The organism is Pseudomonas sp. JH-2, assembly GCF_036231725.1.
Lineage (GTDB): Bacteria > Pseudomonadota > Gammaproteobacteria > Pseudomonadales > Pseudomonadaceae > Pseudomonas > Pseudomonas delhiensis.
The window spans coordinates 56,670-112,331 of sequence record NZ_JAZAQP010000013.1; the positions used below are offsets into that span (position 1 = coordinate 56,670).

55 protein-coding genes and 1 tRNA gene (2 of these 56 running past the window's edge) are annotated in these 55,662 nt (G+C 64.7%); 31 read left to right on the plus strand and 25 right to left on the minus strand.

Annotated features, from left to right (window positions below; all coding sequences use genetic code 11):
• Together VV867_RS11660 and VV867_RS11665 are read right to left on the minus strand one after the other, a co-directional pair.
• A protein-coding gene (locus VV867_RS11660; RefSeq protein ID WP_328566436.1) for an aldo/keto reductase crosses the window boundary here: on the minus strand, positions 1-1,009 show its 5' portion. It extends 32 nt beyond the left edge of the window; only the first 1,009 of its 1,041 coding nucleotides appear in the window; the start codon lies at positions 1,007-1,009; its stop codon lies off the left edge, out of view.
• Between the two features lie 138 nt (positions 1,010-1,147).
• On the minus strand, positions 1,148-1,585 hold the full coding sequence (locus VV867_RS11665) for an Lrp/AsnC family transcriptional regulator (RefSeq protein ID WP_328566437.1): 438 nt from the start codon (positions 1,583-1,585) through the stop codon (positions 1,148-1,150).
• A gap of 133 nt (positions 1,586-1,718) precedes the next feature.
• Here VV867_RS11665 and VV867_RS11670 point away from each other — a divergent pair, with 133 nt between their 5' ends.
• Both VV867_RS11670 and VV867_RS11675 read left to right on the plus strand, forming a co-directional pair.
• Positions 1,719-2,639: a DMT family transporter gene (locus VV867_RS11670; protein ID WP_328566438.1), complete on the plus strand. Its 921-nt coding sequence runs from the start codon at positions 1,719-1,721 to the stop codon at positions 2,637-2,639.
• Between the two features lie 60 nt (positions 2,640-2,699).
• Positions 2,700-3,101 (plus strand): hypothetical protein, encoded by a 402-nt coding sequence (locus VV867_RS11675; protein ID WP_089394202.1) that lies wholly within the window; start codon positions 2,700-2,702, stop codon positions 3,099-3,101.
• Between the two features lie 382 nt (positions 3,102-3,483).
• On the opposite strand, the gene VV867_RS11680 is transcribed toward VV867_RS11675, so the two are convergent.
• From VV867_RS11680 to VV867_RS11695, 4 genes are all read right to left on the minus strand, one after another.
• Complete coding sequence (locus tag VV867_RS11680; protein WP_109936379.1) at positions 3,484-4,293, minus strand: gamma-glutamyl-gamma-aminobutyrate hydrolase family protein; 810 nt, start codon at positions 4,291-4,293, stop codon at positions 3,484-3,486.
• 390 nt (positions 4,294-4,683) lie between these two features.
• Positions 4,684-5,898, minus strand: coding sequence for a GGDEF domain-containing protein (locus VV867_RS11685; RefSeq protein ID WP_328566439.1), 1,215 nt, complete (start codon positions 5,896-5,898; stop codon positions 4,684-4,686).
• 313 nt (positions 5,899-6,211) lie between these two features.
• On the minus strand, positions 6,212-7,312 hold the full coding sequence (locus VV867_RS11690) for a polyamine ABC transporter substrate-binding protein (protein ID WP_109936377.1): 1,101 nt from the start codon (positions 7,310-7,312) through the stop codon (positions 6,212-6,214).
• A gap of 216 nt (positions 7,313-7,528) precedes the next feature.
• On the minus strand, positions 7,529-8,092 hold the full coding sequence (locus VV867_RS11695; RefSeq protein WP_328566440.1) for a hypothetical protein: 564 nt from the start codon (positions 8,090-8,092) through the stop codon (positions 7,529-7,531).
• Between the two features lie 160 nt (positions 8,093-8,252).
• Between VV867_RS11695 and VV867_RS11700 the strand changes: the two genes are divergently transcribed.
• The 3 genes from VV867_RS11700 (at position 8,253) to VV867_RS11710 (ending at position 11,013) form a co-directional block, all read left to right on the plus strand.
• Positions 8,253-8,326: transfer RNA gene (locus VV867_RS11700), tRNA-Gly, on the plus strand.
• A 227-nt stretch (positions 8,327-8,553) separates the two neighbouring features.
• Positions 8,554-10,272: an Eco57I restriction-modification methylase domain-containing protein gene (locus VV867_RS11705; protein WP_328566441.1), complete on the plus strand. Its 1,719-nt coding sequence runs from the start codon at positions 8,554-8,556 to the stop codon at positions 10,270-10,272.
• Positions 10,273-11,013, plus strand: coding sequence for a PaeR7I family type II restriction endonuclease (locus VV867_RS11710; protein WP_328566442.1), 741 nt, complete (start codon positions 10,273-10,275; stop codon positions 11,011-11,013).
• 98 nt (positions 11,014-11,111) lie between these two features.
• On the opposite strand, the gene VV867_RS11715 is transcribed toward VV867_RS11710, so the two are convergent.
• From VV867_RS11715 to VV867_RS11775, 13 genes are all read right to left on the minus strand, one after another.
• Positions 11,112-12,263, minus strand: coding sequence for a PIN domain-containing protein (locus VV867_RS11715; protein WP_328566443.1), 1,152 nt, complete (start codon positions 12,261-12,263; stop codon positions 11,112-11,114).
• A 60-nt stretch (positions 12,264-12,323) separates the two neighbouring features.
• The gene (locus tag VV867_RS11720; RefSeq protein ID WP_328566444.1) at positions 12,324-13,313 is read right to left on the minus strand and encodes a phage integrase; all 990 of its coding nucleotides are present in this window, start codon (positions 13,311-13,313) and stop codon (positions 12,324-12,326) included.
• The gene (locus VV867_RS11725) at positions 13,313-14,605 is read right to left on the minus strand and encodes a hypothetical protein (protein ID WP_328566445.1); all 1,293 of its coding nucleotides are present in this window, start codon (positions 14,603-14,605) and stop codon (positions 13,313-13,315) included. Before VV867_RS11725 ends, VV867_RS11720 begins: the two co-directional genes overlap by 1 nt.
• Before the next feature lie 252 nt (positions 14,606-14,857).
• On the minus strand, positions 14,858-16,183 hold the full coding sequence (locus VV867_RS11730) for a zonular occludens toxin domain-containing protein (protein ID WP_328566446.1): 1,326 nt from the start codon (positions 16,181-16,183) through the stop codon (positions 14,858-14,860).
• 2 nt (positions 16,184-16,185) lie between these two features.
• Positions 16,186-16,542 (minus strand): DUF2523 family protein, encoded by a 357-nt coding sequence (locus VV867_RS11735; protein ID WP_328566447.1) that lies wholly within the window; start codon positions 16,540-16,542, stop codon positions 16,186-16,188.
• Between the two features lie 3 nt (positions 16,543-16,545).
• Complete coding sequence (locus VV867_RS11740) at positions 16,546-17,625, minus strand: hypothetical protein (RefSeq protein WP_328566448.1); 1,080 nt, start codon at positions 17,623-17,625, stop codon at positions 16,546-16,548.
• A gap of 255 nt (positions 17,626-17,880) precedes the next feature.
• Complete coding sequence (locus VV867_RS11745) at positions 17,881-18,129, minus strand: major capsid protein (protein ID WP_328566449.1); 249 nt, start codon at positions 18,127-18,129, stop codon at positions 17,881-17,883.
• 10 nt (positions 18,130-18,139) lie between these two features.
• The gene (locus VV867_RS11750) at positions 18,140-18,391 is read right to left on the minus strand and encodes a hypothetical protein (RefSeq protein ID WP_328566450.1); all 252 of its coding nucleotides are present in this window, start codon (positions 18,389-18,391) and stop codon (positions 18,140-18,142) included.
• Complete coding sequence (locus VV867_RS11755) at positions 18,392-18,553, minus strand: hypothetical protein (RefSeq protein WP_328566451.1); 162 nt, start codon at positions 18,551-18,553, stop codon at positions 18,392-18,394.
• Positions 18,554-18,567: 14 nt separating this feature from the next.
• Positions 18,568-18,987 carry a DNA-binding protein gene (locus VV867_RS11760; RefSeq protein WP_328566452.1) on the minus strand — a complete coding sequence of 140 codons (420 nt, stop codon included), beginning with the start codon at positions 18,985-18,987 and terminating at the stop codon, positions 18,568-18,570.
• Between the two features lie 225 nt (positions 18,988-19,212).
• Positions 19,213-19,509: a hypothetical protein gene (locus VV867_RS11765; protein WP_328566453.1), complete on the minus strand. Its 297-nt coding sequence runs from the start codon at positions 19,507-19,509 to the stop codon at positions 19,213-19,215.
• Between the two features lie 3 nt (positions 19,510-19,512).
• Positions 19,513-19,848 carry a lysogeny maintenance protein PflM gene (gene pflM, locus VV867_RS11770; RefSeq protein WP_328566454.1) on the minus strand — a complete coding sequence of 112 codons (336 nt, stop codon included), beginning with the start codon at positions 19,846-19,848 and terminating at the stop codon, positions 19,513-19,515.
• A gap of 297 nt (positions 19,849-20,145) precedes the next feature.
• Entirely contained in the window at positions 20,146-20,361 is a 216-nt protein-coding gene (locus VV867_RS11775; RefSeq protein ID WP_328566455.1) for a DNA-binding protein, read from the minus strand.
• A gap of 137 nt (positions 20,362-20,498) precedes the next feature.
• Between VV867_RS11775 and VV867_RS11780 the strand changes: the two genes are divergently transcribed.
• The 8 genes from VV867_RS11780 (at position 20,499) to VV867_RS11815 (ending at position 29,019) form a co-directional block, all read left to right on the plus strand.
• Positions 20,499-20,765 carry a DNA-binding protein gene (locus tag VV867_RS11780; protein WP_328566456.1) on the plus strand — a complete coding sequence of 89 codons (267 nt, stop codon included), beginning with the start codon at positions 20,499-20,501 and terminating at the stop codon, positions 20,763-20,765.
• Positions 20,766-21,189: 424 nt separating this feature from the next.
• Positions 21,190-23,241, plus strand: coding sequence for a hypothetical protein (locus VV867_RS11785; protein WP_328566457.1), 2,052 nt, complete (start codon positions 21,190-21,192; stop codon positions 23,239-23,241).
• 467 nt (positions 23,242-23,708) lie between these two features.
• On the plus strand, positions 23,709-23,993 hold the full coding sequence (locus VV867_RS11790) for a type II toxin-antitoxin system HigB family toxin (RefSeq protein WP_089394197.1): 285 nt from the start codon (positions 23,709-23,711) through the stop codon (positions 23,991-23,993).
• Between the two features lie 8 nt (positions 23,994-24,001).
• Positions 24,002-24,403: a helix-turn-helix domain-containing protein gene (locus VV867_RS11795; protein ID WP_089394196.1), complete on the plus strand. Its 402-nt coding sequence runs from the start codon at positions 24,002-24,004 to the stop codon at positions 24,401-24,403.
• 272 nt (positions 24,404-24,675) lie between these two features.
• Positions 24,676-26,091, plus strand: a complete 1,416-nt coding sequence (locus VV867_RS11800) for an amino acid permease (protein ID WP_328566458.1) — start codon at positions 24,676-24,678, stop codon at positions 26,089-26,091.
• A 125-nt stretch (positions 26,092-26,216) separates the two neighbouring features.
• Positions 26,217-26,753 carry a 2,4'-dihydroxyacetophenone dioxygenase family protein gene (locus tag VV867_RS11805; RefSeq protein ID WP_275627466.1) on the plus strand — a complete coding sequence of 179 codons (537 nt, stop codon included), beginning with the start codon at positions 26,217-26,219 and terminating at the stop codon, positions 26,751-26,753.
• A gap of 56 nt (positions 26,754-26,809) precedes the next feature.
• Positions 26,810-27,715 carry a LysR family transcriptional regulator gene (locus VV867_RS11810; RefSeq protein WP_328566459.1) on the plus strand — a complete coding sequence of 302 codons (906 nt, stop codon included), beginning with the start codon at positions 26,810-26,812 and terminating at the stop codon, positions 27,713-27,715.
• A gap of 62 nt (positions 27,716-27,777) precedes the next feature.
• Positions 27,778-29,019, plus strand: coding sequence for an aspartate aminotransferase family protein (locus VV867_RS11815; RefSeq protein ID WP_328566460.1), 1,242 nt, complete (start codon positions 27,778-27,780; stop codon positions 29,017-29,019).
• Positions 29,020-29,285: 266 nt separating this feature from the next.
• On the opposite strand, the gene tatA is transcribed toward VV867_RS11815, so the two are convergent.
• Complete coding sequence (gene tatA, locus VV867_RS11820) at positions 29,286-29,510, minus strand: twin-arginine translocase TatA/TatE family subunit (RefSeq protein ID WP_275627463.1); 225 nt, start codon at positions 29,508-29,510, stop codon at positions 29,286-29,288.
• Between the two features lie 353 nt (positions 29,511-29,863).
• On the opposite strand from tatA, the gene VV867_RS11825 reads away from it, so the two are divergent.
• A complete protein-coding gene (locus VV867_RS11825; RefSeq protein WP_256595968.1) occupies positions 29,864-30,721 on the plus strand; it encodes a SphA family protein in 858 nt (285 codons plus the stop codon).
• A 403-nt stretch (positions 30,722-31,124) separates the two neighbouring features.
• Here VV867_RS11825 and VV867_RS11830 read toward each other — a convergent pair whose 3' ends face one another.
• Positions 31,125-32,975, minus strand: coding sequence for a sigma 54-interacting transcriptional regulator (locus tag VV867_RS11830; protein WP_328566461.1), 1,851 nt, complete (start codon positions 32,973-32,975; stop codon positions 31,125-31,127).
• A 518-nt stretch (positions 32,976-33,493) separates the two neighbouring features.
• Here VV867_RS11830 and VV867_RS11835 point away from each other — a divergent pair.
• The 5 genes from VV867_RS11835 (at position 33,494) to VV867_RS11855 (ending at position 39,672) form a co-directional block, all read left to right on the plus strand.
• Positions 33,494-34,969, plus strand: coding sequence for an aldehyde dehydrogenase family protein (locus tag VV867_RS11835; RefSeq protein ID WP_328566462.1), 1,476 nt, complete (start codon positions 33,494-33,496; stop codon positions 34,967-34,969).
• A gap of 44 nt (positions 34,970-35,013) precedes the next feature.
• Positions 35,014-35,349, plus strand: a complete 336-nt coding sequence (locus VV867_RS11840) for a c-type cytochrome (protein ID WP_009618272.1) — start codon at positions 35,014-35,016, stop codon at positions 35,347-35,349.
• 10 nt (positions 35,350-35,359) lie between these two features.
• Positions 35,360-36,046 carry a hypothetical protein gene (locus tag VV867_RS11845; protein ID WP_328566463.1) on the plus strand — a complete coding sequence of 229 codons (687 nt, stop codon included), beginning with the start codon at positions 35,360-35,362 and terminating at the stop codon, positions 36,044-36,046.
• Positions 36,047-36,059: 13 nt separating this feature from the next.
• Positions 36,060-37,628 carry an FAD-binding oxidoreductase gene (locus VV867_RS11850; RefSeq protein ID WP_275627459.1) on the plus strand — a complete coding sequence of 523 codons (1,569 nt, stop codon included), beginning with the start codon at positions 36,060-36,062 and terminating at the stop codon, positions 37,626-37,628.
• Positions 37,629-37,743: 115 nt separating this feature from the next.
• Positions 37,744-39,672 carry a methyl-accepting chemotaxis protein gene (locus VV867_RS11855; protein ID WP_328566464.1) on the plus strand — a complete coding sequence of 643 codons (1,929 nt, stop codon included), beginning with the start codon at positions 37,744-37,746 and terminating at the stop codon, positions 39,670-39,672.
• Between the two features lie 36 nt (positions 39,673-39,708).
• On the opposite strand, the gene VV867_RS11860 is transcribed toward VV867_RS11855, so the two are convergent.
• Positions 39,709-40,986: an HD-GYP domain-containing protein gene (locus tag VV867_RS11860; RefSeq protein WP_328566465.1), complete on the minus strand. Its 1,278-nt coding sequence runs from the start codon at positions 40,984-40,986 to the stop codon at positions 39,709-39,711.
• A 186-nt stretch (positions 40,987-41,172) separates the two neighbouring features.
• Here VV867_RS11860 and VV867_RS11865 point away from each other — a divergent pair, with 186 nt between their 5' ends.
• The 3 genes from VV867_RS11865 to VV867_RS11875 all read left to right on the plus strand — a co-directional run bounded on the left by VV867_RS11865 (position 41,173) and on the right by VV867_RS11875 (position 45,519).
• The gene (locus tag VV867_RS11865; RefSeq protein ID WP_109934448.1) at positions 41,173-41,964 is read left to right on the plus strand and encodes a response regulator transcription factor; all 792 of its coding nucleotides are present in this window, start codon (positions 41,173-41,175) and stop codon (positions 41,962-41,964) included.
• Complete coding sequence (locus tag VV867_RS11870) at positions 41,954-44,632, plus strand: ATP-binding protein (RefSeq protein WP_328566466.1); 2,679 nt, start codon at positions 41,954-41,956, stop codon at positions 44,630-44,632. The genes VV867_RS11865 and VV867_RS11870 overlap by 11 nt, the downstream gene beginning before the upstream one ends.
• A gap of 74 nt (positions 44,633-44,706) precedes the next feature.
• A complete protein-coding gene (locus VV867_RS11875) occupies positions 44,707-45,519 on the plus strand; it encodes a response regulator transcription factor (RefSeq protein ID WP_328566467.1) in 813 nt (270 codons plus the stop codon).
• 33 nt (positions 45,520-45,552) lie between these two features.
• On the opposite strand, the gene VV867_RS11880 is transcribed toward VV867_RS11875, so the two are convergent.
• The 3 genes from VV867_RS11880 to VV867_RS11890 all read right to left on the minus strand — a co-directional run bounded on the left by VV867_RS11880 (position 45,553) and on the right by VV867_RS11890 (position 47,250).
• On the minus strand, positions 45,553-46,359 hold the full coding sequence (locus VV867_RS11880; RefSeq protein WP_328566468.1) for a response regulator: 807 nt from the start codon (positions 46,357-46,359) through the stop codon (positions 45,553-45,555).
• A gap of 54 nt (positions 46,360-46,413) precedes the next feature.
• Positions 46,414-46,872, minus strand: a complete 459-nt coding sequence (locus tag VV867_RS11885) for a response regulator (protein WP_328566469.1) — start codon at positions 46,870-46,872, stop codon at positions 46,414-46,416.
• Between the two features lie 189 nt (positions 46,873-47,061).
• The gene (locus tag VV867_RS11890) at positions 47,062-47,250 is read right to left on the minus strand and encodes a Flp family type IVb pilin (protein ID WP_328566470.1); all 189 of its coding nucleotides are present in this window, start codon (positions 47,248-47,250) and stop codon (positions 47,062-47,064) included.
• A 238-nt stretch (positions 47,251-47,488) separates the two neighbouring features.
• On the opposite strand from VV867_RS11890, the gene cpaB reads away from it, so the two are divergent.
• The 9 genes in view from cpaB to VV867_RS11935 are tightly spaced (at most 60 nt apart) and all read left to right on the plus strand, a layout consistent with a single transcriptional unit that may run on beyond the window.
• A complete protein-coding gene (cpaB, locus tag VV867_RS11895; RefSeq protein WP_328566471.1) occupies positions 47,489-48,406 on the plus strand; it encodes a Flp pilus assembly protein CpaB in 918 nt (305 codons plus the stop codon).
• A 46-nt stretch (positions 48,407-48,452) separates the two neighbouring features.
• The gene (locus VV867_RS11900) at positions 48,453-49,706 is read left to right on the plus strand and encodes a type II and III secretion system protein family protein (RefSeq protein WP_371921202.1); all 1,254 of its coding nucleotides are present in this window, start codon (positions 48,453-48,455) and stop codon (positions 49,704-49,706) included.
• The gene (tadZ, locus tag VV867_RS11905) at positions 49,706-50,950 is read left to right on the plus strand and encodes a type 4b pilus Flp biogenesis protein TadZ (RefSeq protein WP_256595986.1); all 1,245 of its coding nucleotides are present in this window, start codon (positions 49,706-49,708) and stop codon (positions 50,948-50,950) included. Before VV867_RS11900 ends, tadZ begins: the two co-directional genes overlap by 1 nt.
• Positions 50,947-52,188 carry a type 4b pilus Flp biogenesis ATPase TadA gene (gene tadA, locus VV867_RS11910; RefSeq protein WP_109936697.1) on the plus strand — a complete coding sequence of 414 codons (1,242 nt, stop codon included), beginning with the start codon at positions 50,947-50,949 and terminating at the stop codon, positions 52,186-52,188. The genes tadZ and tadA overlap by 4 nt, the downstream gene beginning before the upstream one ends.
• On the plus strand, positions 52,185-53,081 hold the full coding sequence (locus tag VV867_RS11915) for a type II secretion system F family protein (protein WP_328566472.1): 897 nt from the start codon (positions 52,185-52,187) through the stop codon (positions 53,079-53,081). The genes tadA and VV867_RS11915 overlap by 4 nt, the downstream gene beginning before the upstream one ends.
• A gap of 10 nt (positions 53,082-53,091) precedes the next feature.
• Positions 53,092-54,003: a type II secretion system F family protein gene (locus tag VV867_RS11920; RefSeq protein ID WP_109936695.1), complete on the plus strand. Its 912-nt coding sequence runs from the start codon at positions 53,092-53,094 to the stop codon at positions 54,001-54,003.
• On the plus strand, positions 54,003-54,770 hold the full coding sequence (locus tag VV867_RS11925; protein WP_328566473.1) for a tetratricopeptide repeat protein: 768 nt from the start codon (positions 54,003-54,005) through the stop codon (positions 54,768-54,770). Before VV867_RS11920 ends, VV867_RS11925 begins: the two co-directional genes overlap by 1 nt.
• 60 nt (positions 54,771-54,830) lie before the next feature.
• Complete coding sequence (locus tag VV867_RS11930; RefSeq protein ID WP_275627447.1) at positions 54,831-55,112, plus strand: DUF3613 domain-containing protein; 282 nt, start codon at positions 54,831-54,833, stop codon at positions 55,110-55,112.
• 23 nt (positions 55,113-55,135) lie between these two features.
• On the plus strand, positions 55,136-55,662 hold the beginning of the coding sequence (locus VV867_RS11935) for a pilus assembly protein TadG-related protein (RefSeq protein WP_328566474.1). 1,243 nt of this gene lie beyond the right edge of the window; 527 of the gene's 1,770 nt are visible here — the first part of the coding sequence; its start codon is at positions 55,136-55,138; its stop codon lies beyond the right edge, outside the window.

Sequence of the window (55,662 nt, forward strand, 5' to 3'; positions counted from 1 at the left end):
CGCCCTGGCGCTCGAGCATCCAGCCGGGGTACTCGGCCGGCAGCGCGCTGGCCTGGTCGAGGGTGGCCAGTTCATCGGCGCTCAGCTCGACGCGGGTGGCGGCGATGTTGTCCTCCAGTTGCTCCAGGCGCTTGGCGCCGATGATCACGCTGGTCACCACTTCCTGGTGCAGCAGCCAGGCCAGGGCCACCTGCGCCACCGACACGCCCTTGGCCTCGGCGATGCCGCGCATGGCGTCGATGCAGTCGTAGGCGCGCTCGCGGTTCACCGGCGGGAAGTCGAACTGGGTGCGCCGGCTGCCGGCCTCGGCTTGCTGGTCGCGGCCGTACTTGCCGCTGAGCAGGCCGCCGGCCAGCGGGCTCCAGACCATCAGGCCGACCTTCTCGCTGCGCAGCAGCGGCACCAGTTCGCGCTCCAGGTCGCGCCCGGCGATGCTGTAGTAGGCCTGCAGCGAGTCGAAGCGGGCCAGGCCCAGGCGCTCGGACGTGCCCAGGGCCTTCATGATCTGCCAGGCCGCCCAGTTGGAGACGCCGACGTAGCGCACCAGGCCCTGGCGCACCAGGTCGTCGAGGGCGCGCAGGGTCTCTTCCACCGGGGTGGCCGGGTCGAAGCCGTGCACCTGGTAGAGGTCGATGTGGTCCAGCTGCAGGCGCTCCAGGCTGGCCTGCACGCCGCCGGCGATGTGGTAGCGCGACAGGCCGCGGGAGTTGGCGCCACGGGTGCCGGTCTCGCCGAACACCTTGGTGGCGATCACCACGTCCTCGCGGGGCACGCCGAGGTTCTTCAGGGCCTGGCCGGTGATGACCTCGGAGCGGCCTTCGGAATACACGTCGGCGGTGTCGATGAAGTTGATGCCGGCCGCCAGGGCCGCGCCGACCAGCTGCTCGGCCTCGGCCTGCTGCAGCTTGCCGATCTGGCTCCAGAGCTGGCCTTCGCCGCCGAAGGTCATGGTGCCCAGGCAGAGTTCCGAGACGAACAGACCGGTGTTGCCGAACTTTCTGTAGCGCATGGCGAGCAATCCTCGGGAAAGGGCAGGGGAAGGTGCCGCTGCCTTGCGCAGCGGCGGACGCCACCAGTATGAGCGCCGTGCCCCGGAAGGACGGCGCTCGATGCTGCCGGATTCTTGCCTATTGCTGCCGCCGTCGCGTCAGGCCATGGGCGGCAGGCGGCGCTTGACCGGGGTCTTCTTGACGATGGCGGTGCTGGTCTCGGCATAGGCGTTGAGGCGGTCGAGCAGGCTGTCCAACTGTTCCATGTCGCGCACGCACAGGCGGGCGACGAAGCAGTCGTCGCCGGTGATCTTGTCGCACTCGGTGAACTCGGGGATGGCCTGGATCTGCCGTTCCACCTCGTGCAGCCGGCCGGGCAGCGGGCGCACGCGGACGATGGCCTGCAGCAGGTAGCCGAAGGCCTTCGGCTCCACCTCCAGGGTGTAGCTGCGGATCACCCCGCGTTCCTCCAGCTTGCGCAGGCGTTCGCCGACGCTGGGGGCGGACAGCCCGCTGACCTGGGCCAGGGCCTTGAGCGACAGGCGCGAGTCTTCCATCAGGGCAGCGATCAGCAGTTGGTCGATTTCGTCGGTCATGGTCGGCTCGTTAGGTGATTGCGGGTGGATGCCTTGATAGTAAAGGCGGTATTCCGATTGTGCCTTCCATTTGCGATGGAAGGGCGGGGTGATGCCTTGTCATGCTGTAGGCACACCTTGCAGGAGGAACCCCATGGACAAGTCCATTCAGCGCGGCACCCTGGAGATGACCGCGGCCATGCTGATCTGCGGCACCATCGGCTGGCTGGTGCTGGTGTCCGGCCAGCCGGTGCTGGACGTGGTGTTCTGGCGCTGTGTGTTCGGCGCCGCCACCCTGCTGCTGGCCTGCGCCCTGCTCGGCATGCTGCGCCCGGGCGTGCTGAGCCTTTCCGCTTTCGGCCTGGCGCTGCTCAGCGGGGTGGCCATCGTCGGCAACTGGGTGCTGCTGTTCGCCTCCTACTCGCGGGCGTCCATCGCCATCGGCACCGCGGTGTACAACACCCAGCCCTTCATGCTGGTGCTGCTGGCCGCGGTGTTCCTCGGCGAGAGGCTCAGCGCGCGCAAGCTTTGCTGGCTGGCGCTGTCCTTCGCCGGCATGCTGGCCATCGTCAGCGCCCACGGCAGTGGCGGGCCGGGCAGCGACTACCTGGCGGGCATCGCCCTGGCCCTGGGCGCGGCGCTGCTGTATGCCTTCGCCGCGCTGATCGTCAAGCGCCTGCAGGCGGTGCCGCCGCACCTGATCGCACTGGTGCAGGTGTGCAGCGGCGTACTGCTGCTGGCGCCCCTGGCCAACCTTTCGGCGCTGCCGCAACAGCCGTCGGCCTGGGCCTGCCTGGCCACCCTTGGCATTCTCCACACCGGGCTGATGTACGTGCTGCTCTACGGCGCCATCCAGAAGCTGCCGACGGCGCTGACCGGCGCGCTGTCGTTCATCTACCCGGTGGCTGCGATCCTGGTGGACTGGGTGGTGTTCGGCCACCGCCTGGGCCTGGCGCAGTGGCTGGGCGTGGCGGCCATCCTCCTGGCCGCGGCGGGCATGCAGCGGAACTGGGGGCTGCCGCGGTGGCTGGCCGCGCGCTTCGCGTTGCATGGGACGGATTACGGAAAACACTGAGGCATGGGAATTTTTCCCCTGGTGGCGACTCCAACTCGCACCAAGTCTCGCCATGGGTGAATGATGAACTACAAGCTGTTGCCAATGATCGGTGTCGCCGTGCTGCTCGGCGCCTGCGGTAGCAAGGAGGCGGAGGTGTGCGCCAGCAAGGACATGCGCGACCAGTTGGTGAAGGTCTTCACCGATGGCCCGCTGGCCGGCCGCGGCGACCTGCTCAAGGACGTGGAGCTGCGCGACGCGGCCATTCTCGAGAAGGACCCGGACAGCGGCGTGCTCGAATGCGTGGCCACCTTCCGCGTGCCGGTGGGCCAGCAGGTGGTGCAGGGGCCGCTGGAATACCGCATCGCCCCGGCGGCCAAGTCCGACCATGACTACCTGCTGCTGTTCACCAAGAGCGAGCGGGCATTGGCGTTGGCCGAGCGGATCCAGCGGGTATTCCCGGCGGCGGGGACGTCGCAGTGATGATGGGGGTGTAGGAGCGAGCTTGCTCGCGAACGGTGGTTCCCGGTGGGTTCAAGAGCGCCCTCTCCCCAACCCTCTCCCGCAAGCGGGAGAGGGGGCTGTCCTGAGCGGCTGCAAGTCAGGCGCCGTTCTCGCACCCGGTCATTCTGCCCGGATGCCTCCGTGGGACATCGGTGTTCCGGCCAGCGGCGGATAACCGCGAACGGTTATGCGCCCTACGGCACGAATCGTTCCAGGGGGCACGGTCGTAGGAGCGGACTCCGTCCGCGATTGGACCCGCAGGCCCCGCCAGCCCCAGTAGTGGCACGAGCGCCCACAAACGAAAAAGCCGCTCCTCCGTTAGGGAGGAGCGGCTTTTTCATCACCGCCTGGCGCTACCCGCTCAGGCAGCGTTGCCGTAGCGGGCCTGCTTCTTCTTGACCTGCTGGCGGCACGCGTCGCCGAAGGCCTGGAAGAGCTTCACCGAATCGGGGTTCTTCAGCGCCTGCCATTCCGGGTGCCACTGCACCGCGAAGAGGAAGGGCGAGAGGGTCGGTGCGTGGATCGCCTCGACCAGGCCGTCCTCGGCGTGGGCGATGGCCTCCAGGCCCTTGCCGAGGGTCTTCAGGCCCTGGCCGTGCAGCGAGTTGACCTGGATCGAATCGGCCTGCAGCAGCTTGTGCAGCCAGGTGTTCCGCGCCACGCGCACGCTGTGTGCCGGGGCGTACTGCACCTCGACCGGGTCTTCGGGGTTTTCCCGATGGTCGTTGAAGCCGGGCTCGGCGTAGACCTTCTGGTACATGTCGCCGCCCAGCGCGACGTTGATTTCCTGCATGCCGCGGCAGATGCCGAAGATCGGCAGGCCACGGGCGATGGCGGCCTTGACCAGGGGCAGGTCGAAAAGGTCGCGCTGCTTGTCCTGGCCCTTGCCGGGGGTTTCGTTTTCCTGGCCGTAGAGGGCCGGGTCGATGTTGCTGCCGGCACCGGTGAGGTAGACGCCGTCGGCCATGTCGAGGTACTGCTCGAGATCGTCGGTGCCGCAGCAGGTCGGCACCAGGACCGGCACGCAACCGGCGATATCGGTGATCGGGGTGATGTACTTGTGGGTCATCACCTGATAGTCGTGGCCCTTGCGTTCCTGGGCGCCCATGGACATCAGGACGACGGGCTTGCGGAGTTTCTGATTGTTATTGCCAATGTTGCTGTTGGACATATGTCACCTTGGGACAGGCTCGGCCTGTCGTTTATGTGCAGGCGCGGCCGGGAGGGGCGCTACCTGGGGCTCCGAGCACTGCCGCGGCGGGGCTGGAGGCGCCCGCAAACGGTCGAAGCCTGCCCACCAGCCTGCCAGAGCCGTAAAATATGTCAAACAATTTCGCTTTCGATCGTCAAAAATAATGGCCGAAACGCATGGCGGTTTCGTTCTTAACTATCTGTTTTTAAAGTGTTTTTAAGTTAATTCGATAAATATCGGTCCAATATTTTTTACGAAACCGGCGCTTTCGTGAAAATTATACTGAACATTTTCACGGACGCTCGCCATGCGTACGCCAGCCGCACCCTTGAGCGGGTGCTGCGTCTGCAGCCTTGTGCGCTGGGGGCGTCAGTTGGGCAGGCAGGGTTGGCCCGGCGGCAGCGGCGCCTTGGCCGGGTCGCCGCTGAAGGCTTCCACCCGGTTGCGTCCGCCATGCTTGGCGGCGTACAGGGCCACGTCGGCGTTGCCCACCAGGGCTTCCTGGCTGGCCACCGGGCCCTGAGCGGTGGAGGCCACGCCGATGCTCACCGTCAGGTGGCCGCGGGCGGCCCAGGCGTGGGGCAGTTGCAGGGCCTCGATGGCGGCGCGGATGCGCTCGCCGATGGCGCAGGCGGTGGCCAGGTCGGCGCCGGGCATGACCACGGTGAACTCCTCGCCGCCGAAGCGGGCGACGAAGTCGCAGTGCTCGCGCACGTTATTGCGAATGGCCTCGGCCACGCGGCGGATGCCGACGTCGCCGGCGAGGTGGCCATAGCCGTCGTTGTAGAGCTTGAAGTGGTCGATATCCAGCATCAGCACGCTCAGCGGCTCGGCGTGCCGGGCGCAGCGGTGCCATTCGCGCTTGAGCGTCTCGTCCAGGTGGCGCTTGTTGGCGATGCGGGTGAGGTCGTCGGTGCGGCTGAGCACCGCCAGCTCCTGGTTGGCCAGCGCGTACTTGTGCGCCAGCACCTGGTGTTCCCAGGCCAGCTTGAGCGCCTCGTTGAAGCGGATCTGCAGGCGCCGGCCCATCTCCGCAATGAAGGGGCAGACCACCCAGGCGGAGACCGCCAGGAAGGTTGCCTGGGGTTCGGGGTCGCGGAAATAGGCGATGCCCAGGAAGAAGAACATGGGCACGTGGAAAGCCAGGTGCGCCGGCCAGTAGGACACGTTGCTCATGGCCACCATCACCGAGGCCAGGGCGATGCAGCCGTAGATCACGTCCTCGTAGGGCGTGCCGTAGCTCATCAGCCAGGTGGCGCCGATGCCCCAGGCCAGCCCCACGGCGCCGCACTGCAGCATGGTCAGGCGCGCCCAGGTATGCGGCGCCAGGCGCTGCGGGTCGCGCCGCCAGGCGTACACCAGGCCCAGGCGCACGCTCATCAGCAACACCAGCACGGCGAGCCACAGGCAGCGCCCGGGCAGGGGCGCGCTGGCATGGTAGACGCCGAACACCATGGTGCCGGAGAACACGTTGCCCACCGCGGTGGACGGGCTGGTGGAGAACAGCGTGGCGACGCGCTCGGCGAGGTAGTCCTCGGCGGGGCGCTCGGGCAGCGCTGGGGTGGTGTCGGCGTAGGCGCTCATGCCTGGGCTCCTGGGGGCGCCCCGGGACGGTACGGCGGGGGTGGGCACGCGCCGGCCCGGCGCGCTGGCGCCTCGGTCCATGGCGGTGCGGTTGCCCGGCCCGACCGATGGCTTCCGTTGCGCAGTGAAATGCGGTGATATCTTATGGCCATCATGCCTGGAGTGCGGATCGAATTCGAGCCCGCGGACGACGGAAGGCAGCGCCGCCGGGCGGGAAGCGGAAAGCGGCACGCCCCCTCTCGCTGGGCGAAAAGGGGGCGTGCCTGCCTGTTGTGCACCATATGGGTGCGTCAGGTGTCCCGCAAGGCGCGGCTTACTTGCCGGTCTTGATGGTGGTCCAGTTGCGGGTCATCAGGCGCTGGGTGTTGGCCGGCAGGTCCGGGAAGGCGTACAGCTTCTTCATCACCTCTTCCTTCGGATAGATGCCCGGGTCGTTGCGGATTTCCTCGTTCACCAGCGGAGTGGCCGCGGCGTTGCCGTTGGGGAAGGAGGTGACGTTGCTGATCTCGGCGATGACCTGCGGCTCGAGCAGGAAGTTGAGCCACTGCAGCGCGCCTTCGGGGTTCTCGGCATCCTTCGGAATGCCCACGGTGTCGAAGAAGGCGCCGGCGCCTTCCTTCGGAATGTTGTAGAGCACGTGGACGTTGTTCTTCGCCTCGGCGGCGCGGGCCTTGGCCTGGTAGACGTCGCCGGAGTAGCCGACGGCCACGCAGATGTTGCCGTTGGCCAGGTCGGAGATGTACTTGGAGGAATGGAAGTAGGTGATGTACGGGCGGATCTTCTGGTACAGCGCGGTGGCCGCCTTGATTTCCTTCGGATCGTTGCTGTCAGGCTTGTAGCCCAGGTAGTGCAGGGCCGCCGGCAGCATCTCGGTGGGCGAGTCGAGGAAGCTCACGCCGCACTGCTTCAGCTTCTGGATGTTCTCGGGCTTGAACACCAGGTCCCAGGAGTCCACCGGGGCGTTGTCGCCCAGCACGGCCTTGACCTTGTCGGGGTTGTAGCCCAGGCCGATGGTGCCCCACATGTAGGGGATGGCGAACTTGTTGCCCGGGTCGCTGATCTCGAGGGTCTTCATCAGGTCCGGGTTGAGGTTCTTCCAGTTCGGCAGCTTGGACTTGTCCAGCGGCTGGTAGACGCCGGCCTTGATCTGCTTGGCGAGGAAGTTGTTCGACGGCACCACCACGTCATAGCCCGACTTGCCGGCCAGCAGCTTGGCCTCGAGCACTTCGTTGCTGTCGTAGACGTCGTAGACGACCTTGATGCCGGTGGCCTTGGTGAACTTGTCGACCGTGTCAGGGGCGATATAGTCGGACCAGTTGTAAACGTGCAGCACTTTGTTGTCCGCCTGCGCCATACCAGCCACAGCGCCCGCCAGAGTCACGGCGAGCAGGGTCTTGCCGAAGGTCTTGAACATGCAGGTTGCTCCGATTTTCTTCTATCCGTGCGGTAAGTTGGGTCTTCCGCATGGATCGACAGCAAGAACCATTCCCGATAATGGCTCCCGGCCATTGCCCGGCCGCCGGCCCGCGGCGGCTCTAGCCTGGAGGTCAGGGGCGGAAACAGGGCTGGCGGGCGCGGCGACGGAATTCCGGCACCGCCTGTTACAAGGCGTACCGTCGTGCCAGGTGGCTCAATCGAGCCGGTAACGCGCGAGGTCCTGCGCGGAAAGCACGCGCATGCGCCCTGGCTCGATGGCCGCCATGTCGTCCAGCAGGGCGGTGGGCACATCCATCTCGCGCAGATAGGCGGCCGGGCTGTAGCGGCTGGCGCCGTCGGCCAGCCAGGAATCGCCGCCGGGGAAATAGGGGCGGTGCAGCCCGACATAGCCGCGCACCCGGCGCGTATGCCCGGCGGCCAGCAGGTAGACGCAGGTGCCCTGGCACACGCTGTTGCGCGGCACCCAGGTGTCGAACCCGGCTTCGCGCAGCAGCCGGCCCATCTTGATGGCCTCGCCCAGGCTGCCGCCGATGGAGTCGAGCAGGGCGATCTTGCGGGCGAACTTGCCGGGGTTGTGCTTCAGCCCCTGCAGCAGGCGCTCGTAATCCCCCGGCGCGATGTCCTCGGTGATGCGCACCGCCAGGGTGAGCCCCAGCGACTTGTTCTGCACCGGCGCAACCTCGACCCGCGCGAACGCCGCCGTGGAACACAGCAAGGAAAGGCCGAGCACGGCCGCACGCACCAGGGTATTGCCCATGAACCTGCCTCACCCCCAACCCGGGGAAATCGATGGGAGCGGAAGATACCGCCGATGCTGGCATTTGGCACCACCCGCCGCTTCCGAATCGGCGAATGCCCCCAACTGAAGCACCAAGGCTTCACTCCGCCCGCGCCTTCTGGTAAAAAGGCACCCCCAAGCGGGCGTCGTATAATGGCATTACCTGAGCTTCCCAAGCTCATGACGAGGGTTCGATTCCCTTCGCCCGCTCCAGAACACCCTGCCAAGCCCCTGAAATGCCTAGCGTTTCGGGGGTTTTGCTTTTTGGAGGGCGGGAAGGTGTCGAAAAAGTGTCGAATATGCAACGCCTTCCTCTGGAATCGCGCCTCTAGCTCACACGTTAGTCTGCCTGGCGATGATCGGAGTACAGGTGGGGCTCTGAAACCTGCGCAAGCTAGTATCATGTCCGCTTTTGAAAATGCTTAGCCGAGGTTTCCTAAGTGGCATTTCAGCCAACTCAGTTCGCTCTTCCCATTCCTGATTGCCCAATCAGGGAGGCCGCCGAAGCTCTTGCAACTGGCGGAGGAGTAGAAGCCCGCGGAGCAATTTTCACTCGTGCAGAGATCGTCGACTTCATCCTGGATTTGGCTGGCTACACCAACGATCAGCCACTTCATCGAATGCGCCTGCTAGAGCCTTCCTCAGGAGCTGGTGATTTTCTGCTGCCAATCATACGCCGGCTGATTCAGGCGTGGCGCGCAGCTAAATCCAAGGGGACCGCCCTAGAGGATCTGGGCAATGCCATCAGAGCGGTTGAGCTCCACCGAGAAACCTTCAATGCCACATGCCAAGCAGCCTTAACCTTGCTCGAAAACGAGGGGATAGCACCTGACGAGGCTAAATGCCTAGTAGATCGCTGGCTGCTACAAGGTGACTTTCTGCTGACACCACTAGAAGGTGAGTTCGATTTTGTCGTCGGCAACCCGCCATACGTTCGCCAGGAGTTAATCCCTGCGCCGTTGCTCGCTGAATACCGCCGCCGGTATCAGACTCTCTATGACCGTGCCGACCTTTATGTGCCCTTCATCGAGCGGTCACTGTCATTGCTCGCAACCGGCGGACAGTTGGGCTTTATTTGCGCTGACCGGTGGATGAAGAACCGCTATGGTGGCCCTCTCCGTAATCTGGTGGCCAAGCAGTTCCACTTGAAAAGCTACGTGGATATGACCGGTACGCCTGCGTTTCACACGGATGTGGTCGCTTACCCGGCCATTACCATCATCACGCGGGAAAAGCCGGGCCCAACTCGCATTGCCCACCGCCCAGAAGTTGAGCGAGCTTACCTAACCTCCCTTAGGGACCTCCTCTGCTCTCCTGCCTTGCCGAGCGACACCACTCTGGTTAGGGAACTGGCTCGCGTCCCTAATTGCGATGAGCCTTGGTTGCTTGAGTCCTCCGACCAAATGGCTTTGATTCGTCGAATCGAGGAGCAATTCCCTCTCCTCGAGGATACCGGCTGCAAGGTCGGAATTGGAGTCGCGACTGGTGCCGACAAAGCCTTCATTGGCGACTTTGATCAGCTCGATGTCGAAGCAGATCGCAAGCTACCGCTCGTAACAACCAAAGACATCATGTCTGGTGAAGTCGAATGGCGAGGGCAAGGCGTCATCAATCCCTTCAAGGACACCGGTGGCCTAGTCGATCTCAATGACTACCCACGTCTGCGACGTTACTTGGAGGTGCGACGCGATGTGATCGCTGGGCGCCACTGCGCAATGAAAACACCAGACAGGTGGTATCGCACAATTGATCGAATTACACCATCCCTAGCCAGCAGACCAAAATTACTAGTCCCTGACATTAAGGGTGAGGCCCACATAGTTTTTGAGAATGGCGAGTTTTACCCACATCATAATCTTTACTTCATCACGTCAGATACGTGGGATCTGCGGGCACTCCAAGCCGTAATGTTGTCCGCGATCTCCAGGCTATTTGTAGCAACATACTCGACCAAGATGCGCGGTGGCTTCTTGCGTTTCCAGGCCCAATATTTGCGACGCATCAGGATTCCACACTGGACACAAGTCCCTGAATCACTGCGGACCGAGCTAGCTACTGCTGCTGAAAGTTTAGATTTGGAAGCCTGTAATCAAGCCGTTTTTAAGCTCTACGAGCTAACCCCGGAAGAAGTATCTGCCATAGGAGGCAATGGGAAGTAGATGGCTTTAGATCTTGTAGATTATGAATACAATGCACAGGAAGCGGTTAAGGCATTCTGGGGCAATCGGGAGGCCGCTCGACAGAGGCAAGCGGATAACGGAAATATCGATCAAGGTGAGCGTGCTGGTGTCACCGATGGAAAAAACATGGATGGTTTCGTTGGCCTCATTAAAAAGATCGTAATGGCCAACGGACTCGCCCACGCCCAAATCCATCTGAATAAAAGCGCCCTGACGCTACCAGGCTATTTTCGACCGACCAAACTCTGGGACATATTAGTAACCCATAATGGTCAATTGATTGCCGCAATTGAATTGAAAAGCCAGGTCGGCCCATCCTTCGGCAACAACTTCAACAACCGAACCGAAGAAGCGATTGGCACTGCTCACGATCTTTGGACGGCTTACCGTGAGGGCGCATTCGGCAAAAATCCTCGCCCCTTTGTAGGTTGGTTGATGCTCGTCGAGTACGCGGAGAAATCCATAACTCCCGTGAGAGACGCCTCACCTCACTTCCCTGTATTCCGAGAGTTTCAAGGCGCCTCCTACCTAAAACGATACGACATACTATGCCAAAAGCTTGTCCAAGAGCAGTTATACACAGCCGCGGCGTTAATTACGTCACCACGTGTTGCTGCTCAGACGGGAGAGTTCGGGCAAATGTCTGAAATGACATCGCTTAAGACCTTCGTTACCACTCTGGCGGGCCATATTGCCACTACAGCTGCGCGCCTGAGTTGACATATCAGATACTCTGCCAAGCCCCTGAAACTCCAGTGCTTTTCGGGGGCTTTGCTTTTTCGGGGTGGGGTGGGTGTCGAAAAAATATCGAGATCGCACTACCAACCAAGATCAGGATTGACCTCTCCGACCTTTACACTGTACTTCTCATAACCAATTTCGATTTCCACTTCCCAATCCTTAGGGCCAACCTCTGGTGCCACATTTGAAAGGGAAACATATAGCTCTACTATAATTTCCTCTTCTTTCTCGAAGCTATCAGTGCCTATGGATACCTCTTCACGATCTATCGAGTCCCAGGCGAAGTAAGTAGCCGCCACATCAACGGAAACCTTAACTACTGCCTCCAGCTCAACAACCCAAGAAGTCGGTTCACCATCGACACTCCAAATATGGAGAGATTCAGAATTCAACTCATAGCTGAGCATCTTCGCGCCGTATACTTCGCCCTCCACCCTATATGCCGAACCGGTATAAATGTCATTAACATCCCATGGCGAATTTCCGACATGCTCTTCCAGTTCAGCACGCAACTGCACCCTCAAGTCCGATTTGTTATCTTCAACAGCCAAGAGTAGCCGCCTCTTAACAGACTTTGATATTTCATCAGTAGCGGCAAAAAGAGCTGTTAGCTCGTCCAGTGACTTTACACAGTAGAGATGATCTGACTCAGCTGCATACATACGCCAGCCTTCATCACCAGACGCAACGATACCTATCGCCCCGTTCTCTATAGCATATTGTTCAAGAAGCAAAAGCGACATCGCATCGGGAAACTCAGATTTCTTGTTCTTCGAAGTAGCAAAGGGTGCGCTAGAGGAAAAATACAAATCAAAAAGGTCAGCTGATATTTTCTGGTTGGCTATTTCTAAGACCCCGCCACGACACCGGTTAGCATAGTCTTCGACTCTCTTTCTAAACTCTAAGTGCGCACTTTTCTCGATAGATAAATCAGCTATCGCTCGCTCTAATCCAGTAATATCTGCACTTGTGATTCGACCAATTTTCTCGGCACTGCTCTTGAGCTGCAGCGAAGCCTCTAGAACCGGCTCCATCATGTGCTTGACAACTTCCCGGACAACGACCTCTGAGAATTCCAGACACATAGATGGTGGCAGCTGCTTTGGCAGTTGATTCAAAGCTCCTTCATCAAACCTATAACCAGCGGCCTGAATCAAGTCTGTATCTATAGAGAAGAATGAAATTTCCCCACTCCAAAGCTTTGATGCCTGTGGCGTTCCCTTCGGCATGATCAACTCCTTTTTTGATCTCACATCATATTGCCACACCGCCAAGGTATTTCACGCTGCTTAAGAAAAAAGCACCAACGGATTTAGCTTGACCGCCTCCCCTAGATGATCTCGTGAAAGATGCGCATATCTCATCGTCATCGATAGGGACGCGTGCCCCAGGATATGCTGCAACGTCACGATATGACCACCATTCATGATGAAGTGACTCGCGAACGTATGGCGTAGCACGTGGCTGGCCTGCCCTCTCGGGAGCTTGATCGATGTGGACAGGAGCACGATACGGAACACACCAAGGCAGTTGGTAAACGGTCCGTGAGTCTGCCAGTGCTGGCGAACCTCTTTGGCCAACCCTTCCGAGATCGGCACCGAGCGAACACGCTTCGACTTAGTGTTGGTGAAGGTGACTGTGTTGCCTTTCAAGTGATCCTGGGTAAGTGCCTGAGCTTCGCCCCAACGTGCGCCAGTTGCGAGACAGATGCGGGCAACCATCTTCGGATGCGGTGACGTGGTGCGAGCATCTAGCGCGGCCAGCAACTCGGACACCTGATGCTTGGTCAGGTAGGACAGCGACTTTTCCTGAAGCTTTAGCGGGCGCATGCGTCCGATGGGGTTCTCGTAGTCGATGGTTCCCAGTTGCCGGAGCTCGTTGTACATCGACTTGAGGTAACCAAGCCGGTTGTTGGCGTATTTCCCCGACATGCCTTTAGCTACCTGCAAGGAGCGCACACGAGCAACTTTTGCCGGTTCCAGAGATACCGCTATCGGATTGCCCAAATCCTTCGCTATCAGCCGCAGAATCGCCACACAGCGCTTACCGTTCGCGAGAGTCTGGCCATGCAACTCGTACCAGAGTTCGACCAGTTCGGACAGCTTACGGCGGTCCTTGGGCTTGATCGACCAACTCGAATTCTCGGCGCACTTCTGGCGCACATTAACTTCAAACTGCTGCGCTTCCATCTTGGTTTTGAATCGCTTGCGGAAACGCTTGCCCTTGATCGGTTCGACATCGACGAACCAGCGGCCATCGGGGAGCTTGGTGATGCTCATCAGACGGCATAGCCCTTCTTCAAGTACCTCTCGCACATGAGCCGGTGCACATGCCGTTCGAACTCTTTCAGAGTCCACCCTTTGGCCAGGTAGTGATCCTCGATCACGTGCCAGAACTCCAATCTACGGGCGGACTCGATGGCCTTTTTTGCCGGGACACGCTCGCGGGCGATGAGGCTGATGAACTGGCCCAGGAACATCTCGCAGTTGCGGCCGGAGAAGCCTTGCGCGGTCTTGTAGTAGCGCCGGTATTCAGTCCGCTCGATAAGCGGATCGGCTTCCACCTGGACCTTCACATCCTGGGTGATGAGGCTCCAGAACGGATCGAAGGTGGTGCGCGACTCCAGCAAGCGGAAGTTCTCGCACGCGTACTGCCAAAGGCCCTGGAGGTGCGGACAGAGGCCTTCGTAGGTGCTGCACCCGATCACCTCGCCAGAGGACAGCGTAGAGCCCTGCGCGAACTGCTCGACCACCGAGTGATGGAAACGGAACTCCAGGCGCCACACCGTTTCCAGCGGGTTATAAGCGGGTTCGCCATCGCCGAAGGGATCGCCGTTCAGGGTGGCCCACACGCTTTGCCAGTAGTCGAGCTTGTCGGTGGCCCGAGCCTGGAGAGTCTTGTTGTAAATGCAGAGCTGCACCCCCGTGGTCGAGCCGAACATGAAGGTTTCCCCACGCCCGTACACCGAGGCGTTGCCGTCGAACTCGATCCGTTGAATCCCGCTAATCTGGCGCACGCGATGGGCGCGGCAATGCATCATGTCGACCAGCTCGGCCGGAGGCGTCCAACCTTGCACGTCAAGGGCGATATGGACGGCGCACTGATTGGTCTCACAGGCGACGAGAACACCTGCGGCGAGGTCGTCGAGCACACCTTGCAAGATGTGAGGATCGGCGCCATCTAGGGCGTGGGGCGATACCTCGATCTTCAGATGTGGGCCGATGTTCTCGACCTTCACGTTGTGGTTCTTGATGAGCAGGATGAGCCCCATGTCGGCGTTCTGCAGCCGGTACTGGTAGCCCGAGTCGCGGCCAATGCGCCCCTTGATCCACTGGTAACCCGCGAACTCCACGAGGTCTTCTTTCTCTTCGAAGATCGCCATGACCTCGGGGCGAATCTTGCCGTTGTAGAGCTGGCGAACGGTATCCACGCCACAGCGCAGGAAACGCACGCCGGACAGATCAGTCCACTTCACGGTCTTGTCGTTGAAGAACAAACGCCCTTCGGGCGACTCGTAAACCTGCCCATCCGGCTGCATCACGACACGGACTTGATGGCTCGGCTTGCTCATCTTCAAACACTCCAAATAGCAACGAATCGAAACGGGGTTAAATGGGCTTTCTGACGTGTTACAGGGACGTCGGCCGCGCTTCCGGCCTCCCGCTCGTGCCTTACGCTCCCGGCCGTCCGCGCGGCTCGCGTTCCGAGGGGAGCCTTCAAAACGGCACCACTGGCGTTGGCGTCATCAACGCGATGGCCGAGGTGAAGCCGAGCACGTAGGCCAGCACCAGCAGCCCAAACGCACTCATCCAGGCAGAGAGATTCATTTACTGTTCCTCCAGGGGCGTGAGAGGTATTCGCTGTCGGGCACGATAGTCAGGCTGGGGCCGCCTGGATTGGCTTCGGTGGGTGCGGGTGTTGGTGGTGATGTCGCGGGCGTGAGGGGTGCCCCACCGGCCACCGCCATTTGCTGGGCGGCCTTGGGCGGGGTTCCGACGCACGTAATGAGGCCGTCCCACTTGTCGTAGTGGGCCTCGACAACGCAAATGCCCTTGCCCTTGAAGCGGTAACCGGAGGCGATCATCTGCCAGGAATTCAGCTCCAGGCGCCGGCCTTCCGTGTCCGTCAGAGCAAACAGGTACAGGTCGCCGCGCTTGCGGTCGTTGACGAAGCCGATGATCGAGATTTGCCGGTCGGCAAAGGGATGGGCATTCAGAGGAACAGCTGGAGCAGCCGGCTGGCCAAGAATAGGCACAGCAGAAACAGCGCCACCCGCGCCAGGATGCGCAGGGCCAGCCACCGCAGGACGCGCACCAGCGGCCGCAGGATTGGCCACAGCGCCCGAGGCAGGCGCCGTATCAGGATGAACGTCTGCCTTCCCGCTGCCACCACCCACGACCCGCAGAGGCCCCATAGAGAAAACAAACACAAGCAGGCCGGCCAGCAGTGCCAGTAGAAGAACCAACTTAGGCGACCGGAGCATACTTTTGCCGGCCTTGGTGTCCTGGGTTTTGCCGGTGGCGGTGGACTGGTAGAGCGCGAAGGTCTGCTTCTTGATTCGCTTGTATTCGATGATGGTGCCATCGGCGGGCGGGCGGTTGAGCTGGGCGTCATGCTGGGCCTCCTTGTAGCGGCCAGGGATGCCAATGACCGCGAGGTTCGAATGCCGGTAGGCCATCTCGCAGGTCATCCGAATGTCATCGCGGATGTAGGAGATGTTCGGGGTGGTCAGAACAATGTCCCAGTTGAAATGCCGGTGCCGGGTCCAGGCATCCAACCAGCCCATGGGCCGATCCGCCTCATGCGCTGCCTCGGGGCCGCCAGGGAAGTCGAACTTCTCCAGGTCCTTCTCGCGCCAGGATTTGGGAAACAGCAGTTGGGTCTCATCGAAGATCAGGAAGGCGCCCCGCGGTGCCCACTGGAACCACGTGCGCATCTTCTCCAGGTCGGCCAGCGACTCCAGATCGAGGTTGATGATTTCGGCCGTGTTGGGCAGGTCCGGGAAGACCTGATAGGCCCGCTCCAGAGTGAAGCCCCGCACGTTGGTGATGATCACCCGACCATCCTTCAGGGCCGGGACCGCATCGTCCTGAATCGCGCCAGAGGTCTTGTACGAGCCGTTGGGCCCGTGGTGGATTTTGATCGACATGATCAGCGCCCCAGGAACGGCACGAAGCGCATGCAGAAGCGCGTCGACAGGGCGGTGAAGATGATGTTCAGCGCCTGCGGCACACCGAAGAACTGGAGTCCCGCCGCGACCGGCGCCGGCAAGGCTGCATACATCGAGCGCACCATGGCATTGACACCCAGACTATCGATCAGCTCCCGCGCCACGGTGTAGCCGACGTCAGCCAGGAACAGCAGCCCTTTGACCCAGGAGTAGATGGCGGCCTTGGTCAGCACCACCATGCCGTCCTTGATGAAGTCGTAGATACCCTGCGCGAAGAAGTCCCAGAGGTATTGGAAGAACGCGAGGATTTGGTCGAACGCACCGGTAAGCCAGTCCATAGGTCAATCCTTCAAGATGACGAAAGCGGCGATCACCGAGGCAACCAACAGCAGCGCGTTGCGCATGCCGGCCAAGGTGTCGGTGTAGGAGTCGAAGCACAGGCTCATGGGCCTGCCAAAGAGGGTGAAGCTGTCGCACGGCAGCGAGCCGCCACCGGTCCCCAGGTTGAGGTCGAACACGCCCTTGAGCGCTTCAGTGTTCTGCCGGACCTTTTCCTTCAGCTCGGCTTTAGCCTGCTCCAGGCGCTCGTCCCATTCGCTGTTGGCACCGTCCCAGTTGCCGGCCTTGGGCTCTTCCAGCGAGTTGGTCAGGCCGTCATCGGTGCCGTCGTCGCCGTTGCCATTGTTGCCGCCACCACCGCCGCTGCTGGAGCCGTCCCCCTCACCGGCACCCTCGCCACCGGAGCCCCCGCCTGAAGAGCCACCATCGCCACCACCGGACGAGCTGCCGCCGCCGCTGGAACCGCCACCGTCAGGGTTTTCGTTGCCGTTGCCGGTCGTGGGGAAACACGCAGTACCCGACCACGAATAGCCATCCGGGCACTTGTCGTCTGGGTCCACGTCAGGCGTGGTCTGTTCGGCGTTGGTGCAACCGACCGTACCGTTTTCGGTCTTCTCGCATTTGAAGTTCTTAGCAAGCTCGTCGAGATAATCCTGAATATCCCGATCAGGGTTGCCGGAGTTATCGGACATGTCGTCATTGCCGACCGGCTTCATCTCAACATCACAGGATGTTTCAGTGCAGTTCTTAGGCTCCCCCGGCTCATATATGCAGCCGTCCTTTATGTCTGGATCAAGGGCAAAGACCGTAGCCCCATCGCTAAAGGAAAATTGAACCTTCTTGGTGTAGGCGCTCTGTGCGAGGCAGTAGCCGTCCGACACTTTGCACTCGCCAGTCTGGCTGTTGTAGACGTTTATCTCCTCACAAGTACCAACTTTCTTCACCCATACCGGGGAGACAGCTCCGTCATTCGTCTTGATATAACAGGCACCATCCGTTGAGCGAACTTGAACATGATCAAGTGTGCCCGGCTGATTCCACCTTTGAGGAATCTGCGCAGCGATCAACTCACAGGCGGACACTAGGCTCCTTTGTGGTGCAATCCACTCTTGCGTCCACATCACTCCCGCAAATGACGTTAACGAAGTGGATACCAAGAGTAAGAGAAGCCCGAGCCTAAGCAGGCGCATAACAGTACCTCCGCCAATAAAAAGCCCCTGCGGAACAACCGAAGGGGCTTCCGCGCAGTCAGGCGGTTAGAAGAATTCGCCAGTCCGGTAACCGGTGATGAAGGCGCCGGCGAAGAACGCCCCCAACCACACCGACCAGAGCACGGCTTAGGCCTTGCGGAGCATGCCGAAGATCAGCGCGGCCACCGCCAGGACCACCAGACCGCCCGCGACGTAGCCGCCGACGGTGGACATGTCGGCCTTGCCGTCGCTGAAGGTGGTGGCGATTTCGCTGGTGTCGATGATGGTGGCGGCGAACACCGGGGTGGTGCTGGCAGCCACGGCACCGGCGATGCACAGGTTGCGGAAGGAACGGATCGGGTTGAATTTGGCGACGTGTTGCTTGATGCCTTTCATGGTTATTACCTCACTTTGCTCTTCTGAGAATCGACGCGAGCCAACCGACGATCAGCCCGGTCACGAAACTCCCCAGGACACCCGCCGCCCCTATGGCGAAGGCTTCCGGGGAGAAACCACCGTTGACGAGGATGTCTACGTATCCCGCTGCCTCCGGTGGAATCAGGTAGGCCTGTTGCCACTCGATGTTCTGGCACTGCATGAAGCCGTCCGCGGTGGACGTCCATGCGGTGCAGACCTGAACAGCAACCACGCCTGACATTCACTCGCCCTCTGCGTCGTTCAGCTCGGTCAGCTCCAGGCAGTCCGGGCAGAGGTGCGTTTGCGGTTCGGGCAGCAGGGCGGGGGCGATCACGGGTTCGTCCCAGCGATGGCCCATGGGCTCGCCGCAGCGATCACAGAACACGTAGCCGTCCACGCTCATGACACCCTCCAGGCTCAGGACTTGGCCGGGGTGTCCGGCTTGTCCTGGGCGGGTTGTTGGGGTTGGCGGGCGGATTGCTGAGCTGCGCTCGGGCGAGCCGCAGCAGGTTCGCCAGAGGCCTTGCCGTTCACTTCCAGCAGGTCGGTCAGCACCTGGGTGTTCTTGGTGTTGCCGAAGCGGTCCTTGGTCGGGCGAACCACCGTGGAGAACTTGCAGCGCAGCGGCTGGCCCTGGAACACGATGCCGTCGAGCAGAGTGGGCTCTACGTCGTACTGAGTGATTTCGAAGCCCTTGGCGTTGCCGCGAGCCCCTTCCGGGATCGGCGAAATGGCTTGGACGCTGGCGAAGATTTCGCCGGTCTTGCTCGAGGTGTAGGTGTCGGTCTGGGTGACCCACAGTTCAACGATTCCGCCAGTGGTCGCAAACATGTTCATGTGAAGCTCCTTTTGCCTTTTTCGGGCATGAATTGGCCCGCTGCTGCAAATTGGGCGCGTTGGTGGCCGTCTTTCAGCGGGTGTGGTGGTGCCTGGGTTTTGCGGTGGTGCGGGTGGCGAGTGGGGTTAACACCAAGGGCTCTGCCCTTGTCATCCCGCTCTCGCCGCCGAGGGCTCAGGAGCGCGGGGCGGTGGAGCTGCCCCACACTCCCGAGCGGAGGCTATTCAGGGCGGGGCGCGGTCAAGGGTGCGCTTCGCCCGGCGCTCCGTTTGTCCGAACGGGAAAGCGCGTTCGGACAAGCCGGTGCGGCGGCCCTGGACCGGGTTGGCCTTGTTGCAGGCGATGGCCAGGGCGAGGAACAGCACAGTGATGGTACGAAGGGTGCCGTCGGGGTCGGGGAAGACCAGATCGGACTCAGGTTCGGATCCACTCTTCGTCGGTGGAGGAAACGCAGCTATCACCCAAAACACGACGGCCAACGGAGCGAACAAGAACGCCAAGTCGAGAAAATCAGGAAGCATGATTCAGACCTCCAGTTCGAATAGTTCGCGGATCGGCACGAAGGGCGTCGGCTTGCCGCTGTCGTACACAACGTGCCAGTACTTCGGCGGACGCCGGGCGGGCATGTGTTTCTCGCAGGTAAAACCCCGTTCCACCCGGTAGGTCGAGTGGATCGAGCGCCACACTCCCCGAACGAGTGCCATCGTAGTAACGACCGGAAAAACCTTTGTGCGGCGGCACTCGGTGCAGGGTGTGAACAGGGAGAGAGCGGGCTTGGCCATCTCGCGACGGGACCAGCAGACAGAGCAGTTGCAATCCTCGGGGTGCAGGTGGCGCAGGTACTTCGACAGGACCGACATGAACCACCTCCTGAGCTTTCTCATTACGTCCGCGGAGGTCCCACGGCCAAATGCACGGACCCACGTTCAAACGCGACGGGAAAGACTCGCCGCGATGAACAACCGCGTTCCAAATCAGCCGCTCAAGCTGGCGCCGCTCGCCCGAAGTGAAGACCGCCGCCGAAACCAAACCGTCCAGGAACCCAAACGCCTTTGCTACTTGAAATCTATAAAGGCTCTCTTCATCAGCACCCAACAACGGATTAGCTCCGCGGATGCACACCAAGATGCTCAGGAAATCGCACAGGATTTGTCCGTTCATGCAGTCCACTCCTGTTCCAGCAACCAAGAACGAAGCAGCGCGCTGTTCACCATGCGCAGCTTGCCCAGCTTCACGGAAGGTAGGACGCCCCGGTACACCCAGGCGCGAGCGGTGCCGAAAGTCACGCCGTTGCGCTCTGCCCACTTCTCGATGGGTTCCACGTCCTGTTGCGGCCCTACCAGGGCTGCGGGATTCAGCTCTTCCAGTTCCATGCTCGTTCCGTCACTATTCGTCGCATTGCAGGTATGCACCTGCCCCAACAAATGACAAATAATTTGTCATATGACGAATGTAGGGACAAATAGTTTGTCAGTCAAATTATTTGTCTTCTCTTATAGAGCTTTTTGGAATGATAGAGGATCGCCTTAGAACACTGGTTCGCTACCTTGGCGCGACAAAGCTTGCCAACGCGACCAGCATCGAGCGCAGGCGATGGCAAACCGTAGCTACAAACCATGAGGTAAAAGCACGCATTGAAGACATGGAAGAGCTACTAAAAGCCTTTCCTCAATACGAGCTATGGCTATGGAAAGGAGAAGTGGATCCTGCCAACGGGCAGACCGCTCCAGGCTATGAAGAAGCCGATGCCAAATTAGCAAAACCCAGCGCGGGATAGAGCTAACACGGAAAGCAGCACTGCGTTGGTTCAGCAGCAAGAAGGTAGAAAACTCAGACTAGAGGAAACCGGCCAAAATCGGCGAAGGCGGAAACAGGAGCAACCAAAATGGGATTAATGGATAGAGATTGGTTCAGGGATGAAAGCCGCAGACGCGAAGGACTACCGCCGAGAGACAATGGTGGACGCAACAATGGCACCAAACGCCCTCATAAAACCCGCTGGTCGACTTCTACCGAAGATGTTGCAAAATTCAAAAATGCCCCCCAACCCATACCATATTAGTTGCACGCTATGAAATGCCAATAAGAGCAAAGATAAAAAGACTTTCGCACTTGGATTTACTCTGGGTGCTGTCACATGTGTAGCATTATTCGTCACCCTCTATCTATGAAAATAGATTAGCGCAAGAATGGAGCTAGAGATGGATTACTCAATTGACAACTTTTGGAAGATGAAATTCTCAGGAGTTGAGAGATGCACAGGGCTGTCCACATATAACGGATGGATTGGTGTTACTCCACCCGATGATTCTTATGTAGAAGCAAAGCTTAGCCTGCGCGAAGGCTACACAGATGTAGGTCAACCCATCTGGTTAGTTGCAGCTCCAGGGGCAGTCGGAAAATCAACACTAGCGAAAGAAATATGCGCTAGAACCGGCGCCATTTACTTAGACCTAGCCACTGCGGCAACAGTGGGGGGGAACTGCATTACCGGTGGTCTTGTTCATACAGGTGCGTTGGATGCGTGGCGATCTGGAAAGGCAGCATTAGTAATAGACGCGCTTGACGAAGCAAGGCTCCGTGTAACCCAGCCAGCTTTTGAAGATTTTCTAAAAGATATCGTTGAAGTAGCAAGGCTGGGGAGCTATCCGATAATACTACTTGGAAGGGTAGGTATCATCGAAGAAACCTGGACGACTTTCAATGAACTGGAAGATATAGAGCTACCGATTTTTAATATAGATCTTTTTGACATAGACCAAGCAAAGGTATTTGTAGCTCGTAGGCTAACTAGACTTGCAAGCCTAAGGCATTCGAATAACGAGTTAGAATACCCGCACTTGGAAAAACTGCAAAATCAACACCAAGCAGTCTATAGCGAAATAGTAAACTCTGTAGTAGATGGACTGCAAGGGTTGGCTGGAAATGAGTCAAAAAGCTTCGTGGGTTACGCCCCAGTCCTAGATGCAGTCGCAAAAGTCATCGCATCAGAGACTAACCCATCACGTTTAGGTGACGAACTTCAAAATATTCTTGAAGGTGAAGTTTTAGTACGGCTCGGTGACGAGATTCTGCGGCGCGAATCGAAAAAACTCGAAGACCAACTTCGTATTAGCATTCATCAGCTACCAGATGAACTATACAGCCCAGAGGAACAGCTAAAACGACTAGCGTGCCGTCTATTCAAACTAACCCCCCCAATATTACCCGAAAACATTCCAGCACAACACGCTACAGCATACATGGGGGCTGTTGAGAGCCTTTTACCTCAGCATCCATTCCTCGACGGTGCTGGCTCTGCCCCCTCCAACGCTGTATTCGCAGCATATATTGTAGTCGCGGCACTACGAAGCGATGATTCAACACTGCGTGCTCGCGGGGAAAATTACTCGACCTACATGCAACATACTCCTAACCCATTTTTATATGACTTCTATCCCCGAGCCAATGGGGATATAGTGCCAATTGCTCATGTCGGGCTTCTTTATGAATCGGTGCTCGCGAAATCAAAAATGGGTGACATTGTAAGCCTGGCGATAGATGAAGGGGATGACAAAGTACTGGAGGTTGAGATAATTAAAGGAAGGGCTGATGAAGAAAATTTGGATGTGGAAACATTCAATGCGGACTCATCAGGCATTCTAGCTTTTGGTCGACGTGTCTCAAATATCTCAGTAGATGCATCAGACCTATTTGTAAGTTTAGGAACTGGTGATACATTAGAGCTTAATGCCCCGATTGCAATAAACTGCAGTTTTTTGGAGGTTAACTGTAAGAATATTATTGCAAAGGGTGAGCCTGAAACTGCTGTTGTGCTAGAGTCCGAAGAGGTATCGGCTTCCGCAGTAACAACCTCGCCTGTAGTTAGAGGGGGAGTGCAGCTCATGGTAAGTTGGCCTGGATCAAACATCTTCCCGTGGACAAGTTACAGTGCTACTGAAACAAACCAAGAGGAAGAGAGTTTAGGGAACATTATTCGTGTGTTTCGTCGTCTAGTAATGGCATTTAGATCTCACAGCAAAGGAAGGCTAGCTAGATATAAAAATAAAATAGAGCACTCACGAATGCTGAAAGGAAGTCAAGGGAAGGCTCTACTTGCGAAGCTGCAAGCCGATAAGATAGTAAGCTTAGAAAAGCATATGTATTATCTAGATGCTAACGCTCTCGGCGCCAAGACCGGCGCGTCGTTCTTGGATGTAAACCTGAAACGCTACTCCAATAAAACAACTGAGTATTTAAAGGCGATAATATAAAAAAGCAAGGCTGGCGCACCAGAATTTTTGGTGCGCGGAGCCTAATAATGAATTTCGACCTCGATCAATCGTTTAGTCAAACTAAATCGTAAATTTATATCAATAGGTCAAAGGGTTTTGATAAGACTGAGAACTTTCGCCTAGCTGTCGAAAAAATGTCGAAATCACAGACACGCACTGTGCCGAAAAGAAACTCTGAGACAGAGGAAATGCTGCGCTGAAACGAATTGAAACGCTCTAGAACGCCGTTCTAGAGGGTTCGATTCCCTTCGCCCGCTCCAGAATCCTTGCAAAGCCCCCGGCAGCGTCAGTTGCCGGGGGCTTTGCTTTTGGGGCTGGAAAGTTCCGAAGGAAGACTGAGGGCAGAAACTACGGGCTGATCCTCACCGCCTGACTATCGCAGTTTGCTATGTCGTCGGTATTGCCATAGCATATCGAACATAGCATTTTGCGATGAAACGTCAGGCATGCACGTCATCACCCAAAAGCGCATCTGGGAGGCCCGGCAGAAGTGGCCCCACGCGGCCACTGCCCTGGAGGCCTGGTACCGGCTGATGCGCCGTGTGGAGCCGGGGGATTTCGCCGCCATGAAGCAGGCTTTTCCCAGTGTCGACAAGGTCGCGGACAAGCATGTGTTCGACATCGGCGGCAACAAGCTGCGCCTGATCGCCGTGGTGGATTATCAGTTCAAGAAGGTCTTCATCCGCGCCGTGCTCGATCACAAAGAGTACGACCGCGACCAGTGGAAGTGAGGTGGACAATGAGTGCGATCCTGAAGCAGGCGATGGAGCACTGGCGCTATGTCGCCCCGCTGCTGTCGCCGCCGCAGAGCGAAGCCGACTACGACGCCCTGGTCGCCACCCTGGATGAACTGCTCGATGAAATCGGCGGGGTGGAAGGCCACCCGCTGGCGGGCCTGGCGGCGCGCATGGGCGATCTGGTCAGCCAATACGACCTCGAGCACTACCCCATCCCCGATGCGCCAGGGCACGAGGTGCTGCGCTTCCTGATGCAGGAGCATGGCCTCCACCAGGACGATCTGCCCGAGGTAGGGCCGCAGTCGGTGGTCTCGGCGATCCTGGCCGGCAAGCGCCAGCTCAACGTACGCCACATCCGCGCCCTGGCTGCCCGCTTCAACGTGCCGGTGGACGTGTTCTTCTGAGTTTGGAACGCTGACAGGCCGGATCAGTGAACGGCACCTGGCGTACCTAGGCGGCGCCCACGCACCCGATCTCTTCCTCCCGACGAGGGCTTGGTGACACACGACCACCAGGCCTGGACCTCCGTCGCCTCCCTGGCTGTGAACTGCATTCACACCCCCTATGCCCCCAACAGGGATTATCACCCCCCCGCAAGCTCCCTACCCTGCGCAGACCAAGGCCCATGAGGCCCTGGACAATCACAAGAACAATCCTGCGTGCCGAGGTGCTGTCGATGAACGCGACGCCTGAGAACCCACCCAAGAACCGCCTGGGCCACGGCCTGAAGAGTCGCCAGGTGACCATGATTTCCATCGGCGGCGTGATCGGCGCCGGGCTTTTCGTCGGTTCCTTCAATGCCATCGCCACCGCCGGGCCGGCGGTGTTGCTGGCCTATCTGCTGGCTGCGGTCATCGTCGTGCTGGTGATGCAGATGCTCGGCGAGATGGCCACCGCGCGGCCGGACACCGGTTCCTTCTCGTCCTATGCCGACCAGGCCATGGGGCGCTGGGCCGGGTTTTCCATCGGCTGGCTGTACTGGTGGTTCTATGTGCTGGTGATCAGCATCGAGGCCATAGTCGCCGGCAACATCCTGGCACCCTGGCTGGGCGTCGCGCCCTGGGTGGCGGCGCTGGGCATCACCCTGGCGCTGACCTTGTGCAACTGCCTGAGCGTGGGCAACTTCGGCGAGCTGGAGTACTGGCTGGCGTTGTTCAAGGTGGTTTCCATCGTCGGCTTCATCGTCCTCGGCGTGCTGGCGATCCTCGGCTTGCTGCCGGGCTCTTCCACCTCCGGCGTCCGGCACCTGTATGCCGACGGCGGCTTCATGCCCAAGGGGCCGGTGTCGGTGGTGGCCGCCATGCTCACGGCGATGTTCAGCTTCCAGGGCAGCGAGATCGTGACCATCGCCGCCGCCGAGACCAAGGAGCCGCGCGCCAACATCCGCAAGGCGATCCGCGCCGTGGTCTGGCGCCTGGGGCTGTTCTACCTCGGCTCGATGCTGGTGGTGGTGTGCCTGGTGCCGTGGAACGCGCCGGGGCTGGCGCAGGGTTCGTACCAGTCGGTGCTGGCGGCGATGAACATCCCCTATGCGCCGCAGATCATGAGCGTGGTGGTGCTGGTGGCGGTGAGCAGTTGCCTGAACTCGGCGATCTACACCGCCTCGCGCATGGCCTATTCGCTGGCCTACCGGGGCGACGCGCCGCGCGCCTGGGGCCGCACCAGCCACCGCGGCGTGCCGCTGGCCGCGGTGCTGAGCACAGCCGGCGTGGCCCTGCTGGCGCTGGGCGCGAACTACCTGCTGCCCAAGGAGGTGTTCGACTTCCTGCTCGCCTCCAGCGGCGCCATCGCCCTGCTGATGTACCTGGTGATCGCCGTCACCCAGCTGTGCATGCGCTGCAAGCTGCGTGCCAGCGGCGAGCCCCTGGCGGTGGAGATGTGGGCCTTCCCCTGGCTGACCCTGGCGACCATCGCGCTGATCGTCGGCATCCTGGCGATCATGTCGGTGTTCCCCGGCCACCGTGGCGAGCTGCTCACCACCCTGGGCCTGAGCGCCTTGCTGGCGGGCATCGGCCTGTACCTGCAGAAGCGCCAGCCGCAGCTCTCCGCGCAGCGCGCGCGGGGCGGCTTCGGCGAGCTGGCGGCGCTGTGACGCCGCTTCACAGCGCCTGTGCCGGCGGCCCGGTTTTTCCGCCGCCGGCGCACACCTAACCTGCTCGTGGCGGGGCTCGCCGAGCCCGCCACGGACTTCCCCAACTGCCTGATAGAGAGTGACCGATGAGCATCGCGATGAAGCCGGACGAACTGGCGATTCCCTACCAACTGCCGCAAGTGCCCTTCATGGCGCCGGACATGGTCCTGCCCGGCGTGCTGGACCAGTGGCTGGAAGACGACCAGCTGTGGGTCCCGGTGACCGCCAGCGTGTCCTTCAAGCCGTTGCTGCTGAGCGTGAGCGGCGGCTACTACATCAACCTGCTGCGCGTGCGCCAGAGCGGCGTGCTGTCGCGCCATCGCCACACCGGCGGCGTGCACGCGCTGGTGCTCAAGGGCCGCTGGTGGTACCTGGAGCACGACTGGGTCGCCGAGCGGGGCTCCTTCGCCTTCGAGCCGCCGGGCGAGACCCACACCCTGTTCGTGCCCGAGGACGTCGAGGAAATGATCACCTGGTTCCACGTCCAGGGCGGCTACACCTACGTCGACCCGCAGGGCGTGGCGGTGGGCTACGAGGATGTCTTCACCAAGCTGGAGGCGGCGCGCCGGCACTACGCGTCCATCGGCCTGGGCGAGGACTACGTCGAGCGCTTCATCCGCTGACGCAGGCCGGCGCGGCGGGCGCTATGCTCGCCGCCACGGCGCATCGAGGACCGGACATGGACAACTATTCGCAACTGCTGGCCTTCATCTGGGCGGTCGAGCACGGCAACTTCTCCGCCGCGGCGCGCGCCCACGAGATGACCCCTTCGGCCATCAGCAAGCTGATCAGCCGCCTGGAGGACCGCCTGCGGGTGCGCCTGTTCCAGCGCGGCACGCGGAGCCTGGCGCTGACCGAGGAAGGCGCCGCCTACCTGCGCAGCGCCCGCGCCGTGGTGGAGGCGATGGCCGAGGCGGATTCGCTGGCCGAGGCGCTGCCGACGCGGGTCAGCGGCACCCTGCGGATCCACACCATGACCACTTTCGCCAAGCACCAGATAGCGCCCTGGTTGCCGGAATTCCTCGACCGCTACCCGGCGCTGCAGGTGGAGATCCAGGTCGGCGCGCAGTATGTCGACCAGTTCGAGCAGGGCCTGGACCTGGCCATCCACAGCGGCGTATTGCCGGACTCCAGCCGGGTGACCCGGCGCCTGGGCGAGACCCAGTGGATCACCTGCGCCGCCCCGGCCTACCTGGCGCGCTGCGGCACGCCCCGCCACCCACGGGAGTTGCTGCAGCACCGCTGTTTCCAGTTCAGCTTCGACAGCCCGTGGAACCGCTGGAGCTTCCGTGCCGGCGAAGAGCGCCTGAGCGTTCCGGTGGCCCCGGCGGCGACCTTCGCCCAGGGCGACCTGCTGCGCGACATGGCCCTGGCCGGCGCCGGCATCGTGCGCCTGGCCGACTTCCACATCGGCGCCGACATCCGCGCCGGCCGCCTGGTGCAGGTGCTGGAGGAATACCCCAGCGACCTGCGCGAGCCGGTGTACCTGATCTATGCCAACCGCAAGCACCTGAGCCCGAGGATCAAGGTCTTCCGCGACTTCCTCGAACAGCGCCTGCGCGAGGCCCCCTGGAGCCTGCCCTAGGGCAGGCCCTTCCGACCCAATCACGAGGCGCCCGCCCGGCGGGCGCGATGCAGGAGTAGACCATGACCCATCTGGTGGGTGACGTATCCAGCGCCGCGCGCATTCTTCCCGACCTGGACGGCGAGAAGCTGTTCATCCAGCGGGGTAGGGGAGCCTACCTCTGGGACGACCGGGGGCGGCGCTACATCGATACCGCGCTGGGCTTCGGCGCGGTGCTGCTCGGCCATTCGGAGCCGGCGGTGATCGAGGCGGTGGGCGCTGCCCTGCAGGACGCCGCCGCGCCGTCCTGGGCCCACGTGCGCGAGCACGCCGCCGCCGATTGCCTGGCGCGCCACGGCGGCGCGCTCGACAAGGTGATCTTCACCAACTCCGGCAGCGAGGCGGTGCACCTGGCCTGCCGCGCCGCGCGCGCCCATACCGGCCGCCCGCGCATCGCCAAGATGGCCGCGGGCTTCGACGGCTGGTTCGACGAGGTGACCCTGGGCAACGTCGGCTCCGCCGAGGCCACCTTCGCCCCCGGCCAGCGCCCGGCGAGCGAGCGCATGACGCTGCTGCGCTACAACGACTTCGACGACGTCGAGCGGCTGTTCGCCGAGCACCGGGACATCGCCGCCGTGCTGCTCGAACCCATGCTGGCCAACGCCGGCTGCATCATGGCCGCGCCCGGCTACCTGGCGCACGTGCAGCGCGTGGCCCATGCCCACGGCGCGCTGGTGATCAGCGACGAGGTGCTGATGGGCTTCCGCCGCCACCCCGGGCTGAGCAGCCTGTACGAGGGGCTGGACCCGGACCTGGCCAGCGTCGGCAAGGCCATCGGCAACGGCGTGCCGGTCTCGGCCGTGCTGGGCAAGGCGCACATCCTGGCCGGCTTCGAGGAAGGCCGGGTGCTGCGTGGTGGCACCTTCAGCGGCAACCCCATGGCCTGCGCGGCGGTGCAGGCGACCCTGGAGCAGTTGGCCAGTGCCGACTACCCCGCCCTGACGGCACGCGGGGATGCCCTGCGCACCTGGCTGGTGGAACTGTTCGAGCGCCACGGCCTGCCCCTGGCCACCAGCGGCTATGGCAACGTCTTCGGCCTCTGGCCGGCCGAGCAGGCGCCGAGGGACTTCGACGAAGCCGCGCGCGTCGCCAACCCCGCCTTCAGCAAGGCCCTGCACCTGGAACTGCGCCGCGCGGGCCTGCTGCTGATGCCGTCACCGTACGGCCGGCTGTACCTGTCCTTCGCCCACACCGATGCGGTGGTCGAGGAGATGAAGGTGGCGTTCGAGCAGGCGGTAGGGCGTTTGGCCGAGATGCTCTTGTAGGAGCGAGCTTGCTCGCGAACAAGCGCGGTGCCATGCGGTTCGCGAGCAAGCTCGCTCCTACGAAAAGCTGTGCTCGCCTGGAACGTAGGACCTTGTCCGCGATAGCCGGCCGTCCCCGGCGCGATTCGCGGATGAGATCCGCTCCTACGCTGCCCCACCCACGCCGTTCCATTGTAGGAGCGCGCCCTGCGCGCGAAATCGCGGGCAGGGCCCGCTCCTACAGGTTGTGGGGACGCGAGGTGTTTCTCTCGTGAGTGGGCCCGTTTTCAGGCTTGCTGACGGGCGCTTTCCTGCAGTCGCCTGGGTTCGGCGACGGCTTCCTCGCCGGCCAGCTTCTGCGCCGCTGGCTCGTCGTCGGCATTGACCGAGCGGCGGAAGCCCTTGATGGCTTCGCCGAGGTCGCTGCCCAGGTGCTTCACCCGCTTGCTGCCGAAGACCAGCAGCGCCACCAGCAGCAGGACCAGCCAGTGTTTCCAGTCGAATATGCCCATCACCATGCCTCCAGGTCGCGGTTCGGTGGTCGTTATTGGCGCCTGCATTCTTGGTGGGTGGGCCCTGGCGCAGAAGGCACTATCCAACAGATAACCTGGACTTTTCATGGATGGCGCCAGTGGCTGGAGACTTTTCCGCGGAAAGCGGAATTTTCTTAAGAGTATTTACTTGGTTTATCTGAAGTTTATTTTCAAGTTATTGATTTTAAAGTAATTAATGACTGGCATGGTAATTGATTAGTGTCGCCGGCACGGCATGCGGAAGCGGCCGCGCGCCACTTCAATAACAACAAAGGCCGGCACTCATGTTCGACAAGACCCTTCGCCTTCGCGTATCCCGCCTCGCTTGCGCCATGCTCCTGGCTGGCGCCGCCACCTCGGCCCTCGCCACCGAGGGCGGCACCTCCTCCTGGCCCATGGGCATCGAGATCTACGGGATGGGCATCCTTCCACCGCCTGGCACCTACGCCCAGCTGTTCGCGGGCAACTACCTGGCCGATACGCTGCGTGACAACGGTGGCCACAAGGCCGCCGACATCGACCTGCGGGTCTCCACCCTGGTGCCGCGCTTCGTCTGGGTCACCGAGCAGAAAGTCCTGGGCGGCGACCTCGGGTTCCACGCCCTGCTACCGCTGACCGACATGCGCCTGAACATCAAGAATGGCCCCCACGACCACAAGCGCGGCATCGGCGACGCCCACCTGGGGCCGGTGATCGGCTTCCACCCGAGCGAGAAGTTCCACGTGGCCACCGGCGTCGACTTCGTGCTGCCCACCGGCAGCTACGACAAGGACGACATCATCAACCTGGGCACCCACTACTACACCGTGCAGGCGGTGCTGGCGATGACCTACGTGGACCCGACGGGGCCCAACGCCGACATCCGCCTGATGCACGACTACAACTTCGAGAACCGCGCCACCGACTACCAGTCCGGCCGCGAGCTGCACGCCGACTACACCCTCGGCTGGGGCATGGGAAATGGCTGGGTGCTCGGCGTCGGCGGCCACGCCTACCAGCAGATCAGCGACGACAAGCTCGATGGCCACGAAGTCGAGGATTCCCGCGGGCGAAGCTTCTCCATCGGCCCCGCGGTGCAGTACGCGAGCAAGGATGGCTGGTTCTTCAGCGCCAAGTGGCAGGACGACTCGGGCGTGCGCAATCGCCCGGATGGGCAGACCTTCTGGTTCAAGTTCACCACGCCGCTCTGAAGGGCGGGGCGCGTGTAGGGGCGGACCTTGCCCGCGATGGCCGGAGGTTCCGGCGCGATTCGCGGATGAGATCCGCTCCTACGCTACCCCACCCACACCATTCCATGTAGGAGCGCGCCCTGCGCGCGAAATCGCGGGCAGGGCCCGCTCCTACGGTTCCAGGGGAGCACGGCCGTAGGGCGCATAACGCCTATGGCGTTATCCGCCATTCTCCGCGAGCACCGGCATCCCGGCTGGCGGCGGATAACCGCGAACGGTTATTCGCCCTACAGTGCCCCGCCCACGCCATTCCCATGTAGGAGCGCGCCCTGCGCGCGAAATCGCGGGCAGGGCCCGCTCCTACGGGTCCAGGGGAGCACAGTCGTAGGCCGCATAACGCCTACGTCGCTCTCGCCCTGCGGCCTCAGCGTCCTTTCAGGCGGTAGCTGACCTGGGCGCGGCTCATGCCGAGCATCTGCGCGGCGGCGGTGATGTTGCCGCCGGTGCGCTCCATCGCCACCTGCACCAGGCGGCGTTCGACGTCTTCCAGCGAGATGCCCAGGGTCGGGTTGCGGCCGGAGACGAAGGCGAGCAGGCTGGCTAGCTCGGGTTCTCCGACGGCCTTGCTGGCCGTGGCTTCGGGCTGCGTCGGCGGCTGTGCGGGCGGTTCGCTGTCGGTTTCGGCGAGGGGGCGGGACAGCCGGCCTTCGGCCGTCAGCCCTATGGGCGTGGCGATCGGCGCGGCCCCGCCTTCGGCCAGGTGGATGACGTCCATCACCTCGCCGTCGGCGGCGGCGATGACGCCGCGTTCGATGAGGTTCTGCAGCTCGCGGATGTTGCCGGGGAAGCGGTAGGTCAGCAGCGCGTTGACCAGCCGCGTGCTGAAGCCCGCCAGCTGCCGGCCGTGGCGCAGGCTGAACTTGCGCAGGAAGTAGCTCATCAGCAGCGGGATATCTTCCCGGCGCTCGCGCAGCGGCGGCAGGTGGATGGGGAAGACGTTCAGGCGGTAGAACAGGTCCTCGCGGAAACGCCCGGCCTCCACCTCGCGGCGCAGGTCGAGGTTGGTGGCCGCGACCACCCTGACGTCCACGCGGATCGCCGTGGTGCCGCCGACCCGCTCCAGTTCGCCTTCCTGCAGCACGCGCAGGATCTTGCTCTGCGCGGCCAGGCTCAGGGTGGCGATCTCGTCGAGGAACAGGGTGCCGCCGTTGGCCCTTTCGAAGCGGCCGGGCCGCGAGCGCTCGGCGCCGGTGAAGGCGCCGCGCTCGACGCCGAACAGCTCGGCCTCCACCAGGTTCTCCGGCAGGGTCGCGCAGTTCAGCGCCACCAGCGGCCCCTGGCTGCGCTTGCTGGCCTGGTGCAGGGTGCGGGCGAAGAGTTCCTTGCCCACGCCGGATTCCCCGGTCAGCAGCACCGTCGCCTGGGTCGGCGCGACGCGCTGCAGCAGCTGGCTGGCGGCCATGAAGGCGGCGGAGATGCCGACCATCGGCTGGTCGTCGGCGGGGCTGGGCAGCGCGGCGACCGTCGTCGCCTGGCCGCTGCCGTAGGTGCTGCGGCCGAGGAAGTCGCTGGCGTCCAGGTGGGCCAGGTCGGCGTCGATGTCGTCCCATTCCTCCGCCGGCTTGCCGATGATGCGGCAGGCATGGTGGCCCATGGCGCGGCACTCCACCTCGCGGAACACCACCAGGCGCCCGAGCAGCGAGGAGGCGTAGCCGCTGGCGTAACCGATGCCCATCCAGCACGAGGGTTCGCTGCCCAGGCCATAGGTGGCGATGTGCTCGTCGGCCTCCAGCGAGTTGTGCCAGAGGAACTCGGAGTAGAAGTGGCCGATGCTGGAGTCGATCTCGAAATTGATCGGCTCGACGTTGACCATCCCTTCGAGCATGTGCAGGCGCGGGCCGGCGCTGTACAGGCTGGCATGGTCGCCCTCGGGCCACTGCTCGCTGACCTGGGCCGCGTCGCGCGCGCCGGCCTGCCAGCCGATGCGGGTGAGCAGGCCGCGGGCCTTGTCCAGCCCCTGGGCCTCGATCAGCTCGCGGCGGATGGCGCCGAAGGCGGAACCCTGCAGGAGCATCATGCGCTGGCCGCACAGCCAGATGCTGCCGTCCTGGGGGGAGAAGGCCACGGTCTCGGCCAGTTGCTCGGCAGAAGGCAGGCCCCGTGGATCGAATTGGCAGGCGCGGTCGACGATCAGGCGTTTCTGCCGGCTGAGCATGTGCCGGAAGAACTCCTCATCCGCCGCGCGCCCGTTCTTGCCCGTATTTGTAATAGTCATGAGGCAGTTCAAGAAGACGCAGGCTGGTCCGGGGAGTATGCCGGGCCGGCCACGGCGGTCAATCGGATTCCTGCCCGGAGGGGGAGGGAACGGCCGCATCCGTACGATAACCGCACAACATCCCGCGGCCGTCGAGCTTTCTCCGCCGCCGCGACTTTCTCTGCACAAAATTCCGCGCCCGGGCCGCCGCGGTTGCGGAAAACGCCGCAGAATCGCCCTGCTAAAAACACAAGATATTGTTTTTAAAGGATATTTTTATAGATCGCTGTAGTGGCACGATAGTTGTTAATGCCGAAACACCAGCAACCCAGAACCTCCATAACAAGAAACCGGTGATTTCGACATGAACATCCCCTGCGCTTTCCGCCATGCCCGTGCACTAGCCCATCCCGCCCTTGCCCGGCGCCGCTTCGCCCGCCCCGGCGACTGACCTTCGCCCAGCCCTTTTCCCTGTTTCCGTGGCCTTCGCCCAGGCCGGCGGCGGCCGTCCCTCGTCCAGTCAAGAGGCACCAGCAACGATGAGCACCAGACCCCAGCCCTACCAGAACCTCGAGCTACAGCCGATCGCCGGCGCCTGGCGCGCCGGGAGCAGCGGCCGGCACCTGGAGGTCGTCGACCCCTACACCCGGCAGAACCTGCTGCGCCTGGCCCTGGCCGACCGCAACGACCTCGACGCCGCCTATGCCAAGGCCGCCGAGGCCCAGCAGGCGTGGGCCGCCAGCGCACCCGCCGAGCGCGCCCGGGTGATGCTCGAGGCGGTGCGCATCCTCGATGCGCGCCGCGAAGAGATCATCGACTGGCTCGTCCGCGAGTCCGGCAGCACCCTGCTCAAGGCGCAGATCGAATGGGGCGCGGCGCGCGCCATCACCCTGGAGGCGGCCAGCCTGCCGAACCGCGTGCACGGGCGCATCGTCTCCTCCAACGTGCCGGGCAAGGAAAGCCGCGTGTACCGCACGCCGCTCGGGGTGATCGGGGTGATCAGCCCGTGGAACTTCCCGCTGCACCTCACCCAGCGCTCGCTGGCCCCGGCCCTGGCCCTGGGCAACGCCGTGGTGGTCAAGCCGGCCAGCGACACCCCGGTGTCCGGTGGCCTGCTGCTGGCGCGCGTGTTCGAGGAGGCCGGGCTGCCGGCCGGCGTGCTCAGCGTGGTGGTGGGCGCCGGTAGCGAGATCGGCGACGCCTTCGTCGAGCACCCGGTGCCGGCCTTCATCTCCTTCACCGGCTCGACCCAGGTCGGGCGCAACATCGGCCGTATCGCCAGCGGCGGCGCGCACCTCAAGCACGTGGCCCTGGAGCTGGGCGGCAACAGCCCCTTCGTGGTCCTCGCCGACGCCGACATCGAGCAGGCGGTGAACGCCGCCGTGGTGGGCAAGTTCCTCCACCAGGGGCAGATCTGCATGGCGATCAATCGCATCATCGTCGAGCAGCCGGCGCTGGAGGCCTTCACCCGGCGCTTCGTCGAGCGCGTCCAAGCACTGCCCTACGGCGACCCGCGCAAGCCGGAAACCGTGGTCGGCCCGGTGATCAACGACCGCCAGCTGCAAGGCCTGCGCGAGAAGGTCGCCAAGGCCCTGGACGAAGGCGCGCGCCTGCTGGTCGGCGGCGAGCCCCAGGGCAACGTCATGCCGCCCCACGTGTTCGGCGACGTCCACGCCGGCATGGAGATCGCCCGCGAGGAAATCTTCGGCCCGCTGGTGGGCATCCAGGCCGCGCGCGACGCCGAGCATGCGCTGGAGCTGGCCAACGCCAGCGAATACGGCCTGTCCAGCGCGGTGTTCACGTCGAGCCTGGAGCGCGGCGTGCAGTTCGCCCAGCGCATCCACGCGGGCATGACCCACGTCAACGACATGCCGGTCAACGACGAACCCAACGCGCCCTTCGGCGGCGAGAAGAACTCCGGCCTGGGCCGCTTCAACGGCGACTGGGCGATCGAGGAGTTCACCACCGACCACTGGATCACCCTGCAGCACTCGCCACGGCCCTATCCCTTCTGAGCGGCCGCTGGTCCCACCAATCCAATAACAAGATGGAGTACGAAATGTCCTTATCCTTCGACAGCCCGGCTGTGAAACGGACCTTCGCTGCTTGCCTTTGCGTGCCCCTGCTCGTGCTGGCCGGTAGCGCCTTCGCCGACGGCGACGGCGTGTGGAAAGGCGGCGCCAACGTCTACGAGAAAGTCTGCGGCCGCTGCCACGAGACCGGCATCGGGCCGGAGCTGAAGGGGCGCCAGCTGCCGTCGCCCTACATAGTCGCGGTGGCGCGCAACGGCCTGCGGGCGATGCCTGCCTGGCCGGCTTCCTTCATCGACGACAAGGCGTTGCAGCAGGTCGCCGACTACATCTCGCAGGCGCCCGCGCCGGCGGCCAAGCCCTGAGGAGCACGCCATGAATCTCGAACGTCGTTCCCTGCTCAAGGGCATGGCCCTGGGCGGCCTGGCGGGCATGACCCTGGGCGGCCCCGGCCTGGCCCTGGCGCGCAACATCGGCGGCGCCGCCCCGACGCAGCCGGCCCTGGTGCTGGTGGCCCCGGCCGTGGTCGGCTCGGCCTTCCTCCAGGGCATCGCCGCCAGCCCGGCCGGCGCCTATGCCGAGGTGCTGCGCAGCGATGCCAGCCTGGCTTTCGTCCGCGAACTGCAGCGGCGCCTGGAGACCGGAAGGCCGCAGCGCATCGTCGGCCTGCTGGACGATGCCAGCGCCGCGCTGGTGGTCGACCTGGCGCGCAGCGCCGGCGCCCGCGTGCAGTGGCTCGGTGAGCACAGCGCCGATGCGCGCGCCTCGCGGCACCGGCTGATTACCGCGGACGCCGCCCACGGCCACGCCCTGCAACTGGGCCTGCAGCTGGACGCCTGTGGCGCCGGTTTCGACCTGCGCGAGCAGTGCCCGCTGGGCAGCCGGCAGCCCCTGCGGCTGGGCGCGGCCACCCGCACTGCCGGCAGCGCCGAGCAATGGGCCGCCACCCTGGGCTACGGCCTGGCCGCGCTGGGCGAGCGCGAGCCGGCGCCCGCGCCGCTGGTCGCCGGCCACCCGAGCCCGCTGGCCGGGCATTTCGTTTCGTTCTCGATCCAGGCTTGAAGGAGCACATCCCATGACTGACGCAACCAACAAGGCCGTGCTCCCGCGCGGAGTCGATGCGAACCACTTCCAGCAGGCGCTGGCCAAGTTCCGCAAGCTGCTGGGCGAGGAGAACGTCCTGGCCAAGGACGACCAGCTGATCCCCTACGGCAAGATCATGATGCCGGTGGACAACGCCGAGCACGCGCCCTCCGCCGCCGTCACCGCCACCAGCCTCGAGCAGGTGCAGGGCGTGGTGAAAATCTGCAACGAGTTCAAGATCCCACTGTGGACCATCTCCACCGGGCGCAACTTCGGCTACGGCTCGGCGGCGCCGGCGCAACGCGGCCAGGTCATCCTCGACCTGAAGAAGATGAACAAGATCCTCCACATCGACCCCGAGCTGTGCACCGCCCTGGTCGAGCCCGGCGTCACCTACGGCCAGCTCTACGACTACCTGCAGGAACACAACCTGCCGCTGATGCTGTCCTTCTCCGCGCCCTCGGCCATCGCCGGCCCAGTGGGCAACACCATGGACCGCGGCGTGGGCTACACCCCCTACGGCGAGCACTTCCTCATGCAGTGCGGCATGGAAGTGGTGCTGGCCAACGGCGACGTCTACCGCACCGGCATGGGCGGGGTGCCGGGCGACAAGGCCTGGCAGGTGTTCAAGTGGGGCTACGGCCCGACCCTGGACGGCATGTTCACCCAGGCCAACTACGGCATCTGCACCAAGATGGGCTTCTGGCTGATGCCCAAGCCGCCGGTGTTCAAGCCCTTCTGCATCGTCTACGACGACGAGGCGGACATCGCCGACATCGTGGAAATGATCCGTCCGCTGCGCATCGCCCAGATCATCCCCAACGCGGTGGTGATCGCCAACGCGCTGTGGGAGGCCGCCGGCATCAGCGTGCGCCGCGCCGACTACATCAAGGAGAAGGGGGCGACGCCGGACTCGGTGATCCAGAAGATCGTCAAGGACAAGGGCCTGGGTCAGTGGAACGTCTACGCGGCGCTGTACGGCACCGCCGAGCAGGTGGAGGTGAACTGGAAGATCGTCACCGAGACCGTGAAGAAGTCCGGCAAGGGCCGCATCGTCACCCAGGAGCAGGCCGGCGACACCCAGCCGTTCAAGTACCGCGCCGAGCTCATGAGCGGCGTGCCCAACCTGCAGGAGTTCGGCCTGTACAACTGGCGTGGCGGCGGTGGCTCCATGTGGTTCGCCCCGGTCAGCCAGGCGCGCGGCAGCGAATGCGACAAGCAGAAGGTGCTGGCCAAGAGGATCCTCAACAAGCACGGCCTGGACTATACCGGCGAGTTCATCGTCGGCTGGCGCGACATGCACCACGTGATCGACGTGCTCTACGACCGCACCGACCCGGAGGAGACCCAGCGCGCCCACGACTGCTTCGCCGAGCTGCTGGACGAGTTCGCCAAGGAGGGCTACGCGGTGTACCGCGTGAACACCGCCTTCCAGGAGCGGGTGGCGCAGATCTACGGCCCGGTCAAGCGCAAGGTGGAACACGCCATCAAGCGCGCCCTGGACCCGAACAACATCCTCTCGCCGGGCAAGTCCGGCATCGACCTCGCCAACAACTTCTAGCCACCGCAACGGGCCCCGCCGGCAATCGCCGGCGGGGCCTTTCGCACAGCTGGTTCAACTGGCCCGTTCCGCGCACGCCGGGTGCCGGGGGCCCGGAACGGGAGCGACTCGCGCCATGCGCAACTGGTTTGACAACCTCGGTGTCACCTACAAGCTGGGGCTGGGCTTCGGCCTGGTCCTGTGCCTTACCGCGCTGCTCGCGGTGGGCGACTGGATCAGCCGCGAGAGCCTGCTGCAGCGCAGCCGGGCCCAGGAGGTCTACGGCGCGCTCAACGAATCGCTGGCGGAGCTGCGCCTGTCGCTGCAGGACTATTTGCTGGACGGCGCCAAGGCGGCCAGCGAGCAGCGCCTGGGCGCGGCGCTGGACGACTTCGAGCGCCAGCAGGCGGCGATGCGTGCGCGCAAGCTGTCCACCCGCGCGGACCTGCTCGCCCTGGAGCAGCAACAGGGCGCACTGGTCGGCGACTACCGCCAGGCCCTCGGCAAGCTGCAGGCCGCCAACCATGCGGCCAGCGCCGTTCGCGACGAGATGGCCGAACGCGCCGAGCGGGCCTTCAAGGCGCTCAGCGCCCTGCAAGCGCTGGCGGCGGGCCTGGACGAGCACGACGAGCGCCGCTTCGCCTATTACCAGGCCGGCACGCAGCTGATGCAGGACCTGCTGCTGGTCCGCTACCGCGCGGCGGGCTACGTGGCCCACCCCGGGCCGGAGTCCGAGCGGCTGCTGAACGAACAGATGCGCCTGGCCATGGAAAACTTCCCGCGCCAGGCCAAGGTCTTCGGCGCACAGCCCCCTGCCGAGCTGCTGGCGGTGGCGGCGGACCAGCAGAGCTACGCCAAGTGCATCGAGGCCTACCGGGCTGCCACTGCCACGGTGGAACAGGCCCGCCAGGTACTGATCAAGGTCGCCGAGCAGACCCGCGAGATCACCCAGGCGCTGACCCGCCAGCAGATCGAACTGCGCGACGAGGTGGCGGCCTTCAGCCGCATGGCCCAGGCCAGCGTGGCCCTGCTGGCGATACTGGCCAGCGCCCTGGCCGCCTGGTTCATCACCCGCCGCATCACCCGGCCGCTGCACGACACCATGCAGGTGGTCGAGCGCATCGCCTCGGGCGACCTGTCGCAGAACATCCAGGTCAGCCGCCGCGACGAACTGGGCAGCCTGCAGCAGAGCATGCAGCGCATGAGCTGGAACCTGCGCGACCTGATCGGCGGCATCCGCGACGGCGTGACGCAGATCGCCAGCGCTGCCGAGGAACTCTCGGCGGTCACCGGGCAGACCAGCGCCGGGGCCAACAGCCAGAAGGTCGAGACCGACCAGGTGGCCACCGCCATGCACGAGATGTCCGCCACTGTGCAGGAAGTTGCGCGCAATGCCGAGCAGGCCTCCCAGGCCGCCTCCGCCGCCGACCGCGAGGCCCACGACGGCGACCGCGTGGTGAACCAGGCGGTGGAGCGGATCGAGCGCCTGGCCGGGGAAGTGGAACGCTCCGCCGACGCCATGCAGCGCCTGGAGCAGGAGAGCGAGAAGATCGGCAAGGTCATGGACGTGATCAAGTCGGTGGCCGAGCAGACCAACCTGCTGGCCCTCAACGCCGCCATCGAGGCCGCCCGCGCCGGCGAGGCGGGCCGCGGTTTCGCCGTGGTGGCCGACGAGGTGCGCGGCCTGGCCCGGCGCACCCGGCAGTCCACCGAGGAGATCGAGGCCCTGGTCGCCGCCCTGCAGAGCGGCACCCGCCAGGTCTCCAGCACCATGCTGGGCAGCCGCGAACTCACCGCCAGCAGCGTGGCCCTGAGCCGCCAGGCCGGCGAATCCCTGGGCAGCATCACCCGCACCGTGTCCAGCATCCAGGCGATGAACCTGCAGATCGCCACCGCCGCCGAGCAGCAGAGCGCCGTGGCCGAGGAAATCAGCCGCAGCGTGGCGAGCGTGCGCGACGTCTCGGAACAGACCGCTGCCGCCAGCGAGCAGGTCGCCGCCTCCAGCGTGGAACTGGCGCGCCTGGGCGGGCAGCTGCAGGCGCTGGTCGGGCGTTTCCACGTCTGAGCCCGGACGGGTGGCGCTCCGTGCGCTACCCGTCGCTCAGTGGCGCCCGCCGTTCCTGTCCCGCTCCGGGAGCGTGCCGGGCAGCACCAGGCCGTCGGGCAGCCAGAGCCGCTCCAGGTTGCGGAAGCCCCAGCGCGCCGGGTCCTCGCGCTGCACGATGCGGTCGTAGATGCGCACGTCGGCCAGGTCGCGCAGCTCCTTGGCGATCGCCTGGCGCCGGTGGGTGCAGAAGAACACCTTCACTTGCGGGCGCGTCAGGTTCTCCGGGTTCTGCTGGACCACCACGCCGAGCTGCCCGGACTCCAGGCGCACCAGGCTGCCGATGGGGTAGATGCCGATGGCCTTGACGAACGCCTGGAACAGCTGCGGGTCGAAATGCCCCTCCCAGCTGGCCATGCGGGCCAGGGAGCCGGCGGCTTCCCAGGCGCACTTGTAGGGGCGGTCCGAGGTGATGGCGTCGTAGACGTCGCAGATCGCCGCCATGCGGGCCAGCAGGCTGATCTGGTTACCCGCCAGACGGTGCGGGTAGCCGGTGCCGTCGTAGCGCTCGTGGTGGTGCAGGCACACGTCCAGCACCTGCGCCGACAGGCGGGTGTGCTGGCGCAGTATCTCGTGGCCGCGCTCGGGGTGGGTACGCATGATGGCGAGCTCGGCTTCGTCGAGCTTGCCGGGCTTGTTGAGGATCGCCGGCGGCATGGCCATCTTGCCGATGTCGTGGAGCATCCCGGCCAGGCCGGCCTCGCGCTGGGCCTCGACGTCCAGGCCGAGCTGCCGGGCCAGGGCCACCATCAGCGCGCACACCGTCACCGAGTGCATGTAGGTGTATTCGTCCTTGTTCTTCAGCCGGGCCAGGCTGATCAGCGCCGAGGCGTCGCGGGCCAGCGAGGCGCAGATGTCCTCCACCAGCGGCAGGCACAGGTCCAGGTCGATCGCCCGGCCCATGCGGGCCTCGTGGAACAGGCCGATCAGGGTCTTCCTGGAGCGTTCGAGGATGCGCGCGGCCTCGTGGAATTCGTCCGGGTAGCTGGGCGGCGGCGGTTCGACGACGGGCTCGAGGACCAGGCCGGCGATGCCTGCGGCAGGCGCCGCGGGGCTCTGCGCCGGCGCTTGGGCATCGGCGGTGCCGGTGACGCCCAGGCCGCGCGCATCGTCGATCCATAGCCACTGCACGCCGCTGTTCTGCAGGGCGCGAAGGTCGCCGGGGTTTTCCAGCATGAAGCGGGTCTTCCAGAAGGGGTGGGAAAGCCAGTTGCCCTCCAGCGACTGGATGAACATTCCCAGGCGAACCTGGTCGGTGTGGATCCGCTTAAGCATGGGGCACCTGTGGGCCAAGGGCTGTCTTCGTCGAGTGCCATTATCTCGGCGCCAGGAAGTGGCGCTTCTGCCGGAGCGTAGAGGCCCTTTGCCAGCGGGGAAAATATTTTCGTCGAATACGGAAAACCCGCTCTGTAATGGCAAAGTAACGGTCGGTCGGAGACTGACGTGTAGGAACTCATCGGAATGCCGAGCTTTATTCCCGATGTGCTGGAGGGGCAGCGCATCCTGGTCGTCGATGACGTCGAGAGCGAGCGCCGGCTGCTCGCCGAATACCTGCAGCAGCGGGGTTGCCGCATCTACCTGGCGAGCAACGGCCAGGACGCCTTCAAGAAGGTCCAGCTGGTCAACCCCGACCTGGTGCTGATGGATGTGCTGATGCCCGTCTGGGATGGCCTGACCTGCTGCCGGATGATGCAGGCCAACGCCCATACACGGAACATCCCCGTGGTCTTCCTGACCGGCGCCTGCACCCCCGAGGAGCGCGTCCGCGGCCTGCTCGTCGGCGCTGTCGACTACATCTCCAAGCCCTTCAACCTGGAAGAGGTGCGCCTGCGCCTGACCATCCACCTGCGCCGCTGGGGCACGGACAGGCAGGCCGAGTCCACGCCGCTCAACCACGTCGGCAACCTCGACAGCATCCTGTTCCAGTCGGCCCGCCAGCTGCTGGTGCGTTCGCTGTCGCACACCCCGGAGCTGCAGGAGCTGGCGGACGCCGTGGGCACCAACAGCAAGCGCCTGAACGAGGCCTTCCGCCAGTGCGTGGGGGTGACGGTGTTCGAGTACCTGCGCGAGGAGCGCATGAAGGAGGCCTGCGTGCTGCTCAGCGGCACCGGCCTGCCGATCCAGGCCATCGCCCTGGAAGTGGGCTTCACCAGCGGCGCCAACTTCTCCACCGCCTTCCGCGAGCGCTACGGCCTCTCGCCCAGTCAGTTCCGGCAGTCGCGCCTGGACCTGGAGCCCGGCGATGCGCCCTGACCCCCGCGCCGCCTTCACCGCCCTGCTGGGGTGCCTGGCGCTGCTGCTGGTGGTGGGCGTGTCGCTGCTGCTCAACCGTGGCGACCTGCAGGAACCCCACATCGACCTGACCAGCGCCGCCCAGGTGCTGGAGGAGGCGCCCGGCCAGGTGCTCACGCCGGCGCAGGCCTGGCGGCTGCAGGGCTGGCAGCCGGCCGATGCGCGAAGCCTGGCCGCGCCGCGGCGGGAGTCGACGCTGTGGCTGCGCCTGCGGCTGACCAACCCGGATGCCATCGCCTGGGAGCGCTGGCTGGAAGTGGCGCCCTGGCGGGTCGGCGAGGTCGACCTGTACCGCCTGGACGCGGCCGGCGAACGCGTCGTCGGGCACTGGCACGTCGGCCTGTCGGTGCCCCTGGCCGAACGCTCGCTGCATAGCCGGCGCAACCTCCTACCGGTGGCGCTGGCTCCGGGGGAGAGCCGCGAGCTGTTGCTGCGGGTGTACAGCGAGAACCGCCGGAGCCTGGCCCTGAGCCTGTGGGACATGGGCGCCGTGCTGGCCCAGGACAACCTCGAGCAGCTGACCCAGTCGATGCTGCTCGGCTGCGTGCTCACCCTGGCCGTGCTGCTGTTGCTGCGCCTGGACTGGAGCTTCGCCATGCTCGCCCTGTGGCTGGGCGCCGCCTACGCGATGGAGGCGGAAAAGGAAGGCTACCTGGCCTTCCACCTGTTCAGCGGGCTGTCCGCCCATGGCCCGGGCATGCGCATCGCCTTCTGGCTGGTTTCCCTGGTCGGCTTCCTGGTCGCCGCCCGGCGCCTGCTCGGCCTGGCCGGGCGGGGCACCTGGCGGCGCCTGTACCTGGCCGGCATCTTCGCCTGCCTGGCGCTGCTCGTCGCCCTGCCCGGGCTCGGGAACAACCAGGCGCGCACGCTGAACCTGGCGCTGAGCCTCTGCATCCTGGCGTGCTGGCCGCTGTCGCTGCTATCCCTGCGGCTGCGCGGCGACTTCTGCCGGCAGGTCCTGGTGGCGCTGTTCCTGCTGAGCTGGGCGGAAAGCTTCTGGTTCACCCTTTCCTACGTCCTCAACCGCGGCTACAGCGGGCTGTTCAGCATCGATGCGCTCATGCTCCGGCTGAGCGTCATCGTCGGCATCATCGGCCTGTTCAGCCTGCAGCAGCAGATGCGCAAGCAATGGATGGAGCGGGAGAGCCTGCAGAGCGAGCGCCGGCAGAACGCCCGGCTGGAGGAGGCGGTCTCCCGGCGCACCGCGGAGCTGCAGGCGGCGCTGGTGAAGGCCAAGGACGCCAACCAGGCGAAGGTCGAGTTCCTCGGGCGGGTCAGCCACGACCTGCGCTCGCCGCTGACCTCCATCATCGGCTATGCCCAGCTGCTGCAGGAGGAGGGCGGGCGCGGCACCCGCAAGGCCGGTGTCATCCTGCGCAGCGCGAGCCACATGCTGGCCTTGGTCAATGATCTGATCGACCATGCCCGCGGCGTTTCCAGCGACCAGCTGGACGTCCAGCCGGTCTACATCCACGGCCTGCTCGACGCGGTGGCGATGGACGCGCACATCCTCGCCCGGCGCAACCGCAACGCATTCCGGCTGACGCTGGCCGGCGACATCCCCACGGTGCTGCAACTGGATGCCAAGCGCCTGCGCCAGGTGCTGATCAACCTGCTGGACAACGCCGCCAAGTTCACCCACGACGGGCGCATCGGCCTGCAGGTGGAGGCCACCGAGCGCGCGCCCCAGGCTGGCCTGGCGCAACTGCGCTTCTGCGTGAGCGATACCGGCTGCGGCATTCCCGCCGAGGACCTGCCGAAACTCTTCACGCCGTTCTTCCGCGGCGCCGGCGGCGACGTCGAGGGCACCGGGCTCGGCCTGGCCATCGTCGAGCACTGGGTCCAGCTCATGGGCGGGCGGGTGAGGGTGCAGAGCGCGCCCGGCGAGGGGACCCGCGCCAGCTTCGAGCTGACCCTGGCCGTCGGCACCGAGCAGGACATGCAGCAGCCGCAGCTGTTCGACCTGCCGATGAAGACCCTGCCCGTGCGCGGCGAGGGGCGCCTGGTCTGGGTCGTCGAGGACAACGCCGACATCCGCGACATGCTGGTGGACCTGCTGGTGGCCAGCCGCTTCCGCGTCGAGGCGGCCGTCGACGGGGGGGATTGCCGGGAGCGCCTGATGGCGCCGGGCGGTCAGCGGCCGGACCTGGTCCTGACCGACTACCTGATGCCGCGCTGCAATGGCGGCGAGCTCCTGCGGGCGCTGCGCGAACGCTGGTCCGACCTGCCGGTGGTGCTGATGTCCGCCACCCAGCAGACCATGCAGAGCCTCGGCCAGGCCGGCGGGCTGCCGTTCGACGCCAGCCTGGTGAAGCCCATCAGCCTGGCCGACCTGGGCGCTACGCTGGCCCAACTGCTGCACCTGCGCGGCGGCCTGGGCGCCGTGGATGAAAAGCATGACCGCCGTCAGGAAGTCCTTGCCGAACAGTTGAAATCCTTGACGTCAGGGCAGCAGCAGCAACTTCAGGCACTGGTGGAAGCCGGTGCCGTCACCGACCTCATCGAGTGGAGTCGAACACTCGCCGATTCCTGCCAGGCGTTGGCGGTGCACTTGCGGGAACTGGCAGAAACAGGGGACTTGGACTCCATAGAAAAAACGATGGGCTGGTTGCTGGAAAGCGACCAGTGAAGTCTTGAGTTTTACTTTTGAGAAAGGCAAGGCCCCGGCAGCTTGCATGCCCAAGGGGTTGAGTGGGGGGGAAAATGAAAAACAAAGAATTCCGGGCGTTCGAGGTGCTGGTCATCGATGACGAGCCCGAGGTCGCCTCGGAACTTTCAGAAGTGCTGGAGAGCGTCGGTTTCGCCTCGGTCGGTTGCAGTTCCATCGGCGAGGCGGTCGCGCTTTTCAGGAAGAACGCCAAGTTGCGGATACTGGTCTGCGACCTGAACCTGGGCCGCGAATGGGGCCTGGACGCCATCGGGGAAATCAGGCGCGCGGTGGGGGACGATTATCTTTTCGAAGTCATCGTCCTCACCGGTTTCGGTGAAAGCGAAAAGGTGGTCGAGGCGATGCGCGCCGGGGCCTCCGACTTCCTCATGAAGCCGGTATCGCCACAGGAACTGATCGCGTCCGTGGAGCGCATCGAAAGCAAGCTGCTGCAGAGCATCAGGCGGCAACGCAAGATACTGCACCTGAACGGGCGCCTCGAACACATAGCGGAGTCGCTGAACTCGCTGTTCCAGGATGTCAGCGCGATAAAGATGGATGTCCACGGCGGCCAGGACGTATTCGGCTTGGCAGCGGACGAAGAAGACAGTTCAAGGAAGATGGATATCAGCAGCCCGCTGTTCTGCAACCTGACGCATCGCCAGCAGGAAGTGGCGCAGTTGATCTGCAAGGGCTATTCGAACTACCGGGTGGCCCATGAACTGGGTATTTCCGAGAACACCGTGAAGCTCTACATCACCCAGATATTCAAGCTGCTGCGCGTGAGCAACCGGACGCAGCTGGCCATGCTGCTCGCCGCCTCTTCCGTGGCGCCGGGGGGCATGGATGCCCGGGGTTCGCTGAGGTAGCCCGCGGCGAGTCCCGGGGAGGCCTGCGGGCCCCTACAGGTCCTGGTTCACCCGGCGCCGCGGCGACGACTTGAGCGCCAGCTGGGTCCTGTTGCTGAGCCCGGTGAGCCGCAGGGACTGGGAGACGTAGAGCTTCACCGTGTGCTCGCTGATGCCCAGCTTGCAGGCGATCTGGTAGTTGCTCAGGCCCTTGCCGATGAGTTTCACCACGTCGAGCTGGCGCAGCGAGAGCTTGGCGAAGAACGGGTTGGCCAGCGGGTCTTCCGGCGCTTTCGCCCCGCCGCTGTCCATCGACGCCTCGCCCTTCGCCGGCCTGGACGAAGTGTTCACGTAGTTGATCGCCTTCTTCGCATCGCTGGCCAGGGACTTCAGGCTCTCGGTCAGCACGTCCAGCCTGGACTCTGCCTGGATGACCCGCTGGCGGTGCCGGACGCGCTCCTCCAGCCTGCCGGCCAGCTTCTCCAGCGAGGCCAGCAGCAGCTCGGGGTTCAGCGGCTTGGTGTGGAAGTCGGCGAAGCCGCTGCGCAGCACCTCGATCACTTCGTCCTTGCCGGCCCGCCCGCTGATGGTGATGGCCTCGAAGAGCCTTTCGCCGCCGGCCAGCGCCTGCATCTGCTCCAGCACCCTGGGGCCCTGGCTGTCCTGCAGGTCGAAGTCGAGGATCAGCAGGTCGATGCCGGGGTTGTCCCGGAACAGCGCCAGGGCCTGTGCCGCCGTGCCGGCGCCCAGGCAGCGGTAGCCGGCGCAGTCCAGCAGGTCGACCACCTCTTCGACGATGTCGGGCTCGTCGTCGAGGATGAGTATCTGGTGCCCGTGCAGCTCCGCTTTTCTTGTCGCCACTGTCTCTACACCTTGTTGCGCGGGCGCCGGCCCAGGCCGGATGCCGCGCTGCGTTCAGCCGGATTGCGGGAGGTTGCGCGAGCGCAGTTCCAGGTATTCGCTCAGGTCCTGGAGCCTGTCGCGCTCCAGCTTCCTGCGCATGTGCGAGCGTATCCGGCTGAGGAAGGTGCGCGGCTCCACCGGCTTGGGGATGAAGTCGGCCGCACCCAGTTCGAAGCCTTCCAGCTCGGCCTCGGTGGTGTCCTCGCCGGTGAGGAAGATGATGGTGATGTCCTTCGTCCGCGCGTCGGACTTGATCGCTTCGCACAAGCGATGCCCGTTCATGCCCGGCATGCCCAGGTCGGCGATGACGATGTCCGGAAGGGGGACTTCCTCCAACTTTCCGAGGGCCTCATGGCCGGAGCCTGCGGTTTTTATATTGAAGAGACTTTCGAGCAACTCTGCCGTCGAGGCCAGTGCGTCGGGGTCGTCGTCAACGAGCAATATCAGGGGAAGTTCCGATCGGGTCAGCATCGCTATTCCGGAGCTCTGGGAAAGTTGGGTTGGTCTGCTTCCTTTTTCATTCAGGCTGGGCAAGGCTGATCGCTTCAAATTGCCCAGCTGCACGCGCGGATATTCATCGGGTTGCCCCACTTTCACAGGCCAGAACCCTTGCCGGTCTTGCCGAAGCCGTGGGGCGAAGCGGTTGCCGCGGCGAGAGGCTCAGAGCGCGTCGGAGATGCTCTGGAAGGTCGCAACCAGCTTGGGGCCGAGGATTTTCAGGGTGGCGATGATGGCCACGGAGATCAGGCCGGCGAGGACCGCGTATTCGATGGCGGTGGCCCCTTCCTTGTCCTTGGCGAATGCCTTCATGGAAGAGACGAGTTTGCGGAATTTCAACTTGAAGTTCATGGTGCCTCCATTGCGGATATATTCTTAATATTCTTCGACTCCCCGTACTTTTTGACAACCAGTAGAAAAGTCATAGTAGCTTCTGGTTGTTTTATTCCACATGCCGCCAAGGTAACTTGCCGCCTCCTCGCAAGGACGCTGAGTCGGCTATCGGTTACTTGTTTTTCAAGTGCCCCCGGCGACTTTCGTTACTTGTTTCCTGAATGTGCTTTCCGTTGGCTGCAACGAAATCATTATCATGAAAAGTAAATTGTTGATGGCGTTTGCCGGGCTTCTGTTGCTGGGGGCGGTGGTGGTCGGTTACCTGGGGTTGTCCATCGGCCGGCCCGAGGCGCCGGCGGTGGCCAGCGAGCCGGTACCCGCCGTGGTTCCCACCGATGCCGACAAGTTGCAGAGAACCCCCGTGGTGGTGGTCACCCGCGACCTGCCGGCGCTGGCCGTGCTGGGCAAGGACGACCTGCGCCTGGAATACCTGCAGACCGCGCCGGTGGGCAGCTACACCAAGGCCGAAGCCTTGCTCGGCCAGCGTGTCTGGGTACCGGTGTCGGCCGGCAGCATCCTTTCCGGCGCGGTGCTGGAGCCCGGCGGGCCGCTGGCGCGGACCATCCGCCCGGACGAGCGGGCCATGGCCATCGCCGTGGACGACGTGGTCGGCGGCGGCGGTTTCGTGCTGCCGGGCGACTACGTCGACGTGGTGCTCTACGTCGCCGACCAGCAGGGCATCCAGCGCGACATCCGCGCCCAACTGGTGCTGCCGGGCGTGCGCGTACTCACCTATGGCGAGCAGATCGCCGTGGCCGGCGACGGCCAGGCCCGCCATGCCGACGACGGCAAGGACAAGGAACGCAAGGTGGCGCGCACCGCGGTGCTGGCGGTGCCGGCGAACGCCACCGCGCGCCTCATGCTGGCCAGCCAGGCCGGTTCGCTGCGCCTGGCGGTACGCAGCAAGGACGAGAAGCTCTACGAGAAAGAGCAGCAGGGCAGCTACCTGCATACCGTCCTCAACCCCGCGAACACCGAGGCCGTGACGCTGGACCAGCTGCTCGGTCGCCGTCCGCCGGCGGCCCCGGCCGCCCCGCGCAGCCAGGCCCGGCCACGGGCCGCGGCGGGCGTGGCGGTCTACCGCGGCGGCACGGTTGCGCACGAGGCGCCTTGAATCAGCCCCTGGAGCAGGGAAAGGGAGTAGTAGGATGGCTTGCAAGATGGGAGACCGGCGTCCGGCTGGTCGGGTAGGCGTCTGCCTCGCGGGCGCCATGGCATGGGCGCTGCTGGCTTCGGCGCAGGCCGCGCCCAAGGCCTGCGAAGGGCTGGCTCTGCTGCCGCAGAAACTGGTACTGGCGGTGCAGCAGGGTGCCCAGCAGGACCAGCAGTTGCCGCTGCCGATCAAGCGCCTGGCCATTGGCGATCCGCAGATCGCCGACGTGCAGTTGCTGGACAAGCGCAATTTCCTGGTCACCGGCAAGGCCCAGGGGGAGACCAGCCTGCTGGTCTGGACCGGCTGCCCGGGCGACCCGCTGCGGGCCCAGGTACAGGTGGCCGGGCGCTCGGTGCGTGACGTGGGCGCCGCCAGCGATGCTGCCGCCACGACCCTGCCCAGCCAGGTGCAGACCGACATCCGCTTCGTCGAGGTCAGCCGCAGCAAGCTCAAGCAGGCCAGTTCGTCCCTGGTGCGGCGCGGTTCCAACCTGTTCGTGCTCGGCGCGCCGGGCAGCCTGAGCGGCATCAGCGTCGGTTCCGACGGTGGCGTGAGCGGCAACTTCGGCACCGGCGACAGCGGCTTCAACGTCATCTGGGGCGGTGGCAGCAGCAAGGTCCTGGGCTTCCTCAACATGCTCGAGGGCAGCGGCTTCGCCTATACCCTGGCGCGCCCGAGCCTGGTGGCCACCAGCGGGCAGAGCGCGTCCTTCCTGGCCGGTGGCGAGTTCCCCATCCCGGTGCCCAACGGCAACAACGACAACATCACCATCGAGTACAAGGAATACGGCGTACGCCTGACCCTGACGCCGACGGTGATGTCCAGCGGGCGCATCGCCCTGAAGGTGGCGCCGGAGGTCAGCGAGCTGGACTTCTCCGCCGGGATCAAGACCGACGGCATCGCGGTGCCGGCGCTCAACGTGCGGCGCACCGACACCAGCGTGAACCTCGCCGATGGCGAGAGCTTCGTGATCAGCGGCCTGATCAGCAGCAACACGGTGAGCAACGTCGACAAGTTCCCCGGCCTGGGCAACCTGCCGGTGCTGGGCGCGTTCTTCCGCTCCTCGCAGCTGGACAAGGACGACCGCGAACTGCTGATGGTGGTCACCCCGCACCTGGTCCAGCCGCTGGCGGCCAACGCCAGTCTGCCCAAGCTGCCCGGCGAGGGCCTGCGCAAGTACGACCCCGGTTTCGGCGAGTTCTACTTCCTGGAGAACGGCCAGTTCGACGGCCGCGCTTCCGCCAACGGGATGTCCGAGTGATGGCCGGCGACCTGTTGGGGCGCAGCGGCAGCCGTGTGCCCGCCACGTCGGGCCGCAACGCCGGGCAGACCTTCGTCGCGCTGACCCAGCATGCGGGCGAGCTGGAGTGGCTGCAGAGCAGCCTGGCCAGCACCGGCCAGGTGGTCTGCGCCACCAGCGGCACCCTGGAGGAGTTGCTGGCGCTGCTCGACGTGACCGGCGCCGGCGTGCTCTTCATCAGCCTGGGCAAGGCCAACCTGATGGTGCATGGGGCCCTGATCGAGGGCCTGGTGTCGGCGCGGCCGCTGCTCTCGGTGGTGGCCGTGGGCGACGGCCTGGACAACCAGCTGGTGCTGGCGGCCATGCGCGCCGGCGCCCGCGACTTCATCACCTATGGCGCCCGTGCCAGCGAGCTGGGCGGGTTGGTCCGGCGCCTGGGCGGGCGCCTGCCCAGCGTGCCGGTGAGCGCCGTGCACCAGGGCGAGCTGGTCGCCCTGGCCTGCGCCCGGCCGGACGCCGACGGCGCCTTCGTCGCCCTGCACCTGGCGCTGGCCCTGCAGGCCCAGGCGGGCAACCGGGTGCTGCTGGTGGACATCGGCCAGCCGGCCGGCGAGGCCCTGGCCATCCTCGGCATGGACGCGCCCTTCACCTTCGCCGATGCCATGCGCAACCTGCGCCGCCTCGACCAGACGCTGATCGACAGCGCCTTCAGCCGCCACGAGTCCGGCCTGCGCCTGCTCAGCCTGACCGACGAGCCCGGGGTGCTGGAGCGCATGACCACCGCCGAGCTGTACCTGCTGCTGGGCAACCTGCGCACGGCTTTCAGCCACGTGCTGATCAACTTCACCGCCATGCCCGAAGGCGAGCTCGCCCGGCAATTGCTGCAGCAGGCCAGCCGCGTGCTGTGGCTGGTGGACCAGAGCGTGCCGGCGTGCCGCAAGGGCCTGGAAAGCCTGCGTCGCCTGCGCGAGAACAGCCAGGCGCTGCCCCCCGTCGAACTGCTGGTGGAGCGCTACCTGCCGGCGGTGCCGCCGGACCAGCAGGCGCTGTGCCGCATGTTCGGCCTGGAGCTCTTCGGCGTGCTGCCGGCCTCGGCGGAGGCGCGCCTGCGGGCGAAGAACCTCGGCCGCAGCCTGTTCGAGGTGGCCCCGCGCGACCCGCTGGCCATCAAGCTGCGCGCGCTGGCCGAGCCGCTCGGCGCGCTGGACGGCCAGCCGCGGCGGCGCTTCCCCTGGTTCGGCCGCTTCCGGGGCGCGCGTCCATGAACTACGCCAGCAGCCTCGGTAGCCACGAGCAGGAGATGCAGCGCCTGAAGATGCGCCTGCACCGCTACATCATCGACGAGATCGACGAAGACGGCGTGAACCTGCTGGAAGGCGCGCGGGCGGCGGTGGCCCAGTACGTCTCCGAGAAGGTCGGCGAGTACGCCGCGCGGCGCCAGCTGGCGATCTCCCGCTACGAGCTGGACCGCCTGGCCGAGGAGGTGGTGGACGAGCTGACCGGCTTCGGCCCGCTGGAAGTGCTGCTGCGCGACCCGGACATCAGCGAGATCCTGGTCAACGGCCCCGACCGCGTCTTCGTCGAGCAGCGCGGCCGCCTGTACCAGAGCGACCTGCGCTTCATCGACGCGCACCACGTGCAGCGCGTCATCCAGCGCATCCTGGCGCCGCTGGGCCGGCGCCTGGACGAGTCCAGCCCGATGGTCGACGCGCGCCTGCCCGACGGCAGCCGGGTCAACGCCATCATCCCGCCGGTGGCCCTGGACGGCCCCTGCCTCTCCATCCGCAAGTTCAGCAAGGAACTGCTGCAGAGCGCCGACCTGCTGGCCTACCAGAGCGTCGACGAAGCGCTGCTGGCGTTCCTGCGCCAGGCGGTGGAGAACCGCTGCAACATCCTCATCAGCGGCGGCACCGGCACCGGCAAGACCACGCTGCTCAACGTGCTGAGCGGCTTCATCGACGCGCGCGAGCGCATCGTCACCATCGAGGACACCGCCGAGCTGCAACTGGGCCACGACCACGTGGTGCGCCTGGAAACGCGGCCGCCGAACGCCGAGGGCTATGGCGAGGTGACCGCCCGCGACCTGATCCGCAACGCCCTGCGCATGCGCCCGGACCGCATCATCCTCGGCGAGATCCGCGGGGTGGAAGTGCTGGATGTGCTGCAGGCGATGAACACCGGCCACGACGGCTCGATGAGCACGGTGCACGCCAACTCGGCGATGGATTCGCTGCTGCGCATGGAAATGCTGGTGGGCCTGGCCGGGCACAAGCTGCCCGAGCAGACGCTGCGGCAGATGATCTGCGCGGCGCTGGACATCGTGGTGCAGATCACCCGCCAGGCCAACGGCCGGCGCTGCATCAGCGAAGTGCTGGAGGTGCTGGAGGTGCGCGACGGCATCTACGTGACCAACTCGCTGTTCAGCCTGGACAGGCGCGCCAGCGGCAGGTTCGTGCGCACCGGTGTGCCGTCCGGGGCGAAACTCCGCCAGGTGCCGGCATGAGCGGCGGCGTGTGGCTGCTGGCGGTCGCCAGCCTGCTGCTGGTGGGCCTGGCGCTGTTGCTGCTGGGGCTGGGCCTGCGCGCGCGGAACAACGAGCAGGTGGTGCGCCGCCTGGTACCCGGCCAGGCTCCGGACGACATCAGTTCGGCGCGGCCGGGCACCCAGCACTGGCTGGTACGGCGCATGCGCCGCGCCGGCATCGTGCACATGCGCCCCTGGCTGGCCGGGGCGGCGCTGGCGATGCTGGCGCTGGCCGTGCCGCTCGGGCGTCTGCTGAACGTGTTCGGCGTGCTGCTGGCCGTGCTGCTGGTGCTGGCGCTGTTCAACGGCCTGCTCGGTTTGCTGTATCGCCGCCGCCTGCAACGCATGATCCGGCAGATGCCGGCCTTCCTCGACCAGGTGGTGCGCAGCCTGCAGGCCGGGCGCACCCTGGGCGACGCCCTGGAGCAGGCGGTGGCGGCAGCCGACGACCCGCTGCGGGCGGTCTTCGCCCGGGCCAGCAGCCACGTGCAACTGGGCATCAGCCTGCCCGAGGCGCTGCAGGACATCGCCGAGCTCTACGAGGTGGAAGAGCTGCACATCCTGGCCCTGGGCGTGGCAGTGAACTACCGCTACGGCGGCAACACCACGGAGCTGCTGGACAACATCATCAAGGTCATCCACGAACGCGAGAAGATCGGCCGCCAACTGCGCGCCATGACCGGCGAGACGCGCTTCAGCGCCCTGGTGCTGGCGGTGCTGCCGCTGGGCCTGGGGATGTACATCCTGGCCAGCAACCCCGGCTACCTGATGGCCATGTGGACGGACGGCTTCGGCCGCACGCTGCTGCTGGCCTCGCTGGGTCTGCAGGCGGTCGGCTGCGTTGCGCTCTGGCGCATGCTCAAGAGCGTGTAGGAGGACGGACATGGACACGACCTGGTACGTACTCCTGGCCCTGCTGCTGTTCGGCGCGGCGCTGGCCCTGCTGGTGTCGCAGAGCCGCGCGGCCAACCGCGAGCAGCACCTGATCGAGCAGCGCCTGGGCGCCGCCGCGCAAGGCAACGAGGACACGGCGCGCTGGGGCGCCCGGGCCATCGAACGGTTCGGTGACGGTGCGCTGGGGCGGCGCCTGCACCTGCGCGACCAGGAGGTCCACGACCTGCTGGCCCGCGCCGGCTGGAGCGGCAACCTGCCGCGCAGCCTCTACCAGGCCGCACAGCTGGCCTCGCCGCTGCTGGCCTGCGCCCTGGCGGGGCTGGTCGGCCTGCTCAGGGGCGCCGCCCTGGACGACCTGCTGCTGCCGCTGGCGTTCGCCGCCGGCATCGGCTTCCTGCTGCCCAAGCGCGTGCTGGCGCACCTGGCGGACAAGCGCTGCCGGCGCCTGGCCGACGAGGTCATCGTGTTCATCCAGCTGATCCGCATCCTCTTCGACACCGGCCTGACGGTGGAGCAGGCGCTGCGGGTGGTCCGCCTGGAGGGCCGCCACATCGTGCCGGTGCTGGCCGGGGAACTGGACCTGGTGCTGGCCCACGCCGACAGCGGCCTGGACCTGGCCGACGAGCTGGAACAGCTGGGCAGGCGCCTGCAGGTGGCCGAGCTGAGCGACTGCTGCGGCGTGCTGCGCCAGATGCTGCGCCAGGGCGGCAGCGCGCGCGCCTCGCTGGCGGCGCTGAAGGCACTGTTCGAGGACCGCCGGCTGACCTCGCTGCAGGAAAAGATCAGCAAGCTGTCGGCGAAGATGAGCCTGGTGATGATCGCCCTGCTGTTCCCGGCGCTGCTGATCATCCTGGCCGGGCCGGGGTTCATGGCCATCACCAAGGCACTGGGGGGAATGTGATGAAGACGTTGTGCTTGCTGGGCCTGCTGGGCCTGGCACTGGGCGGTTGCGTCAACCTGCCGGACAACCTCGCCGACGGCCTGGCGGGCATCGGCCAGCGCTGCGGCGGCCAGTTGAGCCAGACCCAGGAACTGCAGCTGGACATGGCCCGCGACATGCTGCGCGAGGGCCGCCTGCACGCCGCCCTGGCGCACCTGGAGACACTCCCGGCCGACTCGCTGGAGGTGCGCGAAAGCAAGGCCACCGCGCTGCGCCGCATCGGCAGCCCGCTGGCCAAGGCGGAATACCAGGGCCTGCTCGGCACCTGCAAGGCCGGCGAGGCGCACCACGGCCTGGGCCAGATCGCCCTGCGCGAGGGCCGCATCGCCGAGGCCGAGCGCGAACTGCGCGAGGCGGCGCGGTTGCAGCCCACCGACCGGATGATCCGCAACGACCTGGGTGTGGTGCTGCTGCGCAAGGGCGACCGCGCGGGCGCGCGCTTCGAATTCCTCACCGCCCTGGAACTGGACGGGGACGACAAGCTGCCGGCCTCCAACCTGCTCAGCCTGCTGCTGCTGGAAGGCAGGAACGCCCAGGCCACGGCGCTGGCCGAGAAGGCGCGGCTGACCGACGAGCAGGTACGCCAGGCCCGCCAGCGCGCCGACGCGCTCCGGGCCGGCGCCGCGCCGCCGCGGGTGGTGCAGGCGGCGGACAGTGCCAGCGTGGCGCAGGTCCAGGTGCAGGCGCAGCCCCTGCCCAGGCCGCTGGTGGAACAGCAGACAAGGTAATCGACGGCGGGTGCCCGGCCACAAGACGGCCAGGGCCCGCGATGGAAGCGGAGAGTAGCTATGAAACGGATCATCCTCACGGGCCTTCTGCTGGCCGCCCCCCTGTCCCTCGGCGCCACTGAATCGGTGCGCTCGCAACCGGCCGGCAGCACCCGCGACCAGTGGGAAGTCGAGCAGTGGCTGCAACTGCAGCGTAGCGGCCGGCAGGCCTCGGCCAACCACCAGGCCGCCACCCCGGCCGAGCGCGACCGCGCCTACCGGCGCTACCTGGACAGCTACAGCCACCCGATCCCCGAGTACCTGCTGGACGAGAGCCGGGGCTTCAGCACCGGCAGCAAGTGATACCCGACGTCAAGGAGATGTCCATGTTCGGCAAGCGGCAGCGCGGCGCGATCGGTGTGCTGGCGGCATTGACCCTGCTGTTGGTGCTGATCTGCATGGCCCTGGTGGTGGACACCGGGCGCCTGTACCTGGAGCAGCGCAAGCTGCAGCGGGTGGCCGACATGGCGGCGCTGGAGAGCGCCACCCAGAGCGGCATGTGCGCCGCCCCGGGCAGCGTCGACGTGCAGGCGCTGGCCCTGGCCAGCGCGCGGCGCAACGGCTTGCCCGACGACGGCCGGCTGGTCGCGAGCCTCGGCGACGTGGACTTCGACGCCAGCGGCCGGCAGCGTGTCTTCCGCGCTGCCAACACCAGCTGGAACGACTCGGTGCGCGTCGTCGCCAGCCGCACTGTGCCCTCGAGCCTGCTGCTCAACGTCGCCGCGGTGTTCGGCGCCGGGACGCCGACCCAGGTCACCCTGCAGGCCCAGGCGGTGGCCAGGCGCCAGGCGCTGGCGGGGCTGTCGGCGGGCAGCGGCCTGCTGCGCCTGGACAGCACCAGCTCGCCCTTGCT

Coding starts and splice junctions, on each gene's coding strand:
- VV867_RS11850 (WP_275627459.1), top strand. CDS start 36,060: ATGACTGACGCAACCAACAAGGCCGTGCTCCCGCGCGGAGTCGATGCG.
- pflM (WP_328566454.1), bottom strand. CDS start 19,848: ATGTCGGTCCTGTCGAAGTACCTGCGCCACCTGCACCCCGAGGATTGC.
- VV867_RS11805 (WP_275627466.1), top strand. CDS start 26,217: ATGAGCATCGCGATGAAGCCGGACGAACTGGCGATTCCCTACCAACTG.
- VV867_RS11675 (WP_089394202.1), top strand. CDS start 2,700: ATGATGAACTACAAGCTGTTGCCAATGATCGGTGTCGCCGTGCTGCTC.
- VV867_RS11670 (WP_328566438.1), top strand. CDS start 1,719: ATGGACAAGTCCATTCAGCGCGGCACCCTGGAGATGACCGCGGCCATG.
- VV867_RS11855 (WP_328566464.1), top strand. CDS start 37,744: ATGCGCAACTGGTTTGACAACCTCGGTGTCACCTACAAGCTGGGGCTG.
- VV867_RS11755 (WP_328566451.1), bottom strand. CDS start 18,553: ATGAGCGTGGACGGCTACGTGTTCTGTGATCGCTGCGGCGAGCCCATG.
- VV867_RS11795 (WP_089394196.1), top strand. CDS start 24,002: ATGAGTGCGATCCTGAAGCAGGCGATGGAGCACTGGCGCTATGTCGCC.
- VV867_RS11730 (WP_328566446.1), bottom strand. CDS start 16,183: ATGTCGATCAAAATCCACCACGGGCCCAACGGCTCGTACAAGACCTCT.
- VV867_RS11815 (WP_328566460.1), top strand. CDS start 27,778: ATGACCCATCTGGTGGGTGACGTATCCAGCGCCGCGCGCATTCTTCCC.
- VV867_RS11840 (WP_009618272.1), top strand. CDS start 35,014: ATGTCCTTATCCTTCGACAGCCCGGCTGTGAAACGGACCTTCGCTGCT.
- VV867_RS11725 (WP_328566445.1), bottom strand. CDS start 14,605: ATGAGCAAGCCGAGCCATCAAGTCCGTGTCGTGATGCAGCCGGATGGG.
- VV867_RS11875 (WP_328566467.1), top strand. CDS start 44,707: ATGAAAAACAAAGAATTCCGGGCGTTCGAGGTGCTGGTCATCGATGAC.
- VV867_RS11720 (WP_328566444.1), bottom strand. CDS start 13,313: ATGAGCATCACCAAGCTCCCCGATGGCCGCTGGTTCGTCGATGTCGAA.
- VV867_RS11760 (WP_328566452.1), bottom strand. CDS start 18,987: ATGAACATGTTTGCGACCACTGGCGGAATCGTTGAACTGTGGGTCACC.
- VV867_RS11790 (WP_089394197.1), top strand. CDS start 23,709: ATGCACGTCATCACCCAAAAGCGCATCTGGGAGGCCCGGCAGAAGTGG.
- VV867_RS11685 (WP_328566439.1), bottom strand. CDS start 5,898: ATGAGCGCCTACGCCGACACCACCCCAGCGCTGCCCGAGCGCCCCGCC.
- VV867_RS11915 (WP_328566472.1), top strand. CDS start 52,185: ATGAGCGGCGGCGTGTGGCTGCTGGCGGTCGCCAGCCTGCTGCTGGTG.
- tadZ (WP_256595986.1), top strand. CDS start 49,706: ATGGCCGGCGACCTGTTGGGGCGCAGCGGCAGCCGTGTGCCCGCCACG.
- cpaB (WP_328566471.1), top strand. CDS start 47,489: ATGAAAAGTAAATTGTTGATGGCGTTTGCCGGGCTTCTGTTGCTGGGG.
- VV867_RS11710 (WP_328566442.1), top strand. CDS start 10,273: ATGGCTTTAGATCTTGTAGATTATGAATACAATGCACAGGAAGCGGTT.
- VV867_RS11680 (WP_109936379.1), bottom strand. CDS start 4,293: ATGTCCAACAGCAACATTGGCAATAACAATCAGAAACTCCGCAAGCCC.
- VV867_RS11750 (WP_328566450.1), bottom strand. CDS start 18,391: ATGTCAGGCGTGGTTGCTGTTCAGGTCTGCACCGCATGGACGTCCACC.
- VV867_RS11665 (WP_328566437.1), bottom strand. CDS start 1,585: ATGACCGACGAAATCGACCAACTGCTGATCGCTGCCCTGATGGAAGAC.
- VV867_RS11775 (WP_328566455.1), bottom strand. CDS start 20,361: ATGGAACTGGAAGAGCTGAATCCCGCAGCCCTGGTAGGGCCGCAACAG.
- VV867_RS11745 (WP_328566449.1), bottom strand. CDS start 18,129: ATGAAAGGCATCAAGCAACACGTCGCCAAATTCAACCCGATCCGTTCC.
- VV867_RS11810 (WP_328566459.1), top strand. CDS start 26,810: ATGGACAACTATTCGCAACTGCTGGCCTTCATCTGGGCGGTCGAGCAC.
- VV867_RS11925 (WP_328566473.1), top strand. CDS start 54,003: ATGAAGACGTTGTGCTTGCTGGGCCTGCTGGGCCTGGCACTGGGCGGT.
- tadA (WP_109936697.1), top strand. CDS start 50,947: ATGAACTACGCCAGCAGCCTCGGTAGCCACGAGCAGGAGATGCAGCGC.
- VV867_RS11845 (WP_328566463.1), top strand. CDS start 35,360: ATGAATCTCGAACGTCGTTCCCTGCTCAAGGGCATGGCCCTGGGCGGC.
- VV867_RS11890 (WP_328566470.1), bottom strand. CDS start 47,250: ATGAACTTCAAGTTGAAATTCCGCAAACTCGTCTCTTCCATGAAGGCA.
- VV867_RS11690 (WP_109936377.1), bottom strand. CDS start 7,312: ATGTTCAAGACCTTCGGCAAGACCCTGCTCGCCGTGACTCTGGCGGGC.
- VV867_RS11930 (WP_275627447.1), top strand. CDS start 54,831: ATGAAACGGATCATCCTCACGGGCCTTCTGCTGGCCGCCCCCCTGTCC.
- VV867_RS11835 (WP_328566462.1), top strand. CDS start 33,494: ATGAGCACCAGACCCCAGCCCTACCAGAACCTCGAGCTACAGCCGATC.
- VV867_RS11695 (WP_328566440.1), bottom strand. CDS start 8,092: ATGGGCAATACCCTGGTGCGTGCGGCCGTGCTCGGCCTTTCCTTGCTG.
- VV867_RS11825 (WP_256595968.1), top strand. CDS start 29,864: ATGCTCCTGGCTGGCGCCGCCACCTCGGCCCTCGCCACCGAGGGCGGC.
- VV867_RS11830 (WP_328566461.1), bottom strand. CDS start 32,975: ATGACTATTACAAATACGGGCAAGAACGGGCGCGCGGCGGATGAGGAG.
- tatA (WP_275627463.1), bottom strand. CDS start 29,510: ATGGGCATATTCGACTGGAAACACTGGCTGGTCCTGCTGCTGGTGGCG.
- VV867_RS11920 (WP_109936695.1), top strand. CDS start 53,092: ATGGACACGACCTGGTACGTACTCCTGGCCCTGCTGCTGTTCGGCGCG.
- VV867_RS11800 (WP_328566458.1), top strand. CDS start 24,676: ATGAACGCGACGCCTGAGAACCCACCCAAGAACCGCCTGGGCCACGGC.
- VV867_RS11870 (WP_328566466.1), top strand. CDS start 41,954: ATGCGCCCTGACCCCCGCGCCGCCTTCACCGCCCTGCTGGGGTGCCTG.
- VV867_RS11785 (WP_328566457.1), top strand. CDS start 21,190: ATGGATTACTCAATTGACAACTTTTGGAAGATGAAATTCTCAGGAGTT.
- VV867_RS11715 (WP_328566443.1), bottom strand. CDS start 12,263: ATGCCGAAGGGAACGCCACAGGCATCAAAGCTTTGGAGTGGGGAAATT.
- VV867_RS11765 (WP_328566453.1), bottom strand. CDS start 19,509: ATGCTTCCTGATTTTCTCGACTTGGCGTTCTTGTTCGCTCCGTTGGCC.
- VV867_RS11780 (WP_328566456.1), top strand. CDS start 20,499: ATGATAGAGGATCGCCTTAGAACACTGGTTCGCTACCTTGGCGCGACA.
- VV867_RS11860 (WP_328566465.1), bottom strand. CDS start 40,986: ATGCTTAAGCGGATCCACACCGACCAGGTTCGCCTGGGAATGTTCATC.
- VV867_RS11885 (WP_328566469.1), bottom strand. CDS start 46,872: ATGCTGACCCGATCGGAACTTCCCCTGATATTGCTCGTTGACGACGAC.
- VV867_RS11865 (WP_109934448.1), top strand. CDS start 41,173: ATGCCGAGCTTTATTCCCGATGTGCTGGAGGGGCAGCGCATCCTGGTC.
- VV867_RS11735 (WP_328566447.1), bottom strand. CDS start 16,542: ATGGACTGGCTTACCGGTGCGTTCGACCAAATCCTCGCGTTCTTCCAA.
- VV867_RS11900 (WP_371921202.1), top strand. CDS start 48,453: ATGGGAGACCGGCGTCCGGCTGGTCGGGTAGGCGTCTGCCTCGCGGGC.